This is a genomic window from Delftia sp. 60, from assembly GCF_002754395.1.
GTDB classification, from domain to species: domain Bacteria; phylum Pseudomonadota; class Gammaproteobacteria; order Burkholderiales; family Burkholderiaceae_C; genus Comamonas; species Comamonas acidovorans.
The window spans coordinates 3,230,078-3,285,618 of sequence record NZ_PEFD01000001.1 but is presented as its reverse complement, the minus strand read 5'-3'; the positions used below and the strand labels follow the sequence as shown (position 1 = coordinate 3,285,618).

Below are 55,541 nucleotides of genomic sequence, written 5' to 3'. Positions count from 1 at the left end.
GCCACATCAGTCCAGGCTGATCTGCGACGAAGCGGCCACCTGCTTCCAGGTCGTCACATCCTTGAGGATCACCGCGCCGAACTGCTCCGGCGTATTGGCCACCACTGTGCCGCCCAGCTCCGCCAGGCGCTGGCGCAGTTGCGGATCGGCCAGGGCCTGCACGCTGGCCTTGTGCAGCTTGTCGCGGATGTCCTTGGGCAGGCCCTTGGGCGCCAGCAGGCCGTTCCAGGCCTGCACGGCGTAGCCGGGCACGCCGGACTCGGCAAAGGTCGGCACATCGGGCAGCTCGCTGCTGCGCTGGGCCGTGGCCACGGCCAGCGGGCGGATCTTGCCGGACTTGATGTGCGGCAGCGAGGCCGGCAGCGGCTCCCACAGCATGGACACCTGGCCGCCGATCAGATCGGTGAAGGCCGGGCCCGCGCCACGGTAGGGCACATGCATGATCTGCACGCCCGCCTTGGCCTTGAACAGCTCCATGGCCAGATGACCCAGACCGCCCGCGCCCGAGGACGCATACGACAGATGCCCCGGCTGCGCCTTGGCCAGCGCGATCAGCTCCTTCAGATTGGCCGCCTTGACCGAGGGATGCACGCTGAGCACGCCCGGCACCGTGATCACCTGGGTGATGGGCGTGAAGTCCTTCACCGCGTCATACGGCAGCTTGGTGTAGACGGCCGGATTCGTGCCGTGCGTGCTGGACGTGGCGCCCAGCAGCGTATAGCCGTCCGGCTTGGCATCGGCCACGAAGCGTGTGCCCAGCGAGCCACCGGCACCGGCCTTGTTCTCCACGATCACCGAGGCGCCCAGCACCTTGCCCAGCTGCTGCGCGAACAGGCGGTTCACCACATCGGCCGTGCCGCCCGGCGGGAAGGGCACGATCAGGCGGATGGGCTCGGCCGTGGGCCAGCCTGCATCGGCTGCCAGGGCCGACTGCGCGGGCGCCAGCGCGCCCAGGGCCAGGGCCGCCGTGGTTGCAGACAGGCTGCGGATCATGAAATTGCGGCGTTGCATGAGATTTTTCTCCTCGTTGAAATTCTTCGGGACCAGCACTCTCCAGTCACCGGCCCAGGCGCTCCAGCCAGGCCAGCACCTGGCCCAGCACCTCGTCGCCATTGGTGTCCAGCATGCAGAAATGCGAATTGCCGGTGATGCCAGCGGCCGGTAGGTCCAGCACCTCGGCACGGCCGCCCAGGCGGCGCAGCAGCTGCCAATACACATCGGTCTGCGCGCGGTACTTCTGCCACTGCGGGCTGTGCGCGAAATGGTCGCCCCACACCGCCAGGTGCGGGATGGCCGATGCAGGCGCGAAGGCATCCGCCCCCTCCTGCCCCTGTTGCTCCTGTTGCACCACCGGCATGCCCGTAGGCTCCACGCCCACCACGGCGCGCACCAGGTGCGGCTTGCGGCTGGCCGCATGCGCGGCAAAGCCACCGCCCTGGCTGTGGCCCATCACCACGCAGGGGCCGAACTGCTCCAGCAGCGCGTCATAGGCCGCCATGGCCATGGCCTCGTGCCCCAGCCAGCGCGGCACCATCTGCCGCACCAGGGCGTCAAAATTCTCATGTGGAAACCGCTGGCCAACGAAGGGCTCGCCCACACCGTCGCCTGAAGGCGCCGCATGGCCTATGCGAAACAGCGTCCACGCCTCCTCGGCACTGCGGAACACGGGCGCCTCGGCATAGATCTCGGGGAACATCGCCCAGCCCGCGCGGCCGCGCTCCACGGCATCGCAGACCACCACGTCATGGCCGGCCTCCAGCAGGCGCCACAGCCAGCCCTGGCGCCCATCGGGCGTGGACTCCCACTGCGCACCCGTCATGCCGCCGCCGTGCCACAGCAGCACCGGCAGGGGGCTGCGCGGACGCGCCAGCCGGTACTCCATGGCGTACATCTGGCCCACGGCATAGCTGCCATTCATGTCCAGCGGCCGCTCGCCGCCATTGCGCACCACTTCCCTGTGCTGGATCGGCAGATCCCGCACCGTGCGCTGCGCACCGCCAATGAAATGGCTTTGCATCTTCCTGAGGCAAACTTCAGGCATAACAGGGCTTCTCTCGCATGCCGCCATGCTAGGCATGCCCCGCCTTGGTGCTGTGCCGATTGCGGCGGCGCTGTGCCGGATCAGCACAGCCCTGCACCCACCCTACCCATGCACGAACTCAACCTCAAACTGCTGCAGGACCTGCAGGCCCTGGCCGACACCGGCAGCCTCTACAAGGCCGCCGAGCGCCGCCACATCACCCACCCTGCCTTTGGCCGCCGCATCCGCGCGCTGGAGGAATGGGCGGGCACGCCCCTGGTCGAGCGCGGCCACCAGTCGACCACGCTCACGGCCGCCGGCAAGACGCTGCTGGCCTCGGCCCATGAAGTGCTGGGCATCCTGGAGCAGACCCACGGCCTGCTGCAGCGCCCCCACCGCACGCGCGATGAAACCATCACCATCGCGGCCGGCCGCACGCTGTCGCACACCGTCCTGCCGGGCATCATCACCGCCCTCAACCAGGCCATGCCCCAGCTGTGCTGGAAAGTGGTCACCACCAGCCTGGACTACGGCGTGGAAATGCTGCTGCAAGGCAAGGTGGACCTGCTCATGTGCCACGCCCAGCCCGCCATCGAAGGCAGCCTGCAGGGCCACCACCTGGCCTGGCTGCCCGTGGGCCAGGACACGCTGATCCCCGTCAGCATCCCTCTGGTCCCGCAGTTGCCCAAGTACGCCCTGCCCGCCCACGGCGGCGGCCCGCTGGTGCCCTACCTGGACTACGCGCAAAGCATGTCCCTGGGCAAGATCCTGCGCAGCCACCTGCACGAACTGTGCGACACCACTCGCCTGCGCACCGTCTACGAGGCCGACCTCGCCGACTCCCTGCACGCCATGGTCCACCAGGGCCTGGGCCTGGCCTGGCTGCCGCTCACCCTGGTCAAGACCGACCTGACCGAAGGCCGCCTGGCCCGCGCGGCCGGGCCCGACAAGGACGTGCCCATCAACGTACGGCTCTACCGGCGGCCTGCGGCGCAGAGCAAGCCGCTCACGCGCAGGGTGTGGGCGGGGTTGGAGAATCTTTATGGGAGGAGTCAGAAGTCGTGAGGCGGGCGGGTCAGTTTGTGTGACTTGGCGGCTGCGGCCTTGCGTTGTTGACCGTCTGTAAATTTGAGCGCCGCGCGCTCTTCTTGCCCCTGCCGGGCGGTTTCTTTTAGAGGCCGGGTCTCGGCCCGGCAGCCGACTGCCCTTTCTTGATTCGCCAAGAAAGGTCAGATCAAAGAAGGCGACCCGGATGTCCGCGACCCCTTCGCTTCGCTGCGGGGCAACCTGCGTCGTGGCGGCTGCGGGGTTCGCCGTGAAACTCGTTGCGCGCTGCGCGCTTCACTCAAACATCACGGCGAGTCAGATGACGAAGCAAGCCTGTCCTTCGGCAGGCTTGCAACCCCGCAACCGCCACGACGCAGGCGCGGACATACGGGAGGGGGAAGAGACAGCAGGCGCAGGCAGCAGGCGCGCCCAGGACTTTCCCCTTGGCCCCGCCGCAGCCTTGAACTAGCATGGCCTGCACCGTCCCGGCCGGGGCGGATCTTCCTTGGGCATCGATGAGCTTTCCCGTTCCGATTCCGATCCGAGTCCCCTGCCCTCCGGGCGCCTGCATCTGCGAGCACGACGCCCTGCTCGCCGACTCCATGGCCGACCAGCGCATCCTGCGACTCACCAGGGAAGAGGAAAAGCGCCTGCTGCTGCGGCTCGAACAGATCACCAGCCTGCAGGACCTGCGCCATGTGGAGCAGCGCATGTATGAGCAGCTCGGCATCCGCGTGCGCATCGAGCCCGGCGCCAGCGAAGTGCGCACCGTGCGCGGCATCCAGATCGAGGTCCTGCCCATGCGCGGGCTGTGCAGCAAGACACGGCAAGCGATTCCTGCGGCGATTCGGCGGGGGATGGAGAGGACGCCGGAGGTGGCGTTTGAGTTGTTGGATGAGGGGGGTTGTTTGGGTGAGGGTTTTGGCGGTTGGTGGGGAGCGGGTTACGGCCCGTTGCGGCCGCTTGGTATCTGCGGATGACTGATCTACCCAATTAGCTGCGTCATCCTGGTCGTGGTTGGCCGGCTAGGTAGTGCAATCATTGGTTGAGCAGAAGCGCCAGTCCAGCGGATACTATCTAAAGCATCTCTCTCATCATTTGACCCATGGCGACGACTGGCCAAGAACTAAATCGCGCTTTTTTTGATCTGCCTACCGATGAAAATACCCAAATTGAGACCGCCGAGATGCTGGCTGATCTCGCCATTGGGGGAAGGATTGGCTGGTCTACCCTGCTGGATTCCGAGCGCATTCTTATCGTATCTGAAGCAGGCATGGGCAAGACATACGAGTGCCAGTGCCAGCAGCAAAGGCTTTGGGAGGAAGGTCGATCTGCGTTCTTTGTGGAGTTAGCCACGCTGGCGACGGACCCGCTGGAAAGGCAGTTCTCCGCCGAGGAGAAGCAGCGCTTCGATAGCTGGAAAGCAGCGCAGACTGAACGTGCATTTTTCTTCTTGGACTCGGTCGATGAGTTGAAGCTCACTCAGCGATCTTTCGAGATGACCCTCAAGCAGTTCACCGCGTCCCTTGGCGGCAACCTTGAGCGAGCGTGCATCGTGCTAACGACGCGCCCGACCGCCTTCGACTTGAATATCGTTCGAAAGCGGCTCCCGGTTCAACCACCTTCGGATGTGTTCGTACCGGAGGACTACTTCGCCAACGTGGCGATGAGCGTGAACAAAGAGAATTCGGCCAAGCGAACAACGCCGGAATGGCGATTTGTCGCCCTGTCGGCGTTGGACGAGAAGCAGATGCGTGCACTCGCAGTTGCCCAAGGCGTGGTGCATCCGAATGCGCTGCTGGACGCCGTCAATGCCCACCATGCTCACGACTTCGCTAAGCGTCCGTTGGATTTTCTGGAGCTTTGTGGTGACTGGAAAGTGCATGGACGCATTCGTGCCCACCGCGAGCAAGTGGATAGCAGCATCGATATCAAGCTTCGGGCCCGCGGCGACAGGCCGGAACGGACACAGTTATCGCCACAGCGGGCACGCAGCGGGGCGGGCCGATTGGCCTTGGCTACCCTTCTCTCGCGAAAATTGACGCTGTGGCACAGTAGCGACAATGACCGCGGCCGAGGGGACGCAACCCTGGATCCTGCCAAGATCCTGGACGACTGGTCAGACGATGAGGTGAAAACGCTGCTCGAACGTCCCCTGTTTGGCTTCGCGACCTACGGGCGCGTTCGATTCCACAATCGATCCATCGTCGAGTTCCTAGCGGCGGAACGACTCAAATTGCTCGTGGATCGCGGACTTCCGATTCGGGCGTTGATGCGTCTGCTGTTCGCGACAACACCGGAGGGCCAGCGGATCGTCAAGCCCTCGCTGCAGCCCGTTGCGGCTTGGCTGGCGCCCCACATTTCTACGGTTCGCACCGAACTGCTCGAGCATGAGCCGAGCGTTCTGCTGCGATATGGCGACCCCGGTTCATTGAACCTGACGCTGCGGATGCAGGCGTTGGAGCGATACGTTCACATGTATGGCTCCGGCGGCTGGAGGGGGCAGGGAATTCCGAGTCTGCAGGTCCAACGCCTGGCGACGAACGATCTCAGCGATGTCATCGCCGGCCTGTGGGCTGGCTGCGTCAGAAATCCCGAGGTTCGGGAGACGCTGCTTGAACTGATCGGCGCTGGACAGATGACAGGGTGCGCAGGCATCGCCTATCGTGTTGCCACCGATCCAGACAACGATACGCGCGATCGTTTTAATGGGCTCCTGGCGCTCGCGGACCTTCAGGATTCGCGCCTATCGGCATTGTTGGATATGATCGCCGCATCATCTCCGGATTGGCCTGAGGATCTGGCGCGGTCTGTCATCCCCCACCTGTTCCCCCAACACTTGTTGGTTCCGCAACTCGTCAAGACACTTGCACGGCTCTCTCCAAAATCGCGTGAGATCGGGGGCATCTCAACCACGCTACCGTTGGCAATCGCTAAGGCGAAGTTGGAGTCTACTGATTTGGCAGAACTGCAACACGGACTAGCAGAGCTGGTTTCCAACAGTTGCCGCTGGCACGACCAGTACTATCGAGTCACATCCGACCGTCAGGATCTAGTTCCGGCGTTGTTGGTCGCCAGCCGGCGTCGGCTGGAGATGCGAGAAACCGGCTCTGATCTCTTGGATACCGTCGCGTTGGCCGGATTACTGGCGAACGAGGATTACGACGCGACCGAACACGCCAAGACCCTGAGTGCTGTCCTCACCGATGCGCCGAGCGAGGTTCGGGCAGGCGCGTTCTGGGCCAATGACCGCCTGGTCAGGGAGTACTGCCCGAAGGACGACTGCGAACCGTTCCTTCGCCTTCATCAGTTCCAGTCGCATGGCGCATACCAGATCGAACTCCAAAAGGATGCCGACTGGCTGCTAGAGGCGCTCTCCGATACCTCTAGGTCGCTTGTAGATCGCGAACTCGCCTTGGAAACCACTCTCCGCTACTCGGGTGACCATCAGCATCGCATTGCATGGCTGAAGCAACTCGTCACTATGTCCAGTGACAGCGCAGTACTGGTGAACCGCGCCAAAGAATATCTGAACGCAGTGGAGAACCCGGGCCCTACCCCTGCGTGGCAGATAGAAAGTGAAAAGCGCAGGGAAAAATCCCAACGGAAGCACGCCAAGAATATGGCCAGCTGGAAGCTGTTCTGGCAAGAGCTGAACAATGATCCGGAGACCGCCTTCTCTGAGAGCTGCATCGACAAAACCAATTGGAACCTTTGGCGTGCCATGGATAAGGATGCTCGACATCACTCGCTCTCCGGATGGAACCCTGGATTCATCGAGCGGGTCTTCGACAAGGACATGGTGGATCGCTTCAGGCGTGCACTCGCGGCAGCGTGGCGCAAGGACCGGCCCACCCTGAAGTCAGAGCGGCCGACAGACCAGAGAAACAGCTATCTGGTGCGATGGCACATGGGTCTTGCTGGTCTTTATGCGGAGTCCGAAGGCGCCTCGTGGGCCGCCAAACTCACGACAGAAGAAGCTGACCTTGCTTGCCGTTACGCATTGCTGGATCTGAATCGACTGCCAGCTTGGCTCGAAGCGGTTGCTCAGGCACATCCGGCTGTTGTGGATACAACGATCGGCAATGAGCTCATGGACGAATTGAAGGACGCAGATGCAAGGCATTCGATGCTCTTGCAGGATATCTCACATGCGTCTCCCGCGGTCATCTCGCTGTTCCTCGGTGGCATTCGATCGTGGCTGAAAGACTCATTTGACCACGGGGACGCTTCCATTCTAGAAACAGACAAAGTAGGACGCGCAACGAAGCTTATTCTCGACCACGGAGATGACCAAGACATCGCATACATACGGGTAACAGGGATGCCGAAGTTGCAAGGCTCCCCGGAACCGTCAGAAATCCTGTTCTGGCTCCCGATCTTCGCTCGGCTGGATCCTGTGGTATGCGTCGAAGAAATGGAGCGGCTGGCCAGGTCGATCTTGCCTGCGCAGCAATCGCAGGTGGTCGACTGGTTCTCGTCACTATTCGGTCACGGATCCGATCTAGATCTGTCCAAGTTCGAGGTTTCGCCTGAACTGCTGTTGCGGCTCGTCAGGCTTGCCAATCGGCACGTCAGGCTTGAGGATGACCTGAATCATGAGGGCGTCTACTCGCCCGGTCCCCGAGATCATGCGCAGCGCGCCCGGAGCATACTGGGGAACACGCTACTGGGGATCAAGGGGCCTGGAGCATGGGACATAAAGATGCAGTTCGCCGAGGACCCCGAAGTCGCGCATTATCGCGACCGCGTCCGGACGATTGCCATTGAGAAGCTGGCAGAAGACTGGGATGCAGTCGTGCTGAGCGAGGCCGACGTCGTGCAACTGGAGCGAGAACATGATTTCTCTCCAACCAGCCGCGTGGAGATGGCGGCCTTGCTCGACACGAGACTTGCCGATATCGAAGATCTTTTGCTCCAGGACGTATCACCGCGGGAGCTCTGGGCAACGATCACCTTAGAACGATTGCTACGCCGGGCGCTGGCAGCAGAATTGCAGAAGATGGCCCGGGGCGCCTACACGGTCAACCAGGAGGCAGTGACTGGCGACGAGAAAGAGTCCGATATCCGTCTAGTGTCTACTACAGCACATCTTGAGGCAGTGATCGAGCTCAAGATCGGAGAAAAAGACTACACCTTCCCCGATCTTCGGAATGCGCTCCATATGCAGTTGGTTGGGAAGTACATGGTGCCGGAGCACCGGCGCGTAGGCTGCCTGTTGATATCTATCGTGAAAGATCGATACTGGAAAGATCCGGATACTGGAAGCCGGATGGAATTCGAAGAGGTAATAGCCCGTTTGAGCGCCGAAGCGAAGGGATTGACGGCTAACTTGGGGTATGGGGCATTCGTTGCTGTCAGGGGCCTCGACTTACGTCCCAGAGGAGAGAAGTAGTGCCGCTGAAACAATAGTGCCCGAAGCTCGCTTTGGGTCGCAAGCCGTCCTCCACGCAACCCGAACACCCTACCCCTTCAACACCTCGCTCACCCTCTTGCGCACCGCCCTGCTCGCCTGCCCATACCTGAGCAACAACTCCGCAACCTCATCATCAGTATCCGAATAGAAAAACGCCATCGGAACCTTGAGCACTTCCGCCAGCTTGCGCACGGTCAGCAGGTCCGGCTTGTGTTTCCCCAGCTCATAGCGATTGATCCGCGCACTCGCCACAAACGGATCGATTCCAGCTTCAATTCCCAGCATTTTTTGGGACAGGTCTGCTGCAAGCCGAGCTTGCTTGAGCCTCGCGCCCCACTGTTCATCTGCGTCTGACATCTCGTGCTTTCCAAAAGCTACGAGACTCGTAGTTATGCTGTATTCTCGATACTACGAGTTGCGTAGTTTTCTAGCTTGCAGCCACGAATCGCTACGGAACGTCCTCGCCGCAGCACGGCGCTTCGTCACAGGAGCAGCAACCCATGAAGCACATCCCCCATCCCCTCCCCCCGAAAACACCCAGACCCAGAAGCTCGCAACAGCACTGCATGAAATGGACCGCTTCGTGCAGCAAGGCTGTGCCGAGGTTTCCGCCCTGGCCCAGCTGGCGCTGGCCTGGCTGGAGATCCCCGAAGGCCATCAGCGGCTGGACGTGGTGGCGCAGGCGCTGGTGACCATTCGCAACAGCGCTGAATCGCTGGCGGAGTTCGCGGGCAGTGAAGCCCGGGTGATGAACTGCGAGTACGAGGACCAGGCAGAGGTGCGCCGCAGCGAGGCGGCCAAGGTGGCTGCCGAAGAGGCCGGGCATGTGTACACCGTGGTGGGGCCTGGGGTGGCGCGCGGCGTCAGGTAGTCCCGGAGGTACTGGGTCTGCGCCCCGTTGCACCCTGCACGGCCGTCTATCCCTTGCGTGTGCGAAACAGCAGCCACAGCAGATACACCCCGCCCAGCAGCCCCGTCACCAATCCGATGGGCAGATGCAGGCGCACGGGTGCCCACTGGCTGAGCATGTCGGCCGCCAGCAGCAGAACGGCGCCCATGGCTGCCGCCGTGAACAGGGGCACGTCGGGCGACAGGCCCAGGCGCCTGGCCACCTGGGGCGCGGCCAGCGCGATGAAGGCGATGGGCCCCGCCGCTGCCGTGGCGATGGCGGTCAGGGCCACGGCAGCCATCACCATGGTGAGCCGCGTGCGCGGCACGTTGACGCCGAGCTGGGTGGCGGCATCGTCGCCCAGCTCCAGCAGGTTGATGCGCCGGGCGCACCACAGCACGACGGGCACGATGGCGATGAAGCCCATTGCGGCGGGTACGACATGCGCCCATGTCCGCGCGCTGAGCGAGCCGGCCAGCCAGCGCTGCGCGGCAACGGCCCGGTCCAGGTCCCCCATGACCAGCAAGATGGTGTTCAGGCCCGAGAGAGTGGCCCCCACGCCTATGCCCACCAGCACCAGCCGGTAGCCGCCGCCAGCACGCCGGCCCCCGGACAGCGCAAGCACGACCGCCGCCGTGGCCATGCCCGACAGCACGGCGGCCAGCGATGTCCACAGCGGCCCGGCGTCACCCAGCACGATGAGCGCAATCGCCCCGCTGGCCGCGCCGGTGGTGAAGCCGATCACGTCCGGCGAGCCCAGCGCGTTGCGGGAGATGGACTGGAAGATGGCACCCGCCATGCCAAGAGACGCGCCCACGAAGATGGCCGTGAGGACACGCGGCAGCCGCACCCGCTGCACGATGCGCTCTGCTGCGGGGTTGGAGCCCGTGCCCAGCAGGCTGTCGAGCACTTCGGCGGGGCTGAGGGACAGGGTTCCCGTGCCCAGCAGCAGCACACCCAGCACCAGGGCCAGCACGACCAGCGCCATGCCCACGGCCAGCGGCCTGGGCCGCCAGAGAAACGAACAGGCTCCCCAGCGCACAACGGATGTGTTCACGGAGGTCTTCATAGCCTGCTCAACCGGTATCTGCACGCCACCCAGACAAAGAACGGCCCGCCGATCAGGCAGGCGACGATGCCCGCAGCCACTTCGGCAGGCGCCGCGACGACGCGGCCCAGCACATCGGCACCCAGCAGCAGCACCGCCGCGTAGAGCGCGGACAGCGGCAGTATCCAGCGGTAGTCCGGCCCGCACGAGAGGCGTGCAAGATGCGGCGCCACCAGGCCGACGAAGGCGATGGGCCCCACGGCCGCCGTGGCCGCCCCGGCCAGCAGCATGACCGCCAGGCAGGCCAGTTGCGCGGTGGCGCGCACATTGACGCCCAGCGCCAGGCCCACGTCATGCCCCAGCGCCATGGCGTTGAGCTGGCCGACGATGGCCCAGGCCGCCGCCAGCCCCGCCGCCACGGCGGCCGCCAGCACGGCGGCGCTGGCATAGCCGCTGCCCTCCAGGGAGCCGGCTGCCCAGTGGCGGAAGCCGTCAAAGACTTCCGGGGGCGCGTTGAGCAGGATGATGCCGGCGCTGGAGGTGAGCATGACCGACAGGCCGGCCCCGGCCAGGACCAGGCGCACCGGGTGCGCGCCCGCGCCCCGGGACTGGCCGAACGCGAAGACGGCGGCGCCCGCCAGCCCCGCGCCGGCAAAGGCGCACCAGACGTACTGGAGCACGGACGTCAGGCCGAAGGCCGTCATGCCGATAAGCACGGCCAGCGCCGCGCCCGCGTTGACGCCCAGCAGGCCCGGCTCCGCCAGGGGATTGCGGGTGACGGCCTGCATGAGCGCACCAGCCACGCCCAGCGCCATGCCGGCCAGGATGGCCACCACGGTGCGGGGCATGCGCAGCAGGCTGACGATCAGGTGCTGGTCATCACGCAGGTCCGGAGCCCGCAGCGCGCCGAGGATGTCGGCCAGCGCAATGTCGCGCGAGCCGACGGTGATGCCGAGCACGGCAATGATGGCCAGCGCCAGCAGCCCGCCTGCAAGGCCCAGCCATCGCCTGCAGAGCAGGGAGGACCGCGGGGAGGAGTGCGAGGAGGAGCGCAAACAGGAGCGCTGGGCAGGCCGCGCCGCCGCGCCTTGGAGCCGTGCACGCATGGCTCAGCGGAAATGGCTTGCCACGGCGTCGACCATCTGCTGCCCCGAGTAGTAGTCGATGCGAAACGAGGTCGGGCCCAGCGGATAGACGCGCCGGCCGGCAACGGCGGGCAGGTTGGCCAGCAGCGGATCGTCCAGGAAGGCCTGCACATCGCCCTGCGAGGCGCCGAGCAGGAAGACGGAGTCGCCGGTGATGGCGGCCGAGAGATTCTCGCGGGAGATGAATTCGAAGTCCGAGGCGCGCGTGACCTGCGCGGCCAGCGCGGGCGGCAGGCCCTCCACCTTGAAGCCCAGTGCGGCCAGCAGCCGCGCATGGGGGCTGGCGGCGCGGCCTATGGAGTAGCTGCCGGCCAGGTTGTAGGCGACGATGCTGACGGGCTGGGCCGGTGGCGTGATGGAGGCGGCGGTCTGCGCCACATGGGCATCGAAGCGGGCAATGGCTGCGGCGGCCTGCTTCGCATGGCCCGTGATGCGGCCCAGCTCGGTGGCGATGTCCTGCCAGGACTGGCTGGAGTAGTCGACCACGACCATGGGCACGCCCTGCGCCTGCAGTTCGGTGCGGTGCTGGGCCACGCTGTCGGCTCCGGTGGCGGAGGCCACCAGCAGGTCGGGGCTGGCGCCGATGGCGGCCTCGATGTCGAATTGCAGGTTGCGGTAGAGCACCTGCACGCCGCGCTTGTCGGCAACGGCGGCCCATTGCGAGAAAAAGCCCTTGTCGTCGGTCATGCGGCTGGGCGTGGTCGCGGCGGTCGCAACGACCGGCGCATCGATGGCAAGCAGGATGCCGGTCACGCTGGGCGAGGTGGAGACGATGCGCCGGGGCAGCGGTGCATCGTCTGCGTGTGCTGCAGCCGGCGTACCCGATGCATGCGACGCATGCGATGTATCCGACGTATGCGGTGCGGCGCCCGCCACGGGAACGGCGGCGCGTGGAAACCATGCGAAACAGGCCAGCACGGCCAGTGCGGCGGCCGCGCCCAGGGCGGCAAGTTGGAGTCTGTTCATCTCGATCCGAAGCGACGGGGCCGGGCGCCAGGGCGGCGTCTTCAGCGTATTCCGTATTGTAGAATTCATTCCACATTGCAAACACCGAAGGACCTATCGATTGTGGGAAATGACCGGCCATGACGCAGCGCCTGAGTGCTGATGCGGTGACGCTGCGCTACGGCGAGCGCACGATTTCGCAGGGCCTGTCCCTTGCCATTCCCGATGGCTCCTTCACCGTCATCGTGGGGCCGAATGCCTGCGGCAAGTCCACCCTGCTGCGCGCGCTGTCGCGGCTGCTGGTGCCGGTGGCCGGGCAGGTCATCCTGGATGGCCGGCACATCTCGCAATTTCTCGCCAAGGAGGTGGCGCGGCGCCTGGGCCTGCTGCCGCAAAGCGCGGTGGCGCCCGAGGGCATCACGGTGGCGGACCTGGTGGCGCGGGGGCGCTACCCCCATCAATCCTTCCTGAGGCAGTGGACGGACGCGGATGAGCAGGCCGTGGCCGAGGCCATGCAGGCCACCGATGTGGCAGCGCTGTCCGACCGCCTGCTGGACGAGCTGTCAGGCGGCCAGCGCCAGCGGGTGTGGATTGCGATGGTGCTGGCGCAGCAGACGCCGATCCTGTTGCTGGACGAGCCCACGACGTTCCTGGACATCGCCCACCAGATCGAGCTGATGGAGCTGCTGGCGGATCTCAACGACGCCGGCCGCACGGTGGTTGCGGTGCTGCACGACCTCAACCAGGCGTGCCGCTATGCCTCGCACCTGATCGCCATGCGCGACGGGCGCATTGCCGCGCAAGGCGCGCCCGGGGCGATCTTCACGGAGCAGTTGGTGCAGGAAGTGTTCGGCCTGCCGGCCGTGATCATGGCAGACCCTGTGTCGGGGACGCCGCTGGTGGTGCCCAGGGGGCGCAGGGCCGTGAATGCCATGGAGCGTGCCGCAGGGAACTGAGGCGCCCGGGCATTCTTCCCGGCGCGGCTTTCAAGGCGAATCTGCGCTGAAGGCCCGCCCGCCCGTGGACTGGTTGATCAGGCTGGCCTCGCGGAACAGCGCGACCCGGTCTTCCGGCGACTTGAGCTGGCCCAGGTCCGAGACGGTGGTGACCGCGCAGACGATTTCATGCTGCGCATCGAACACCGGCGCCGCCTGGCCCGTGACGTTGGACAGCAGGTGGCTGGTCATCTCGGACCAGCAGCGCTCGCGCACTTCGTCGAGCACGGCCTTGGCCGGCAGCTTGCCACGGAAATGGGCGGGCTGCTGGCGCCGTGCGGCGTCGATGGTGGCCTTGGGCAGGAAGGCCTGGAACACCAGGCCGCAGGCGGTGTTGTCTATGGGCAGGATGTCGCCCAGCGCCAGCGGGTTGATCGAGAAGTAGGCGCTGCGGTACCAGCGCACCAGGGTGGGCCCCCGGTCGGTCCAGATGGCCACGCCGCCGCTGAGCGCATGGCTGTGCGTCAGCGCCTTCATGCGCTGCGCCGCAATCTCCACCGCATCCACACGCTTGAGCGCGCCAATGCCGATGCTCAGCGCCGCGCTGCCCAGGTCATACAGGCCGCTGGCCGGGTCCTGCTTGGCCAGGCCTTCCTTGACGAGGCTTTGCAGGTAGCGGTGGGCCGTGGAGCCCCCCGTTCCCGTTCGCCGGGCCACCTCGCCCAGCGCCAGCTCGCTTTCGGCATTGGCCAGGACCATGAGAAACCGGGTGGCGATGGAGACGGACTGGATGGTGCCGGAGCGCTTCTCGCCGGCTGTCGTCTGAGGTGTTGTTGTTTTCAAGGGCTGGGCTTTCTTGCCTGTACCAGGCGCATCGCAGGTGGGGGCGCAGGCGCCGCCGGTGTCGATGATACCGGCTCTGCCGAAGGCTCTGCACGGGTGCGCGCACACCATTTCTCCGTTGTTTCTTCCTTCCGCATGTGGGAATGCATTCCCTACTGTGGAATTTCAATGCATGATGGCGACCTTTGAAAAATACGAATCATTCTCATCAAAGGAAGATGCTGTGAAGCTGTGTTTCCATCGCAGGCTACCGTCCCGGGCGGGCGCCATCGCACTCTCTACCCTGATGGCGCCGGCCGGCGCCTTTGCACAGGGCGCGTCGGGTTCCGGGGGGAATCCAACGCGCTTGAAGCGGTCGTGGTCAGCGGAGAAAAGGTCAGGCGCGAACTCAAGGACACGGCCTCCTCCGTGTCGGTCAAGGCCGGCAAGGACCTGGCCCGGCAGGAGTCCGGCAATGCCTCGGTCCACGAGGTACTGCACGATGTGCCCAACGTGGTCTACACCGACACGGTGGGTGCGCCCATCATCCGCGGGCAGGACACGCAGGGTCCCAACAACGGCCAGAACGTCTTCTGGGGCGGCACGGTGCCGCGCGCCACCATCAACCTGGATGGGCACTACCTCAACTACAACGAGATGTTCTTCGGCGCGACCTCGGTCTGGGATGTGGAGAGCATCGAGGTGTTCCGCGGCCCGCAGACCACCTCGCAGGGCGCCAATGCCATTGCGGGCGCCATCGTCGTGAACACCAAGGACCCCAGCTTCAAGCGCGAAGGGGCCTACCAGCTGGAGGCGGGCGACTATCACTCGCGGCGTGCGTCCATCGCCGTCTCCGGCCCCGTGGGCGAAGAGCTGGCCGCGCGGCTGGCCGTGGACTACTCGGGGCGCGATACCTTCATCGACTACACCAATCCGCAGTTCCAGCGGGGCCAGGCCGATCAGGATTTCCGCGCGCTGAACGCACGCATGAAGTTCCTGTGGCTGCCCAGCCGCATTCCGGGCCTGGAGGCCAAGTTCACCTATTCCCACAACGACAGCAACCGCCCCAGCCAGGAGGCAGCGTCCGCTCCGTTCAGCGCGCTGGAGCACTGGACGACGACCATGCCCAGCTGGAAGCAGAAGACCGACACCGGCATCCTCGACCTCAGCTACGAGCTGGGCAACGGCGTGCGGCTGGTCAACCAGTCCCAGTATTCGCGCTCGTCCGTGCAGCGCTACACGGGCATTCCCGGCGAGGGCGATGCCGATATCCGCCAGAACAATGTCTCCAATGAGTTCCGCGCCCTGGTGGGCAGCGACAAGGACCGCCTGAGCGGCTTCGGCGGCGTCTACTACGCGCGCACCGGCACGGACGAAAGCCTGCTGCTGCGCGGCCTGTCCGCCTTCGACGACACGAAGAAGAACCTGGGCGTCTTCGGCGAGCTGAACTGGCGCCTGGCCGACCGCTGGACCCTGACCAGCGGCCTGCGCTACCAGCAGGACGAGGTGGTGCGCACCGGCACTTCGGTGCTGGCACCCACCGCCCTCGACTACACGAAAACCTTCTCGGCACTGCTGCCCAAGCTGTCCCTGGCCTATGCCGCCACACCGCGCTGGACCGTGGGCGCGCTGGTCAGCCGGGGCTACAACCCGGGCGGTGTGTCGCTGAACCTCACCAGCCGGCAATGGGCGTATTTCAAGAAGGAGTCGATCTGGAACTACGAGCTGTTCAGCCGTGCCAGCCTGCTCGATGACCGGCTGATGCTCAACACCAACCTGTTCTACATGGACATGCGGGATGCGCAGTACAACATCCCCGTGGTCATCTCCCCGGGCGTGGCCCAGTCCTACACCATCAACGCGGAGAAGGCCCATGCCTACGGCTTCGAGCTGGGCGCCGACTACCGCGCGCTGGACAACCTGCGGATCAAGGCCGGCGTGGGCGTGCTGCGCACCCGCATCGAGGAAATGGGTAGCAACCCCGGCTACGAGCACAACCGCTTCGCCCGCTCGCCCGGCTACAACCTGAGCCTGGGCGTGAGCTGGGACGCCAGCCCCCGGTTCAATGTCTCCGGCCAGGTGCGCCACCTGGACGGCTACTACTCCGATACCGCCAACACGCGCGCCTATGCGGTCGGCTCCAACACCATCGCCGACCTGCGCATGACCTATGCCTACAGCGCGCGCGTGCAGCTGTACGGCTATATCAAGAACGTCTTCGACAGGCGCGCACCGACGTACCTGCAGCAAAACCGCGGCATCGGCGGCATCGAGGCCAGCATGACCGCGCCGCGCATGATCGGCGTGGGCGTGCGGGGAACGTTCTGAGATGGGAATGACAGCAGACATGACAACCCGCAAACCCCTGCACATCGGCCTTTCGCTGGCCCCCACCTGGCTGAGCGGCGACGCCTGGCGGCGGCCCGGCAGCAATATCGAAGGGCTGTACTCCAGCGACTTCGCCCTGGACCTGGCCCGGCGCGCCGAGGCCGCGCACCTGGACTTCGTCTTCCGCCCCGACGTGAGCTTTCTGCCCATGGAGGCGCTGGAGACGGGCGCGGGCTTCGCCAGCCTGGACCCCACGGTGCTGATGGCAGCGCTGGCACGCGAGACCTCGCGCATCGGCCTGGTGTCCACGGTATCGACCACGTTTTTCCCGCCCTATGCGGTGGCGCGCCAGCTGCAGTCGCTGCACTGGATCAGCAACGGCCGCGCCGGGTGGAACATCGTCACGGCCCTGCAGGGCCACGAGAATTTCGGGCTGCAGGCCATGCCCGATGCCGATGAACGCTATGCGCGGGCCGCAGAGTTCACCGACGTGGTGCGCCGGCTGTGGGCCAGCTTCCCCAACGAGGCCTTGAAGATCGACCGGGACAGCGGCCGCTACGCCGATGCCTCGCTGGTCCACCCCATAGACCACGAGGGACCGCACCTGAAGGTGCGCGGCCCGCTGAACCTGCCGGAGTTCGGCGGCCCGCGCATTCCGCTGGTGCAGGCGGGCGCGTCCAGCACCGGGCGCGACTTTGCCGCATCGGTGGCAGACATTGTTTTCGCGCCCACGCCGGACCTGGACGCGGCGCTGGAACTGCGCCAGGACCTGTCTCAGCGCGCCCAGCGCCATGGCCGCCAGGCGCGGGATGTGCGCCTGCTGCCCGGCCTGAGCCTGTACCTGGCCGACACCCGCGAGCAGGCCCGGGAGATGTTCCAGCAGACGCACGGCCGGGTGGACAGGGACCGCAAGCTGGCATCGATCAAGGCCATGGTCGGCCTGGACCTGACGGACTGGCCCGCAGACCGGCCTATCACCGCAGCCGACCTTCCGCCGCCCGTGGCAACCCCGTCCAGCCGCACGCATGCGGGCCTGCTCAGGCGCCTGATGGAACGCGAGTCATTGCGCATCGACGAGCTGCTGCAGCGGCCGGAAATCCTCTCCGCCGCGCACTGGCAGGTGGTCGGCACGGTGGACGATGCCGTGGCGCAGATCACCCAGTGGAGCGCCGCCGGCGCCATCGACGGCTTTCTGGCCGCGCCCGGCGGCTCCGTCGAGTCCCTGCATTGCGTGCTGGAGCAGTTGGTGCCGCGCCTGGTGGAGGCCGGCCTGTTCCGCTCCCGCTACACGGGCACCACGTTCATGGAGCACCTCGACGAGTCGAGGTAGGGGCTGCGCCCTGCCCTCGCCTGGCCTTCACTGCGCCCGCGTGTCGGAACCGCCATCGGGCTCGAACGCAAAGCCCACGCCATAGACGGAGCGAATCCACTCATGGCGGTCGTCCGCCGCCTTGAGTTTCTTGCGCAGGTTCTTGATGTGGCTGTCGATGGCGCGCTCGTTCACGTCCAGCGTGTCGGCGCAGGCCAGCTCCAGCAGCTGCGCGCGGGAGTACAGGCGGCCGGGCTGACGCATCAGGGCCTGCAGCAAGGTCAGCTCCCGCTTGGTCAGCGGCAGCACGCTGCCGTTGAGCATGGCGCGGCCCTGCTCGGGCAGCAGCGTCAGGCGTTGCTGCGCGGGGCCGGGGCCGGCACTGCGGCGCAGCACGGCCTTGACGCGGGCCACGACTTCGCGCGGGGCGAAGGGTTTGCAGATGTAGTCGTCCGCGCCCAGCTCCAGGCCCAGCAGGCGGTCCATTTCCTCGACACGCGCGGTGAGCAGGATGACGGGGCTGGCGCTGTGGGGGCGGAACTGGCGCAGGATGTCCAGGCCGTCCAGCCCCGGCAGCATGATGTCCAGCACGGTGAGGTCGGGCGGGGAGCGCAGCATGCGGTCCAGCGCCTCGCGCCCGTGGCGGATGTGCTCGACTTCGTAGCCGGCATGGCGCAGGTAGTCGATGACGATGGCGGCCATGTCGGTCTCGTCTTCGACCAGGAGGATGTGGGCAGGCTTCATGGCGCGGGATTTTCCAGCAAGGGCAGCCACAGCGTGATGCGCAGGCCGCCCAGTGGCGAGGCAGCGGCCTCGATGCTGCCACCATGGGCCTGCACGATGGTGCGGCAGATGGCCAGCCCCAGGCCGGAGCCGCCCAGGCCGTCGCCGTCGCGCACGCGGGAGGCGTCCACGCGATAGAGGCGGTCGAACAGGCGCGGCAGGTGCTGGCTGGCCACGCCGGGAGCCGTGTCGTCCCAGCGCAGCTGCAGCATGCTGCGGTCCTGCATCTGGACGATTTCGGCAGACACCTGCAGCCGCCCGCCCGCAGCCGTGTAGCGCAGGCTGTTTTCCAGCAGGTTGGCAAACACCTGGTGCAGCCGGTGCGGGTCGCCCTGCACCAGCGGCGGCGGAATGCGCGCGGCCAGCTGGTCCACGGTGGAGCGGTCCAGGCAGATGCCCACCTGCTCGAAGCCCGGCCGCGCGCCGTCCAGCGCCTCGCCCAGCAGGGTCAGCACATGCACGGGCACATGGCCCGAGCCGTGCAGGGCCTGCGGGTCGTCCAGGCTCACGCGCAAGTCGCTGACCAGCCGTATCAGCCGCATGATCTGCCGGTGCAGGCGCAGTGCCATGCGGTCGTCCATGGGCAGCACGGCGTCCTGCACGGCCTCGACCTCGGCGCGCATGGTGGACAGGGGCGTGCGCAGCTCATGCGCCACGTCGGCCAGCCAGCGCTGGCGCGAGGCCTCCATGGTGGCCAGCTGCACGGCCATGTCGTTGAAGGTTTCCGCAAGGCGGGCCAGTTCCGCATCGCCCTTGATGGCCACGCGCGTGTCCAGCCGCCCGGCCGCAATGCCGCGCAGGCCATCGACAAAGGCGGTCAGCGGCTCCAGCCAGCGCCGCGTGAGCCAGGCCGACAGCAGCAGCGCCAGCAGCAGGCCGGCCAGCCCGGTCCAGGCCACAAAACCCATCTGCTGCGCGAGGAAGGCGCGGTCCAGGTCGCGCTGCATGCCCTGCCCGGTCTGCACGGGGGACAGCACGATCTCGCCAATGGCCTGCCCATTGGCGGCGCGCAGAACGCGGTGCGCCGCACCGGGCTGCGGCGCCATGCCGGAGATGAGCTGGCCCTGGGCATCCAGCAGGCCCACGCGCGCCCACGGGCCGCCAAACGGGCGGTCTGGCGGCGGGCCAGGGCGGTCTGGGCGGTCTGTACGGTCGGAGCGCTCTGATCGATCTGATCGATCGGCAGGCTCTCCGCCTTCCGGCCCAGGTGGCGGGGGAAACTCCGGGCCCGGCCCCGGACCGTGGCTTCCCTCAAAACCAGGCCTCGGCTCCGGCATGGGCATGGGCGTAGGCATGGGGGGCCGTGGCCCGGGCTCGCCCGCAGGAAAGCCCCGGCCCATGCCTGCGCCCGGGCGCACCATGTCGCGCCAGAAACCGGGGTTGGCGCGCGCAGCATCCCAGCCGCCGTTTTGCTCATGGTGCTGGACCAGCCGCTCGGCCAGCCCGTCCATGCCGGTCAGCTCCACCTCGGCCATGTAGGGCCCCAGGCCCCGCTGCAGCCCCAGGCGCGAGAAACCGAGAAACACCAGCAGCAGGGCCACCAGCAGCACGGCCAGGGCGAAGAAGGCCTTGTGCTGCAGCTTCAGGCGTGGGAGGCGGAGGCTCATTCAGTTGCTGCGTCAGACGGCAATGCCGATGGATATCGTGGCGGTGTGGCCATTGGTGGTGTCTCCGGTGAAGGTGGGCGTCTGCCAGGCGATCTGCTCGCTGGTGTTGTCGCCGAAGACATTGTCCGATGTCACGCTGACCCGCGACAGGTTGGAGACGCTGGCGCTGTAGCCGCTGACACCGGCATAGACGGCGCTGGCCACGTCCTTGGGCATGGCCATCTGCGAGGTCAGCAGCTTGTTGGTGTAGCTGCCGGCCGTGTTGAGGCTGCGGAACACCTCGAAGTGCATGTGCGGCCAACGCCCGTCATAGCAGCCCGGGAAGATGGTCACAAAGGTGCATTCGCCATTGCTGTCCGTCGCCTGCACGCCGCGCAGGAAGTTCTGGTTGAGCAGGTCGGTGGAGTACAGCGAATACTCGCCCTCGCGGGTGCAATGCCACAGGTAGATGGCATAGCCTTCCAGCGGGCTGCAGTTGGTGCTGACGTTGACCAGGGTGATCTTGAGCGTCAGCGGCAGGCCCGCAGCCGTGCCGCTCATGCCGCCAAAGCTGCTGCGCAGGTCGCTGCGCACCACGCCGCTTTGCGACAGCACATTGACCAGGCTGCCGCGCGAGCCGTTGGAGCCGTCGGCGGGGTAAGGGCCCTCGGTTTCCGTGGGATCGACCATGCAGGTGCCGGTCGTGGTTCCAGTCCCCGTGCCCGTACCTGTGCCCGTACCCGTGTCGGTGCCCGTTCCTGTCCCGGTTCCGGTGCCCGTGCCGGTTCCTGTCGAATCACTGGAATCACCGCCGCCGCCACAGGCGGACAGAAGCGCTGCAGCGCCGCCAGAGGCCATCAGGCCCAGCATGCGGCGCCGGTCGAGCAGGCGGCGCGCCATGACTTGCAGATCGTGCTGAAGGCCCAGGTCATGGGCAAGATCATGGGCATCGTGAGAGTGGTTCATGGGGATGGCTTTTCATGAGGGCCTGTGCGCAGGCCCGTGGGGTTGCAGACAGCCCGGCGGCGTGGCCCGCCGGGCCACGCGATCACTGCTGCGGATGGGGCGGCGGCCCGCCTGCGCCGGGCCCGCCGGCCGGCATGGCCACCAGTTGCCCGTTCAGGCTGCGGCAGGTGCCGGCCAGCGTCTTGCCATCGGGCATGGTCAGCGTCACGCTGTCGCCCTCGGCCTTGCCCTGGCAGGCCGTATAGGCCTCGGGCGGCGGCGACGGCGGATTGCCGTGCCCCCCGTGGCCCTGCGCATGGCTGCAGGCCGCCGCGAAGGCCGCCACAGCCAGCACAAGGGCCGGGCGAATGCGTGAAGCGTTGGTTTGCGAGAAATCAATCATGGTCTTTTCCTGGAGTTGCCAAGGAATTCTTGCGACCAATCTGGGGGGAAATTGGGAGAAGTGGGGACGAGCTGGTACAAGCTCACAGAGCGAGTGAGTCAACAAGCTCTGCATCGCACAACAGAACCATGAAATCAACAAGATTCCTGCTGCTGGCCGCCCTGCTCGGCCCACCCGCTCTTGCTGCAGATCTGACCGTGATCGAAATGCATGCGGCAAGCGGCAATGATCGGCCGTACAGCCTGGATGGCCAGCGGGTCAGTCCGGCTCAGTTGAGAAACACACTCTCCAAGAAGCTGACCGCAGCCCCCGATGCCAAAAGCACGGCACGCATTGCCGTGCTGGTCGATCCCGATGTGAAGGTCGGAGCCCTCTCCGAGCTTCGCGGTCTGGTGATGAAAGTGGGATTCGGCATGCCGCGCTATTTCATGACGACGCGGGTGAATGACAAGCTCTCCGAGATCCAGGTGAACTACAGCCCGGTCTTCCCGAGAAGCGGGCTGGAGGCGGCGATGTCGTCCGGCCAATCGGCTGCGGATCCGTCGCTCACAACGCCAGCGCCACCCCGCTGAGCCGTGCCAGCGCCTGCAACTCATTGATCAGCGCAGACGACAGAGGGATGCCTTCGGCGCGGCGCTGGAGCTCGCATTCATGCTGGCGCAGTCCGGGATAGCGGCCTTGGGTGCCCTGGGCCGCGAGCAGGCCGGTGATCCAGTTGGCCATGTAGTTGTCAAATCCCTGGGGTGACGGTGCGGCCAGGGCTGGGTTGATGACCAGCAGAAAGGCGCAGGCGTTGGCGGCGGAACCTTCCGCCGATCCGGGTACAGCGGGCTGGAACAGGCCGCCGCCCAGCGCGCCCGCCAGGCATTCGACCACCATGGCCAGGCCCAGGCCCTTGTGGCCGGCCATGGGCTGCATGGCGCCCTGCAGTGCGGCGTGGGGATCGGTGGTGGGATGGCCGTGTTCGTCCAGCGCCCAATGCGGCGGGATTTGCGCATGGCCGTCGCGGGCGGCAGCCAGGACAGCGCCGCGTGCGACCGCGCTCAGGGCCATGTCGAAGACCAGTGGCGGCCGTCCGGCCACGGGCGCGGCGAAGGCGATGGGGTTGTTGCCCAGCGCAGGCCGCGTGGCACCGGGCATGGCCATGATGGACGGCGTGCGCTGGCACAGCAGGGCCATGCAGCCCTGTTCCACGGCGGGCAGCAGCAACACGCCCAGGGCGCCGAGGTGGCCGCAGGCCTCGATGTGGCAGGCCACCACGGCCTGGCTTGCGGCCCTGTCCAGGCAGGCTTGCAGCGCCAGCTCCAGCACGGGCTGGCCCAGGGCATGGTCGCCATGGCAGCGCAGCAGGCCGTTGCGCTCCTGCAGGCTGGGCTTGGCCCGTGTATGGATGGTGCCTTCGCGGATGCGCTGCACATAGGGCGGCAGTCTTGCCACGCCATGCGTGTCCACGCCGCGCAGGCTGGTGCGCACCAGTGCCTGGGCGGTGGCCTGCGCGTGGCATGCGCTCACATCAAAGGCCTGGAGCACGCCAGCAGCCCAGGCTTGCAGCGCTGCGGCGGGCATGCGCACGGCGTCGGTCAGCGGGTTCAGGGAATCAGTCAATGCGCTGCAGCTCCTGGCGAAAGGACATTGCACGCTCCACGTAGCTGGCGGCGCTTTGCAGCAGGCCCGCGACTTCTTCGTCACTGAGCGTACGCACCAGCTTGGCGGGGGCGCCAAGAATCAGCGAGCGCGGAGGGAACTGCTTGCCTTCGGTGACGATGGCGCCGGCACCCACCAGGCTGTGCGCGCCGATGACGGCACCGTTGAGCACCACGGCCTGTATGCCGATGAGCGAGCCCTCCCCCACGCTGCAGCCATGCAGCATGGCCTGGTGGCCCACGGTGACATGGGCAGCCAGGGTGAGCGCGAAGCCGGGATCGGCATGCAGCACGGCGCCTTCCTGCACGTTGCTGCCCTCGCCTATGCGCACGGGTTCGTTGTCGCCGCGCGCCACGGCGCCGGGCCAGAGGCTGGCGCCCTCGCCCAGTGTGACGTCGCCGATGAGCGTGGCCTCGGCCGCCACATAGGCGGATGCGGGCAGCTGCGGTGCCTTGTTCCGATAACGATAGAGGGCCATGCGCTTACTCCAACGTGACATTGGCTTTTTTGACCAGGCGCGCAAAGCGTTCCTGCTCGGAGCGCAGGAACTGGGCTGCCGCCTCGGGGCTGTTGAGCACGGTGTATTCGTCGCGCCGTGCAAAGCCGGCCTTGACCTCGGGGTCGGCAAAGGCGGTGGCGATGCCGTCGTGCAGGCGGCGCACCTGGGCGGGCGGCATGCCCTTGGGGCCTATGGCGGCCACCCAGCCGGCGATGTCCACGCCGGGAAAGCCCTGCTCTGCCACGGTGGGCACATCGGGCAGCGATGCCACGCGCTCGCGGCCCATGATGCCGATGGCACGCAGCGCGCCGGATTTGAGGTGCGCCTGCGCCGTGCCCACGGCGATCACGCCGAAGTCCACCTGCCCGCTGAGCAGGTCCACCACCATCTGGCCCACGCCCTTGTAGGGAATGTGGCGCGCCGTGGTGCCGGCCGCGTCCAGAAAGACTTCGGCCGCGAGGTGGAAGATGGTGCCGTTGCCGGACGAGGCGTAGTTGAGGTCGCCGGGCCGCGCCTTCATGAGCGCCTGCAGTTCGCGCGCATTGCGCGCCGCCACCTTGGGGTGGACGACCAGCACGAAGGGCGAGCCGCCGACGATGGACAGCGGCGTGATGTCGGCCAGGCTGTCGTAGGGCAGCTTCTTGAACACGCTGGGGTTGACGGCGTGGTTGTTGGAGATGAAGGCGATGGTGTTGCCATCGGCCGGCGCCTTGACCAGCATCTGCGTTCCCGTGATGCCGCCCGCACCCGGCAGGTTCTCTATGACCACGGGCTGGCCGCCCAGCGAGCGCACCAGCGCAGTCTGGGCCGAGCGCACGATGGTGTCGGCGCCCGAGCCTGCCCCCACGGGCAGGATGACGCGCAGCGGCGTGCCATTTTGGGCGCGCACGCCCAGCGCAGCGGCCCCCAGCGATGCGCCAGCCAGGGCCAGCAGGGTGCGGCGGCGGGTGGGATGGGACGAGTGCATGGGGTTGTCTCCTTTTTGTGTTGTCTCATGCGCGCCGGGGTGTTTTTCTGCTGCCTTCGGCGCCCGGGTTTGGCTGTCAGGTCCGTGATGCAAGGGCTCCGAGGATTTCTTCGGTGTGCTCGCCAATCCCGGCCAGCGGCATGCGCACGCCGGGACGGTGGCCGTTCATGAGCAGGGGCAGCAGCACCACGTCGGTCTGGCCGCCGTCTTCGGTCTGCATGGAAGCCAGGCCGCCGCTTTGGCGCAGGTGCGGGTCGTCCACCAGTTGCTCGGGCCGAGTGATGGGCGCGTAGGGAATGCCTGCGGCCTCCAGCTGCGGCGCGAGCCGGGCCGATTCATGGCTGGCCAGGATGGAGCCCAGCTCGGCCAGCAGTTGGGGGCGCACGGCCACGCGGGCGGCGTTGTCGGCGTATTCGGGGCGCTGCAGCAGGTCGGCGCGGTCCAGCACGCGGCACAGGGTGGCGAACTGCTTGTCGCTGACGGCGCCGATGAACAGCTGCTCGCCACCGGCCAGAGTGAACACGTCGTAGACGCTCCAGGCCGATACGCGCGAGGGCATGGGCGGCGGTGCCTCTCCCGTCATCAGATACTGCTGCATGTGCTGGGAGGACAGGAAGACGCAGTTCTCGAACAGCGCGCTTTGCACCTCCTGGCCGCGCCCGGTGCGCTCACGCTCGCGCAGGGCGGCGAGCACGCCGATGGCGCCGAACATGCCGCCCATGATGTCGTTGACGCTGGTGCCCGCGCGCAGCGGCCGGCCCACGGGTCCGGTCATGTACGACAGGCCGCCCATCATCTGCACCACCTCGTCCAGCGCCAGGCGCTTTTCGTAGGGGCCGGGCAGAAAGCCCTTGTGGCTGACGTAGATGAGACCGGGCGCGCGCTGCGACAGCGTGGCGTGGTCCAGGCCCAGGGACTGCATGAGGCCGGGGCGGAAGTTCTCCAGCACCACGTCGCTGCCAGCGGCCAGCTCGGCAGCGGTGGCGCGGCCCGCTTCGGTGGTGATGTCCAGCACCACGCTTTTCTTGTTGCGGTTGAAGCTGCGGAAAAAGCCGATGCCCAGGCCGGGCAGCGTGCGCGTTTTGTCGCCACCCGGCGGCTCGACCTTGATGACTTCGGCGCCCAGGTCGGCCAGGATCATGCCGCAGGTGGGGCCCATGACCATGTGGGTGAATTCGATGACGCGGATGCCGGACAGCGGCAGCTGGGGTTCGGTGGCCATACAGGTGTGCTCGTGGGAAGGTAAGGGGTTCATGCAGCGGCAGGGGCTGCGTCGGCGGTGACGCTGCGCGGCAGGCCCGCGCGCCACAGCGCGCCGTGCAGGCTTTCGCCGTCCAGCCAGGCGGCCACCTTGGCGCGCAGGCGCAGCAGGGCCTCGATGTCCAGGCCCGTGTCGATGTCCATGGTGTCCAGCATGAAGGCCAGGTCTTCGGTGGAGGCATTGCCGCTGGCGCCGGGCGCATGGGGGCAGCCACCGATGCCGGCCAGCGTGGCGTCAAAGCGCGTGACGCCGGTCTGCAGGGCCGCATGCACATTGGCCAGCGCCAGGCCGCGCGTGTCGTGGAAGTGGCCGCACCAAAAGCGTTCGCCCGCAATGCGCCGCGCCTGCTCGAACAGCGATTGCACCCGGCCCGGCCCGCCATGGCCCACGGTGTCGGCCATGCTGACGCGGTCGGCCCCCGCGTCCAGCAGCGCCTGCATGCAGCGCAGCACCTCGGCCGGTTCCACCCGGCCCTGCAGCGTGCAGCCGAAGGCCGTGCCAATGCCGCCTTCGATCAGCATCTTCGAACCTGCGGCATCGCGTGCGGCACGCATGCGGGCCACCTCGGCCACGACCTCATCGGGCGTCTTGCGCAGGTTGGCCAGGCTGTGGGCATGGCTGGCCGACAGCGGCACCAGCATCAGGTCGGCCCCGCTGGCAAGGGCGCTTTCGGCACCACGCATGTTGGGCACCAGCACGGAGACGAACAGGCCCGGCAGCGTTCGGGCATAGGCCACCAGTTCGGCCGTGTCGGCCAGTTGGGGCAGCAGGCGCGCGGGGACGAAGGAGCCGACTTCGATCTCGCGCTGGCCGGCAGCGTAGGCATCGCGTATCCATTCCTTCTTGCGCTCGGTGGACAGCACGGTCTGGATGCTTTGCAGGCCATCGCGCAGGCCGACCTCGCGGATGACGGCGGACTGCAGGGCACGGATGGGTTCTGGCATGGGAAGGTTCGCGTGGGGTGGTTTGTCTTGAATGGCACTTTAGACATTCCCACCAGCATGCAGAAGCGATAATTTTTCGCCTCAGAGTTTCCCAAATGGAAATCCATAACCGCCATGAAAGACCTGGACCTGACCACCCTGCGGCTCTTTGTCGCGGCCTGCGACCTGGGCAACATCGCCCGCGCGGGCGAGCAGCAGCACATCGGCTCATCGGCCATCAGCAAGCGCATGGCGCTGCTGGAAGAGCAGGTGCAGGCCCCACTGCTGGAGCGCCACCGCCGGGGCGTGGTGCCCACTGCAGCCGGGCTGATGCTGCTGGAGCACGCACGCGCCATGCTGGCCAGCGCCGACCGCGCGGCCCGCGACATGGCGGCCTACCAGCATGGCGTGAAGGGCCAGGTGCGGATACTGGCCTCGGTCTCGTCGATTGCCGAGTCGCTGCCCGATGACATTGCGGCCTTTCTGCAAAAGCCCGAGCACGCGCAGATCCGCGTGGACATCGAGGAGCTGACCAGCAGCGAAATCATCCGATCCATCCGCGAAGGCCTGGCCCTGGTGGGCGTGTGCTGGAACGCGGCCGATCTGGAGGGCCTGCAGACCCTGCCCTACCGCTGCGACACCCTGGCCGTGGCCGTGCCGGACGGCCACCCGCTGGCCTTGCGCGACAGCTGCAGCTTCAGCGAAACGCTGGATTGCGAGCATGTGGGCCTGCCCGCCTCCACGGCCGTCTACACCATGCTGGCGCGGGCGGCGGCCATCATCGGCCGGCCCCTCAATTACCGCGCCGTGGTCAGCTCCTTCGACGCCACGATCCGCTGCGTGCGCGCCGGCCTGGGCGTGGCCATCATGCCCAGGGAGATCCTGGGCATGGCGGGCTCCGGTCAGGGCGGGCAAGGTGTGCAAGGCGTGAACATGGTGCCGCTCACCGATGCCTGGGCGCGGCGGCAGTTCGCCATCTGCTTCAGGGACGGCAGCCGGCTATCGCCTGCGGCGCGCACGCTGGTGGACTATCTGGCCGGGTGCGCCCAGGCGGGCTGAACAGGCCTTGGGAGTTATCACGATTAATTGAAGTTTGCGTGATACATCCGCTACAGGGTCCCTCCAACAATGGGACCCATGAACACCGCCCTCACCACCCCCCAACCGGCACAGCCCCAGGATGGCCAGCGCATCCACCCGCTGTGGCTGCGCCTCACGCATTGGCTCAATGCGCTGGCCGTGGTCATCCTGGTGACCAGCGGCTGGCGCATCTACAACGCGGCGCCGTTCTTTGATTTCAGCTTTCCGGGCTCGATCACGCTGGGCGGCTGGCTAGGCGGGGCGCTGCAATGGCATTTCGCGGCCATGTGGCTGCTGGTGTTCAACGGACTGCTGTACCTGCTGCTCAACATCGCCAGCGGCCGGTGGCTGCGCAAGTTCTTTCCCGTCAGCGTGCAGGGCGTGCGCCAGGACCTGGTGGCCGCCCTCAAGGGCCGGCTGTCGCATGCCGACCCGGCCCGCTACAACCATGTGCAAAAGCTGGCCTACCTGTTCGTGGTGCTGGACCTGGTGGTGATCGTGCTGTCGGGCCTGGTGCTGTGGAAGTCGGTGCAGTTCCCGCTGCTGCGCGAGCTGCTGGGCGGCTATGAGTCCGCAAGGCGCGTGCACTTCTTCGGCATGTCCGCGCTGGTGGCCTTCGTGGTCGTGCACCTGGCAATGGTCGCCCTGGTGCCCCGGACCTTCCTGACCATGATCCACGGCCGTGCGCCCAAGTCCCCATGAAAATCCTCAAAGCCCCTTCCCTGCCCGGCGTCGATGGCGCGGCCGTGGTGCGCGAGGCACGCTCGCTGATCGCCCGCAAGCTGGACCAGCCCGCACGCCGCGCCTTTTTGCAACGCTCGCTGACGCTGGGCGGCCTGTCCCTGCTCACGGGCTGCAGCATCAGCGATGACAGCCACGTCGAGGCCGCGCTCAGCCAGGTATCGCGCTTCAACGACCGCATGCAGGGCCTGCTCTTCAGCCCCACGCGGCTGGCGCCCACCTATTCCGCAGCCGAGATCACGCGCCCCTTCCCCTTCAATGCCTACTACGGCGAGGACGAGGTGCGCGAGGTGGACGAGGCCAGCTGGCGCCTGGAGGTGACCGGCATGGTCGCCGACCGCCATGCCTGGACCCTGGCCGAGCTGCGCGCCATGCCGCAGGACGAACAGATCACGCGCCACATCTGCGTGGAAGGCTGGAGCGCCATAGGCCGCTGGGGCGGCGTGCGCTTTGCCGATTTCCTGCGCCACATAGGCGCCGACACCAGTGCCAAGTACGTCGGCTTCAAGTGCGTTGACGACTACTTCACCAGCATCGACATGGCCACGGCCCTGCATCCGCAGACGCTGATGGCATTGACTTACGACGGGCAGCCCCTGCCGCCCAAATATGGCTTTCCGATGAAGCTGCGCATGCCCACCAAGCTGGGCTACAAGAACCCGAAGCACATCCAGGCCATGTTCGTCACCAACACCTACTCCGGCGGCTACTGGGAAGACCAGGGCTACAACTGGTTCGGAGGCAGCTGAGCGGCCTTCCAAGCCGCTGGGCCGCCAACGAAGGTGCGAGGCCGGGCCCATCCAAAGCCGGCCGATTTGCAATCCCGCAAACCGCTAATCCAAAGGAAGACTCAAATGACCAAGCTCACCACCACCCTGCTCGCCACCTGCCTCGCCCTGGCCGGTGCCACCACGGCATTCGCTGCGGATGAGATGGCGAAGGACGGCATGTCCAACGGAGCCATGTCCAAGGATTCGATGTCCAAGGATGGAATGAAGAAGGACTCCATGGCCAAGGACGGCATGAAGAAAGACTCCATGTCCAAGGACGGGATGAAGAAGGACTCGATGTCCAAGGACGGCATGCACAAAGATGGCATGCACAAGGACGGCATGTCCAAGGATGGAATGAAGAAGGATTCCATGGGCAAGGACGCCATGTCCAAATAAGCAGACGGACTCGCCTGATCCGTCTGGTGCCCTCCAGGCGGTCGGGCCGTCGGGGCTGCTTGGAAAGCTGACTGGGGCTGCCGATCAGGCAACCAGGCACAGAGCCCGGTCCTGCCTGCGCCCCGAATGCCCGCTCTGCAACAGAAGCGGGCCGGCGGGCTTCAGCGGCGCTGCGGAGGACGCGGGCCCGGTGCGCCGGAGCGTTGCTCGATGTGGCGGAACGTGAGGCGACCCTTGTTCAGGTCATAGGGCGACATTTCAAGCGTCACCTTGTCGCCGGCCAGCACGCGGATGCGGTGCTTGCGCATTTTTCCGCCGGTATAGGCGATGAGCTGGTGGCCGTTTTCCAGCGTTACGCGGAAGCGGGAATCAGGCAGCACTTCGTCTACCCGGCCTTGCATTTCGATCAGTTCTTCTTTAGCCAATGGGACTCCTGTGAGTACATGTTGAAAGGGTTGCGTCGCCGCAAGTTGCTGGTGCAGCACCATGCTGCGGCCTTGGGCCAGCGCAGGATGACCGCTGCACGCAGGCAGCGGAGCATCGAAAAAGGGAAAAGAGGACCCTGCAGGTGGCAGGGAGAGTGCGGACCCGGGAGGTGGGTTGGATTCGCGTGGTGCTCGCCGTTGAGAGTGACAGTTGCGGACCTCGTCACAGACTTTGTGACAGTGGGCGGCTAACGGCAGCCCGGAGACCGCGAAGGTGTCAGACGGGCACTGAGGAGGCGAACAACAAGGACAGCACCTCCATCAGTATAGGTGAATTGCCGGCCCCGCGTTTAAGCGGCGCCGGGTACCGCACCTGTACGGGACGGCATTTTCCCTGTCGCGACTGGGGCAATTCGCAGTCGAACCGGAAGTAGTGCCCTCTCTTGGTGGTTGCCGCGGCATCGAAGCGGCCGCCGGCAGCCCGCCTCATGCCTTTCACTCATGCCTTTCACCTATCCCAGCTTGGGCAGCAGGTTGAACAGCAGCACCATCAGCAGGCCCACAAAGGACACGATGGACTGGACCACGGTAATCGTCTTGGTGGCCTCGCCCATGCTCATGCCGAACGACTCCTTCACCATCCAGAAGCCCGCGTGGTTGGCGTAGTTGAAGAACAGCGAGCCGCAGCCGATGGCCAGCGCCAGCAGCGGCACGTTCAGCGAAGGATCGGAGGCCGCCAGCGGCGCCAGCAGGCCCGCCGCGCCCACGATGCCCACGGTGGCAGAGCCGGTGGACACCGACAGCAGCATGGCGATCATCCAGCCCAACACCAGCGGAGGCAGGGCGAACTGCTGGGTCATGTGGACGATGGCATCGCCCACCTTGGCGCTGGTCAGGATCTGCTGGAAGGCACCGCCGCCCGCAATGATGAGCATGATGCCGGCGATGGGCTTGAGGCTCTGGCCCAGCGCGTCGCGCAGCTTCTCGGCATCGGCGCCGCGCAGATAGCCGAGGGTGATGGAGGCAAACACCACGCCCAGCAGCATGGCCACCAGCGGATTGCCCAGGAAGGCCGCCGCATGCAGCAGGCCCGAATCCTTGGGCAGCAGCACCTCGGCCAGCGCATGCACCAGCATCAGCAGCGCGGGCAGCAAGGCGCACAGCACGCCCATGCCGATGCTGGGCGCACTGCCCTCCCCGCCTTCCTTCTTGCCTGATGTGAACTGCTCCAGCAGGGCTGCATCGGGGCGCGTGCTCATGCGCGGCGTGATGAAGGCGCCGTACAGCGGGCCACCCAGCACCATGGCGGGAATCACGGCCAGAAAGCCGTACAGCATGGTCGGGCCGACCGTGGTGTGCAGCGTGGCGATGGCGGTGAGCGGGCCGGGGTGCGGCGGCACCATGCCGTGCATGGCGGCCAGCGCGGCGATCACGGGCACACCCACATAGACATAGGCCGATCCCTTGAAGCGCTCATTGCTTTCCAGCTTGCGCGCCACGCTGAAGATCAGCGGCAGCATGACCACCAGCCCCACCTCGAAGAACATGGGAATGCCGATCACGAAGGCCACCAGGGTCATGGCCCAGGGAATCATGCGCTCAGACGTGCGCTGCAGGATGGCACTGGCCAGCCGCTCGGTGGTGCCGGAGTCCGCCAGGATCTTGCCCAGCATGGCGCCCAGGGCAATCACCACGCCCACGGCGCCCAGCGTCTTGCCGGCCCCGTTGGTGAGGTTCTTGACGATCTCGCCCGGCGCCATGCCGGTGGCAAAGCCCACGCCAATGGAAACCACCAGCAGCGCCAGCAGGGGATGAAGACGGATGCGCGAGACGATCAGCGCGACCAGGACCAGCACGCTGGCCAGCGCGATGAGCAGCAGTTGGGTATCGAATGAAGACATAGGAGGCTTGGAGTTGTGATTCTTGCGACGGACGCCCGCACGCTGGCGGCATGCGGTTTCCGATCGCTGCAAATCGTATGCCTGGCCCTGAGGGGGAGCTGTAGGCTCCGGGCTTGTTCGCACGGGCAGCCGCTACGCGCAGCGGGGCAACTCAACTGCCAAGACAAAGCTCATAGACCGGCAAACCATCGGCGCCTTTCGGATCGCACAGCCACAGACCCTCAAAGAAATGGTGATCCTGGTCGGCCAGGCGGTCTTCCACCGCGAAATGCAGTTCATGGAGCAGCTCTGATGGCGTAGGCGCCGCTGTGCGGCGTATCTGCACTACTTCGGAGATCTTCAGCCACTCACCGGTGATCCCTCGTTGGTCGTACTTGAAGATGATGTTCAGGCTGGAAATCGGCAAGCGGGCCAGCAACGCCTTTTCATTGAAGTCGCATCCAACGTCTTCGTGATACTCGCGCAGCGCAACTTCCATCAACTGTGCGTTGCCAGGCAGGGTCGCCTGGAAGGACCAGTACAGATCGGTCAACAGCTTTTCAGGAGGTCGCATATTCATCTCAAGGGAGTGAAGGGATCGCGTGCCAACAGAAGTGCTGCGCTCTTGTTCCAGTGGCTACTGACCACGCACGCTGGGCCTGATCGCAGCTTACTTTGCAAAGCCCATCTCGGAATGGCGAAGCCCATGGTTCTCTTTTGGCCCATGCAAGGAAAACCTCGCTGCAGCGCCAGCAAGGTGCATTGAAGCAAGCCTGGAAAGCGGCCAAGGCCAGGGCCCCAATCCGCCAAACGCCTGGCTGCCACAAAAGCTTCAAATCTCCGTCACCGCACCGTCACGCGCAGCGGGTGCAATGTAAACGTTTTCAAGAAATCGTTTACATCCATGAGCATCACCGAGGTTGCACGCCGCGCGGGCCTGTCCGTCGCCACTGTTTCGCGGGTTTTCAATTCGCCGGAGGTGGTCAATGCGCAAACGCGCAGCACGGTGCTGCGCGTGGCGCAGGAAGTGGGCTATGTGGCCAATGCCAGCGCCCGCACGCTGCGCACGCGCAGCAGCAAGGTGCTGGGCGTGGTGCTGCCCACGCTCACCAATCCGGTGTTTGCCGAGTGCCTGCAGGGCATTGCCTCACAGGCGGCGCTGCGCGGCTATGCGATTTCGCCCTGCACCACCGAATACGACCACGCCGGTGAAGACGCGGCCACCACGCGGCTGCTGGCCAGCGGGGTGGATGCGCTGGTGCTGGTGGTCTCCAACCCTGGCGATTCGGCGGCGCTGGCGCGTGTGCGCCAGGCCGGCAAGCCCTATGTGCTGGCCTATCACCACACCCATGAGCATGCCTGCGTGGGCGTGGACAACACGGGCGCCGTCAGGGAGCTGGTGCTGCGCCTGGCTGCGGCAGGCCACAGCCGCATCGGCATGGTCACGGGCCAGCTGCAGGCGTCCGACCGCGCCCAGCAGCGCTGCCGTGGCTATGCGCTGGGCATGCAGGCCGCAGGCCTGGCGCCGCTGCCGGTCTGGGAGGTGCCCTTTGCCGCCACCGCCGTGCAGATGCTGCAGCAGCACCTGAGCGAGCAGGCCCCGCCCACGTCCATTGTCTGCAGCAACGATCTGCTGGCGATACGCACCATCCGCGCGGCATCGCTGGCCGGGTTCCGCGTGCCTGCGGACCTGAGCGTGGTCGGCTTTGACGGGATTGCCATGGCGGGCGATCTCACGCCTTCGCTGGCCTCGATTTCCCAGCCCAACCACGAGATCGGCTCGGCCTGCGTGCGCCTGCTGTGCGATGCGCTGGCGGACAAGAAAACCCTGGCCGCGCAAGACAGCCTGTGCCTGCCGCATGGCTGGCGCAGCGGAGAGACCTGCCGGCTCTGAAACCAACAACAGCGGCCCGCGCAAGCCAAGGCCGCGCCCTTCCCTTCCCCACGCTCCCAACCTCTTCGAGTACGCACCATGAAACTGACTTCCCTTCCCTTCAAGCCCTCCTTCAAGCGCCTGGCCCTGCTGGCCGCCACCACCGCCGTCTGCGGCACGGCCCTGGCCCAGAGCGCCATCTGCTACAACTGCCCGCCCGAATGGGCCGACTGGGGCACGCAGATCAAGGCCATCAAGGCCGATACCGGCATCACCGTGCCGCCCGACAACAAGAACTCGGGCCAGTCGCTGGCCCAGCTGGTGGCCGAGAAGGCCAGCCCCGTGGCCGATGTGACCTACCTGGGCGTGACCTTCGCCATCCAGGCGCAGAAAGACGGCGTGGTCGCCGCCTACAAGCCCGCCAACTGGGACCAGATTCCCGCCGGCCTCAAGGACCCCAAGGGCGAGTGGGTGACCATCCACTCGGGCACGCTGGGCTTCATGGTCAACAAGGCGGCGCTGGGCGGCAAGCCCGTGCCGCAGTCCTGGGCAGACCTGCTCAAGCCCGAGTACAAGGGCCTGGTCGGCTACCTGGACCCGGCCTCGGCCTTCGTGGGCTATGTGGGCGCCGTGGCCGTGAACCAGGCCATGGGCGGCACGCTGGACAACTTCCAGCCCGCCATCGACTACTTCAAGAAGCTGCAGAAGAACGAGCCCATCGTGCCCAAGCAGACCTCGTATGCGCGCCTGCTGTCGGGCGAGATCGGCATCCTGCTGGACTACGACTTCAACGCCTACCGCGCCCGCTACAAGGACAAGGCCGACGTGGACTTCGTGATCCCCAAGGAAGGCACCGTGGTCATGCCCTATGTGATGAGCCTGGTGAACAAGGCGCCGCACACGGACAACGGCAAGAAGGTGCTGGACTATGTGCTGTCCGACAAGGGCCAGTCCATCTGGGCCAACGCCTACCTGCGCCCCGTGCGCGACGTGGCCCTGCCCAAGGAGGTGGCCGGCCATTTCCTGCCCGCCAGCGAGTACGCACGCGCCACCTCGGTGGACTACCAGAAGATGGCGGATGTGCAAAAGGGCTTCTCCACGCGCTACCTGCGTGAAGTGCGTTGAGCCGGGCGGACTGCATCGTGGGCATTCCCTCCCAAGCGCCAGGCGACTGGCGCGCCCGCGCGCTGCTGCTGGCCTGCAGCGCGCCGGCCGTGGCCTTCTTCGCGGCGTTCTGGCTGCTGCCGGCCGGCCTGCTGCTGGCGCTGCCGGCGCATGAAGGCTGGCGCACCTACTTCGCCACGCTGACCGACGCGCTGTACCTGCAAAGCCTGCTGCAGACGCTGGCCCTGTCACTGGCCGTGACCCTGGCCACGCTGCTGATCGGCGCGGTGATGGGCATTGCGCTGGCGCGCCACCGCTTCACGGGGCGCGGCCTGCTGCTGTCGCTGCTGACGCTGCCGCTGTCGTTTCCGGGCGTGATCATCGGCTTTTTCATCATCCTGCTGGGCGGGCGCCAGGGCGCGCTGGCCGACCTGTCGGTGGCCCTGGGCGGCGAGCGGATCACCTTCGCCTACGGGCTGCTGGGCCTGTTTCTGGGCTACCTGTACTTCTCGCTGCCGCGCGCCATTGCCTCCTACACGGCAGCGGCCGAGGCGCTGGACCCGCACCTGGAAGAGGCCGCGCGCTCGCTGGGCGGCAATGGCTGGCGCGTGGCGCGCGATGTGTGGTGGCCGCAGCTGCTGCCCACCACGCTGGCCTGCGGCGCCATCGTGTTCGCCACCTCGGTGGGGGCCTTCGGCACGGCCTTCACGCTGTCGAGCAAGTTCGAGGTGCTGCCCATCACCATCTACAACGAGTTCACCAACTACGCCAACTTCGCCCTGGCCGCCAGCCTGTCGATCAGCCTGGGGCTGATCACCTGGCTGGTGCTGTGGCTGTCGCGGCGCTGGGCCGGTCCGGCTGCCTCGGGAATCTGACCATGCGGACCACACAAAAAATGCCACCACTGATGTGGCTGGTGACGGCCACCGTCACCCTGTTCATGCTGGCGCCCATGCTGCTGTCGGTGCTGGCCGGGCTGGTGCAGAACTACGGCCAGGGCCTGTCCAGCGGATTGACCACGCGCTGGCTGGCCGAGGTCTGGGCCGGCTACGGCAATACCGTGCTGATGTCGCTGCTGCTGGCCTGCGCCTGCGTGGCCATGACCTTGGTGCTGGGCGTGCCCTGCGCCTATGCGCTGGCGCGCAGCCGCTCGCCCTGGGCCCGGCATTTCGAGGAGCTGCTGACGCTGCCCGTGGCCATTCCGGGCCTGGCCAGCGCCCTGGCCCTGCTGCTGGCCTATGGCAGCGTGGCCGCCTTCCGCCAGAGCTTTGCCTTCATCCTGGTGGGCCATGTGGTGTTCACCCTGCCCTTCATGGTGCGCATGGTGGGCTCGGCCCTGCGCCGCCAGGAGCTGGTGGCGCTGGAGGAGGCTGCGCGCAGCCTGGGCGCCTCGTTCACGCAGCGCTTCCTGGGCGTGCTGGTGCCTGCCGTGCTGCCCGCCATCGTGGCCGCCTGCCTGATGGTGTTCACCCTGTCCATGGGCGAGTTCAACCTGACCTGGATGCTGCACACGCCGCTGACGCGCACCCTGCCCGTGGGCCTGGCCGACAGCTATGCGTCCATGCGCATCGAGGTGGGCTCGGCCTACACCCTCATCTTCCTCATCGTCATCCTGCCCGTGATGTGGCTGCTGCAGGCGCTGGGGCATTTCATCGAGAAGCATTATGGAAAGTAACAGCGTCGCCATCGACATCCGGCAGTGCGCCAAGACCTATGCCGACGGAACGCGCGGCCTGCAGGCCACCGACCTGCGCGTGGAGCCCGGCGAGGTGCTGGCCCTGCTCGGCCCCTCGGGCTGCGGCAAGACCACGCTGCTGCGCATCATCGCGGGGCTGGAGACGCCGGATGCGGGCAGCCGCATCGCCTTCGGCGACACCGACGTCACCCGCGTGCCCATAGAAAAGCGCCAGGTGGGCATGGTGTTCCAGCACTACGCGCTGTTCCCGCAGATGAGCGTGCAGGCCAACATAGCCTACGGCCTGCGCATACGCGGCGTGTCCGAGCAGGAGCAGCGCCGCGTGGTGGGCGAACTGGTGGACCTGGTGCGCCTGAACGGCCTGGAGCACAAGCGCCCGGCCGAACTGTCCGGTGGCCAGCGCCAGCGCGTGGCCCTGGCCCGCGCCGTGGCATCGCGCCCGCGCGTGCTGCTGCTGGACGAGCCGCTGACCGCGCTGGACGCCAAACTCAAGGAAACCCTGCGCGACGAGCTGGCCCAGCTGCTGCGCCAGCTGCGCATCACCGCCGTCCACGTCACGCACGACCAGCAGGAGGCCATGGCCATTGCCGACCGCATGGCCGTCATGCAGGCAGGCCGCATCCTGCAGGTGGGCGACGGTGAGAGCCTGTACCGCCGACCGGCCCATCCCTTTGTCGCCACCTTCCTGGGGCGCGTGAACCAGGTCGAACGCAGCGAAGACGATGCGCGCAGCAACCGGCTGGCGCTGGCCGGCATGGAGCTGGCCTGTCCGGCCGAATGCACGGGCGCAGCCCGGCTGCTGCTGCGCCCTGAAGACATCGAGGTCTGCGCCGCCGGCACGCCGGGCGGCGTGCCGGCATCGGTGACGCGCCGCGTCTTCCTGGGCGACCGCCTGCAGCTCACGCTGGAGCTGGCGGGCCACACGCCGCTGATGGCCGACGTGGCCCGCGACCACGCCGCGCAATCGGGCGACCGCGTGGCCTTGCGCATCGCCCCCCACCAATGGATGCCCAACCATGCCCACGCCTGAAACCCTGCGCCCCTCCATGACCACCTTCCTGGCCCAGCTCACCGACCTGCACATCCGCGAACCCGGTCGCCTGACCTACCGCCGCATCGATACCGCCCAATACCTGGAGCGCACGGTGCAAAGCGTGCTGGCTCTGCCGCAGCAGCCGCACGCCGTCGTGATCACCGGCGACCTGACCGACTTCGGCCGGCCCGCCGAATACGCCCACCTGCGCAGCCTGCTGGCGCCGCTGGGCGAGCTTCCCATCTACCTGCTGCCCGGCAACCACGATGACCGCGACGCGCTGCGCACCGCCTTTCCCGAGCACACCTGGCTGCGCAGCGAAGGCTTCATCCAGTACGCCGTGGACATCGGCGATCTGCGGCTGATCGCGCTGGACACCGTGGTGCCCGGCCACAGCGAGGGCGCGCTGTGCGAGGAGCGCCTGCAATGGCTGGAGCTGCAACTCACCGCCAGCGAAGGCCGGCCCGTGGTGATCGCCATGCACCACCCGCCCTTCGAGACCCTGATAGGCCACATGGACAAGATCGGCCTGCTGCAGGGTGCCCAGGCACTCGAAGACCTGGTGCGCCGCCACCCCAACGTGCAGCGCGTCATCTGCGGCCACCTGCACCGCAGCATCCAGGTCTCCTTCGGCGGCACGGTGGCCATGACCTCGCCCGCGCCCGCCCACCAGGTCTGCCTGGACCTGGCGCCCGACGCCGCATCGGCCTGGACGCTGGAGCCGCCCGGCTTCATGCTGCACGCCCTGCCGCACGGCGGCCGACTGGTCAGCCATGCCGTGGCCAGCGGGCAATTCGACGGGCCGCACCCGTTCTGGGATGCGGACGGGCGGTTGATCGACTGAGCCCGAGGACACACCAACCCAGCCCCGGCGAAAGCCGGGGAGAATATCCGCCATGGATACAGCCAACATCAAGGGCCGCCTGGACTTCCTGCGCGAGGCCGAAAAACTCAAGAGCGTGCTGCGCAGCGCCCACACCTCCACCGGCCGCACCGAAAGCACGGCAGAGCACAGCTGGCGCCTGTGCCTGATGGCCATCGCCTTCGAGGACCAATTCGCACAGCTGGACATGCTCAAGCTGCTCAAGCTGTGCGTGATCCACGACCTGGGCGAGGCCATCCACGGCGACATCCCTGCCGTGGAAAAGAACCAGCACCCCGACAAGAGCGCGCAGGAAAAGGCCGACCTGCTGCACCTGACCCGCTCGCTGCAGCCCGGGCACCGCGACGCCATCATGGCCCTGTGGCAGGAGTACGAAGACGCCGCCACCCCCGAGGCCCGCGCCGTCAAGGCCCTGGACAAGCTGGAGACCATCCTGCAGCACAACCAGGGGATCAACCCGCAGGATTTCGACTACGGCTTCAACCTGGGCTACGGCAGGAAGTACACGGGCGCCGATCCTCTGTTCGCCCAGGTGCGCAGCCTGCTCGACGAGGACACGCGCCAGAAAATGGGCGCCGCCGCGCAGGACGCCAGCGCGACCTAGCTGCACCAGCGCCCCTGTGGCCGCTTCAGCGGCCCGCGCCGACCCGCTGGCGCCGCCCCAGCCCCATCCATCCGATGGCTGCAGCCAGCAGGCTCAGGACCGCAAGGGCTGTGTGCTGCAGCGTCGGCACGGGGGTCACCTGGCCACCGCCGGGGGGAGCCGCCACCGTATTGATGGACGCGGAAGCCATGCACGGCACCGTTCCCACGACCTGCCCTGCTTGCATGCACTGCACCGACGGGTCCCCGGCATTCACGGTGGCCACATTGGTAATGGTTGAGGGCGCCGGGTTGGACACGCTGGCCATCACGGTGAAAACCAGCGAATCTCCTGCCGCGAACACGGGCACCGTGACTGCCAGCGATCCGGGGCCTGACGCCACGGGACATGGCGTGCTGGCGCCGGGCGTACAGGTCCAGGTGGCGCGCTCCAGGCCGGCAGGCAGGCTGTCGGCAATCTGCGCCTGGGTGGCGGGCACGGTCCCCGTATTCCTGACGGTGATGGTGTAGCGCACCTCCTGCCCCGCCTGCACCTGGCCTGCGGGCGAGATGCTGTGGGTCAACGACAGGGCAGGATGCACGGCCTCCCTGTGCCAGGACATGACGTTCTGGTTTTGCACGGGCGCCCCGGTCCACGCAACGGACACGCCGTTACCGGGTATCTCGTAGGTCCCCAAACAGGTGTCGCTTTCCCCCGAATAACTGACCTGCTGGGATGTTTCCGAGAACAAGGAAGCGCACATCGCGTTGTTCATGGCACCCACCTGTTCCGTGGCCATTTCAAACCGGCTCAGCATATCCACATCATTGGGAGATCCACCCGGGCCAATTTGATTGATGGAGCGGTGCGGATTGTTTCCCGTCAGCCAGCGTTGAAGGTGGATTCTGTTTCTCACGATATTGGACCCACTGTCCGTGGAAACCCTGAATATGAATGCGCGCACATCCGGATCGGAACTGCTGTAGGTGTTCAATCCGTCCGAGAAACTATAGGAAGTCACCAGCGCCCTTATTTCGCTCTCGTCCAGATTGGGCTGCAAGGGTGCGGCCGTTTCAAACCAGCCGGCCAGACGGGCGGTCCTCGGAAAATCCTGGCATGAGCCGTGAGACCCCAGGGGACAAGCCGTGCGATCCTGGAAATCCGAGTAGGAGGTTCTCATCTCCCCGTAGTAACGGGTCACTTGCGCGCTGGCGGGGGGGCAGGCCGAGAGTGCTGCGCCGGCCATCAAGGCAGCCATGAGGGCGTGATTTTTCATAGAACTCCCAGTGATAGATAGATTTGCGCTATCAAGGTATCACTGGTATTGAACTTTAAAAATCACCAATCCCCTACAGCCACCATCCAATGACAAATATTTGCAATCCCGCCATTGGAATGGAACTCCAAGTTGTCGTCCTGCCTACTTTTCAACGGAGAGCGCGGATGAATGCGGAACTGCATAACAACCCATCTGCCGCCCAATATCTTTCTTGATTGGAATGCACAATACCCAATTTGAATCGAATATATTGTGACAAAAGTTTCAAATAGTAAATGACAGTGATGAATGGCGGTAGATCCGAACCTGGAACGCCGAGGACGGCACCCTCACCGATCCACAGGCAGCGCCAGCGTCTCCTTGACCTCTTCCATCACCACATAGCTGTGCGACTCAGCCGGCACGGGCAGTTTCTTGAGGATGTCGCCCAGCAGGCGGCGGTACTCGCGCATGCCGCCCAGGCGGGCCTTGACCAGGTAGTCGAAGCTGCCCGATACCAGGAAGCACTCCAGCACGTCGGGCACGTGCAGCAGTTCCTGGCGCACCTTGTCGAAGACCTCGCCCGACTTGGACGAGAGCTTGATCTCCACGAACACCAGCAGCGTCTTGCCCAGCGCCTCGGGCGAGAGGTGGGCGTGGTAGCCCGTGATCACGCCATCGCGCTCCAGGCGGCGCACGCGCTCCGAACAGGGCGTGGCCGAGAGGCTGACCTGCTCGGCGAGATCGGTCATGGAGATGCGGCCGTCGCGCTGCAGGATGTCGAGGATCTTGCGGTCGGTGCGGTCAAGCACGCGGTTTTCACTTTTGGCGGCCATGGCGGCGATTCCCGGGGCTTATAAATCACTGGATAGTAGCAATATTTCAGTGGTTTCCACTGCCTCATCGTCAATAGACTTTGATTTCATCTTGTTGACCTGGCGGTGAATCGTATGAAAGTCCTTGTTCTTGGCGGCGGTGTCATCGGCGTGACCAGTGCGTACTACCTGGCGCGGGCCGGCGCCGAGGTCACGGTGCTGGATCGGCAGGATGCGCCCGCGTCCGAAACCAGCTTTGCCAACGCGGGCCAGGTCTCGCCCGGCTACTCCACGCCCTGGGCGGCGCCCGGCATTCCGCTCAAGGCCCTGAAGTGGATGCTGCAGGAACACGCGCCGCTGGCCGTGCGCCTGGACGGCAGCCTGTTCCAGCTGCGCTGGATGGCGCAGATGCTGCGCAACTGCTCTGCCCAGCGCTACGCCGTCAACAAGGAGCGCATGATGCGCGTGGCCGAGTACAGCCGCAGCTGCCTGCAGCAGTTGCGCGCCGACACCGGCATCGCCTACGAGCAGCGCACCGGCGGCACCTTGCAACTGTTCCGCACCCAGGCCCAGCTGGACGCCGTGGAGCGCGACGTGGCCGTGCTGCGCGAATGCGCCGTGCCCTTCGAGCTGCTGGACCGCGACCAGCTCGCCCAGGTGGAACCCGCCCTGGCCCAGGCGCGCGACCGGCTGACGGGCGGCCTGCGCCTGCCCAAGGACGAGACAGGCGACTGCCACCGCTTCACCAATGAATTGGCCCGCATCGCCACCGGCCTGGGCGTGGAGTTGCGCTTCAACCAGAACGTGGATGGCCTGGTGGTCGAAAGCGGCCGCATTGCCGGCGTGCGCGTGAATGGCGAACTGCTGACCGCCGACCGCTACGTGATGGCCTTCGGCAGCTACTCGCGCCAGGCGCTGGAGCCGCTGGGGCTGGACCTGCCCGTCTACCCCGTCAAGGGCTATTCGCTCACCGTGCCGCTGGGCAACCCGGCGCTGGCGCCGCAGTCCACCGTGCTGGACGAGACCTACAAGATTGCCGTCACCCGCTTTGACGACCGCATCCGCGTGGGCGGCATGGCCGAGCTGGGCGGGTTCGACCTGCGCCTGGACCCGCGCCGCCGCGCCACGCTGGAGCTGGTGGTCAACGACCTGTTCCCGGGCGGCGATGTGGCGCGCGCCAGCTTCTGGACCGGGCTGCGGCCCATGACGCCGGACGGCACGCCCATCATCGGCGCCACGCGCTACTCCAACCTGTTCCTGAACACCGGCCACGGCACGCTGGGCTGGACCATGGCCTGCGGCTCGGGCCGCCTGATCGCCGACCTGATCACCGGCCGCAGCCCGGAAATCAGCACGGACGGCCTGGCCCTGGACCGCTACACGCACCGGCCGGCCCGGCACCTGGGGGGCAACTCCACCCCCGTCTCCGCCTGAGCGCAAGACACCTTGAACATCTGAGGCCAGCCTGCACCGGCCCTGCGTTACGGGCCGCTACCCCAGCGTCAGGTCCCGCAGCGCGGACATCAGCGGCGACCAATGGGCCTTGGGGTGGCTGATGAGAAGCCAGCTGCGGCGCGTGCGCAGCTCGGGGATGGGCAGGGACTGCAGGCGCTCGGGATTGCTGCGCAGCACATGGCTGGGCACGTAGCACAGCAGGTCGGTCTGGCCCACGATGTCGATGGTGGCCTCGGTGTTGTGCTGGATCTCCAGGGCCACGGTGGGCGCGCCCAGGCCCTGAGCCGCGAAGGCCTCGTCCACCACCTTGCGCACGGCGGCTCCTGGTGCCGGCAAGGCCCAGGAGTAGCCCTGCAAATGCCCGAACCTCAGGCCCTGCTCCAGCGCCAGCTGGAACAGCGGGTGGCGCGGCCGTGCGGCGGCCCATAGCTCGTCCTCGCCGATGACCACCTGGGCGCAGCGCGTGGCATGGCCCGGGTAGGACGGCACCACGGCCAGGTCCAGGCTGCCGTCGAGCAGCGCGCGCTCCAGGTCGTCGGACTTGCCCACGGTCAGCCGCACGCGCAGGCCGGGGCGGCGGCGCAGCAGCTCGGCCACGGCCCGGGTGGCGCGGCTTTCGGAAGTGGCCTGCGTGAAGCCCAGGCGGATCAGGCCCACATGCTGGGCCTGGATGTCGCTGGCGGCGCGCATTGTCTCCTCATGCCGCAGCACCAGTTGACGCGCGGGCTCCATGAACAGCTGGCCGCTGCTGGTCAGCGCCACGCCATGCGTTCCGCGCGTGAACAGGGCCGCTCCCACGCCCTGCTCCACGCGGCGCACGATCTTGGAGACGGCCGGCTGGGTCAGCTGCAGGGCAGCGGCCGCACGCCCGAAATGGCCATGCTCGGCCACGGCCAGAAAGCAGGCCAGCTCGTTATAGGCAAATCCCGTCATGCCATTCCTTGTCAACGAAGAAAAACGAGAAAGCTTGCTACCTTGCCGAGCAAAGCCATTCCAGATGTGCATCGATTTTCGCTGGTTTGGTTATCACCAAGACAGGGCTTGTGGCTAGAGTTTTGGCATGGAAACTTTTTGAGCCACATCATGAACCCACCAAATATCGTGCTCATCGTCGCGGACAACCTGGGCTGGGGCGAGCTGGGCTGCTACGGCGGCGGTGCGCTGCGCGGCGCGCCCACTCCGCGCATCGACCAGCTGGCCTCCGAGGGTCTGCTGCTGCAGAATTTCAACGTGGAAAGCGACTGCGTGCCCACGCGCTCGGCCCTGATGACGGGGCGCCACCCCATCCGCACGGGTGCCCTGCAATCGGTGCCGGCCGGGCTGCCCCAGGGCCTGACGCGCGGCGAGACCACGCTGGCCCAGTTGCTGTCGGCCCAGGGATATGCCACGGCGCATTTCGGCAAATGGCATCTGGGGGACATTCCGGGCCGTTATCCCTCGGACCGGGGTTTCGACGAGTGGTACGGCATTCCGCGCACCACGGACGAAAGCCAGTTCACCGCGACCACGGGCTACGACCCCCTGGTAGCGCCCCTGCCCCACATCATGGAAGGCCGCGCAGGCGCGCCCTCGGACGATGTCAAGGTCTATGACCTGGAATCGCGGCGCAACATCGATGCCGAGTTGGTGGAGCGCTCGCTGGACTTCATGCGCCGCAACCACGCCCGGGACCGCCGCTTCTTCCTGTACCTGCCCCTGGTGCACCTGCACTTTCCCACGCTGCCGCATGCGGATTTCGCGGGCCGCACCGGCCAGGGCGATTTTGCCGACTCCATGGTGGAGATGGACCACCGCGTGGGTCAGATCTCGGACGAGATCGACCGGCTCGGCCTGCGCGAGGACACGCTATTCATCTTCTGCAGCGACAACGGCCCCGAGTTCCGCCAGCCCTACCGCGGCACGGCCGGCCCCTGGCGCGGCACCTACCACACGGCCATGGAGGGCAGCCTGCGCGTGCCCTTCATCGCACGCTGGCCGGGCCGCATCCAGGCCGGGCGCACCAGCAATGAAATCATGCACGTGACCGACATCTTCTCCACCCTGGCGGCGGTGGCGGGCGCCGCCGTGCCGCAGGACCGGCCCATCGACGGCCTGGACCAGACTGCCTTCCTGCTGGGCGAGCCCCGGTCCGCGCGCGAGGGCTTTCTCTTCTACATCAAGGACCAGCTGCGGGCCGCGAAGTGGCGCGACTGGAAGCTGCATTTCTACTGGGAGCCCGAGGTCAACGAGAGCAAGGGCAAGCTGGAGTCACCCTACCTGTTCAACATCGTTCGCGATCCCAAGGAGGAGCATGACGTGCTGATCTTCAACACCTGGGTGCTCAACCCCATGCTCACCATGGTCCAGCGCTTCAACGAAAGCTGCAAGGCACACCCCAACACCGCGCCCGGCGCCCCCGACCAATGACCTGCGCACCCCTACCCGCCCCGCAGGCCAGCGGCCGCCTGCTGACCACCCGCCGCCATGCGCTGCGCCCCCTGGCCGCCGCAGCCCTGCTGGCCCTTGCACTGCCCACGGCCCGCGCGGCCGATTCCCCGGCGCACGCCCCGCAGGGCAAGCCCATCACCTGGATCGTGGGCTTTGCGCCCGGCGGCAGCCTGGACGTGCTGACCCGCCATGTGGCCCGGCAACTGGAGGCCAGGGCCGGTGTCAGCGTGGTGGTCGAGAACCGGCCGGGCGCCTCGGGCGCGATCAGCCTGCAGGCGGCGGCCAAGGCGCCTGCCGATGGCCTGACCCTGGTCTCCGTTCCCGGACCGCAGCTGTCCGGTCCACGCCAGCCCGAGGTGGGCCGCGAGCTGACCGCCGTGGCCGTGATGGCCCGGGGCGCCATGGTGCTGGTGGGCCCGGCCCGGGTGCGGCCGGCAGCCTGGGCGAACTGGTAGCCGCCATGAAAGCCAAACCGGGCCAATGGAGCTACGCCAGTTCGGGCACGGGCACCTCCCAGCATCTGGCGGGCGAACTGCTCAACGCCCTGGCGGCCACCAGCATGGTGCATGTGCCGTACAAGGGTGGCGGGCAGGCCGTGACCGATGTGGTGGGCGGGCAGATCCCCCTGGCCATGCTGGGCGTGACGCCCGTGCTGCCGCACATCCAGTCGGGCCGGCTGAAGGCCTATGCCGTGACCAGCGCCACGCGCATAGACAGCCTGCCTGATGTACCGACCATGCGCGAGGCTGGCGTGCCCGGCTACGAGGCCACCCAGTGGTATGCCGTGGCCGCGCCCTCCGGCACGCCCCCCGAGCGGCTGGCCCAGCTCAATCAGTGGATCAACCAGGCCATACAGTCGCCCGAGCTGCGCCCCACGCTGCAGGCCGCCGGGGCCGTGGCCACGCCCATGTCCCTGCCCGAGATCCAGCGCTTCATGTCCCAGGACAACGCCAAGTGGAAGAAGCTGGCTGCAGACCGGCGCCTGGCGCTGGACTGACCCCACAGCGCCGGGCCACGCCGGGCCGGGCCACGCCGGGCCGGGCCACGCCGGGCAGGGCCGGGCCGCCAGCCCCTTTCAATGCGCCGAGAACCCCAGCAGGTATTCGTAGCTGAGGCTGGTGGTGCGCGCGTCGCCTGCCACGGGCAGGCGCACGATGGCCAGCAGCTGGTTCATGCCGGCACGCGGTGTGACGGTCACCAGGCCGTCGGCATCGGTTGCCAGTGGCGGGCCGCTTTCTCCCAGCGACACGCGCACGCCGGCCCGGGGCTGGCCGTTCAGCAGCACCTGGAATTGCTGGGGCTCGCCCGCGTGGGGCGAGCGGCGGGTCTTGGCGATGATCTCCAGGGTCTGGCCCAGCTTCTCGCGGGTGACCGGGCCCCATTCGAGGATGGTCTTGTGGAACTTGAGCGCATGCACGCCGCTGGTGGCGCCAGGGTTCTCGGTCATGGGCTTTTCAACCATCGGCCCCTCGCCCACGCGGCTGAAAAATCCGTTGTCGAAATGCGCGGCCAGCAGCGCGGCCTTGCGGGCAGGCGTGGCGCGGGCGCCGCCGGGCACGGGCTGCACGGCCACGTCGATGCGGCGGCCGCGCGCGTCATAGGCCTCAACGCTCTTGAGCTTGCCGGCCGCAAAGTTCTCCAGCTTGCCCTCATGGCCGCCGAACTGCACGGTGTAGGCACCGTCGGCATCGGGCTCCAGCCAGACGTTGTGGGCCTGGGCCAGCGGCGCGCAGGCCAGCAGGACCACGAATGCGGCGGTTGCAACGGATGCGAAACAGGGGTTGGATTGCATTTTTTCCTCCTCAAAACTGTGTCTGCACGCCGACCTTGAGCGTGCGCGGCGCGCCGGGCGCGAACAGCGGCACGCCGCGGATGACCGAGGCCGACGTGGCATAGGCCTTGTCCCCAGGTTGGAGACCACGGCATAGATGCGGCTGCGCGCCGAAGGCAGGCGCCAGCTCAGGCCCAGGTCCCAGGTGGCGTAGCCGCCGTAGAACACGCTGTTGTCGGCCGTGACGGCATAGCGGCCCACGCGGCGCCAGGTGAGCGTGCCCTCCCACTGCGCCAGCGGGCGCCAGGCCAGGCCCACGGTGGCGGTCTGCCGGGGCACGCCGGCCACCTGGTTGCCGACCAGGGCCGGGTTGCCGTTTTCGGTCACGCGCGAATGGGCGCTGCCCCAGGCCACTTGCAGGTCCAGGTTCCTGCGCACGGCCCACAGCGCGCTGGCCTCCACGCCCGTGCGGCGCGTGGCGCCGAAGTTCTCGTACACGCCGGGCGCCACGTTGCGGATCTCGTCCGAGGACTGCAGGCGATAGGCGGCCACATCCAGCACCAGGCCCGGCATGGGCTTGATCTGCGCGCCCACTTCGGTCTGCCGGAAGATATTGGGATCGAGCTGCGCGGCGCCCAGCGCGTACTTGGCGAAATCGCTGGCCAGCGCAAATCCTTCGGACCAGCTGGCGCGCAGCAGCACGCCCGGCGCCACCTGCGAGCGCAGGCCCAGCTTGGGGCTGGCATGCGAGGTGCGCGCGAGCGGGCCGCAGGGGTCGCTGCCCGTCTCGGGGCCATTGGGACGGCAGCCGCCCGTGAAGCGGTCCCAGCGCAGGCCGGCGGACAGCTGCAGCAGGCGGTGGATGGGCGCATCCGCCTCGGCAAAGGCCGAAAGGGTGTTGAGCCTGGAATTGCGGTCGTCAATGGCCGCGCCCGTGCGCTCGCGCCATTGCAGGCCGTCGTAGAACTGGTAGTCGGTGGATTCGCGCACGGCCTCCAGCCCGGCCACCCAGTTGAGCGGGGTCAGCTCCGAGACATGCCGGCCATTGAGGCTGGTGCCGGCGCCGTAGACGGCGCGGTCATAGCTTTCCTCGCGCTGGCGCCACTGCCGTGCGTCGATGGGCCGGCTGAACCAGCGCGTGAAGCTTTGCTGCGTGGTGTAGGCATGGCCCAGCCAGGTCAGCCGGGGCGAAAGCGCGTACTGCACATCGGCCCGCAGCGTGGCGAAGTTCTTGCGCGTGCCATCGTTCATGGCGCGCGGATCGATGCCATGCGGATCGCGTGCGAACTGCCCCGCCGTCAGGTACGAAGGCGAGTCGCCCTCGCCGTGGTGCAGCCGTGCCGACAGCGCCACCTCCAGCTGCGACGAGAGCCGCTTGCTCCAACGCAGGGATGCCGTGCTGCGCTGCATTTGCGACTGCGCCCGGAAACCGTCCGTGCGGTAGTGCTGGGCCGCCAGGTTCAGGAACTCGCCCTCCCCCGGCTTCAGCCCCAGCGCCGCCTGAGCGTCCAGCGTGCCACGCGAGGCCAGGCTCACGTCGGCCTCGCGGTAGGGGGTGTAGTCGCCCTGCTTGCGCGTTTCTATCGCCATCAGCCCCGCGCGGTTGAAGTTGCCGTACAGCGCGGACACGGGACCCTTGTAGATGCTGATGCGCTCCATCTCCAGCGGCACGATCACGCCCAGGTCCACATAGCCGTCGGCATGCGACATGGCCTCATTCAGGGGAATGCCGTCCAGCACCACACCCACGTCGCCGCCATGGCCGCCACCGCCGAAGCCGCGCATGACGATGGCGTCACCCACGCCCGACAGCTGGTAGTTCTGCACATTCATGCCCGGCACCTGGCGCAGCAGCTCCTGCGGATGGCTGACATGGGCGTTGGCGATGTCCTCTGCCTCGATCACCGTGGTGGTGTAGGCGGCCGAGGCGCCACGCGCGGTCTGGCCCTTGACCTCGACGGGCTGCAGGCTGGGCGCGGCATCCGTCGCCTGCTGTGCACCAGCCTGGGGAATGGCGGCCAGGCCCAGCAGGCCGGCCGCCGCAATCTGGTGCAAGGCGCAGGGCCGAGAAGGAATTTTCAGAGGATGTGTCATGCAGGTCCAGGAGTTGTATGAAGAAAAAAGCAAACTTCATACCGACCTGCGTGACAGAGGCTGGGCAAGGCGCCCGCCCTGGCTTCAATCAGTCGCCGTGGGCGTGTGAATGGGGATGCGGATGCGGATGGGAATGGGGATCGGGTTGCGCGTGCTCATGCCCGCCAGACTCCCCCCGGCGCGCCATCACCACGTTGAGCTGGCCATGGTGCACGCCGCGCTCGGCCGTGATGGTGTCGGCAAATCGCCGCACGGCGCTGGCCGGGCCGCGCAGCATCACCGTCTCTATGCACTGCTCATGGTCCAGGTGCACGTGGGTGGTGGCCATGTGCAGCTCATGGTGGTCATGCTGCAGGCTGGCCAGGCGCTCGGACAGGTCGCGCTCGTGGTGGTTGTAGACATAGGACAGGTTGGCCACGCACAGGCCGTCGGCGTCCTCGCGCTCGCGCACCTGGGCCAGGTGGGCGCGCAGCACGTCGCGGATGGCCTCGGAGCGGTTGTCGTAGCCGCGCGCGGCGATCCAAGCGTCGAAATCACGGGCCAGGTCGTCGTCGATGGAGATGGTGAAGCGTTCCATGGGCAGCAGAAGTGGGGAAACAGGTGGCGGGAACAAAAAAGGTCGGCATCACGCAGGATGTGCCCGGCCATTGTCCGGCCATCCAGGCCGGTGCCCTGCATGCAACACCCGCGCCAATCACTGTCGGCGCAGGCTGGCAATAGCGACAAACCACCACGGTCATGCTTTGTTCACATTCGCGCAATATCCGGTTACCCTGATCGAGGTTGCGCAGTGCGCACCGTCGATCGCTGAAAGGGGCGCGGCATGCAGTATTCATTCGATCAGCTTCTGGACATGCTGCTGTCCCTGCTGGAGGCTGCGCCCGCCTGTTCCTCGCGCGAACAGTCCTTCGAGCAGCTGCGCACACTGTGGCTTCAGACCCACAGCTATTTCGCGGCCCCCGAGACCGAGCTGCGCCGCATCAGTACACGCCGGCTGGAAGACTTTCACGGCTGGAAGGACCTGGACAAAGACCCCTGCTACCTGGACCACGATCCCGGCAACGGCAGCGCCCTGCGCATCTACCTGCACCGCGATGGTGGCATGGTGATACAGCGCCTGCAGGGCGATGGCCGGCAGATCCTGTTCTCGCGCCTGGGCGTGCAGTTGCAGCCTGCTAGCTGAGCCTGCGCCCGGCCTGCGGGGCCAGTTGCTCCGGGGAAGACACGGCCCGGCCCTTGCGCTCCAGCAGCCACAGCACGGCCAGCGCCGTGACCACCGCCAGCCCCGCCAGCAGCAGCAACAGATCGTGGAAGGCCGCGCCGTACACCTGCGCAAGCAAGCCGTCCTGCCCCGGCAGCGCCTGGGCGGCGCGCGCCAGATCGGCCTGGGCCAGTTGCCCGGCCATCTCGCGCCGCAGGCCCGCATCGGGCGACAGCCCGCCAAGCTGCCCCTCCATCAGCACCGACAGCACGGCGCCCGCCACGGCCAGGGCCACGCCGTCCGCCGAGATGCGCACGGTGTTGAAGATGCCCGTGGCCATGCCCACGCGGTCTGGCGCCACGGTGCTCACGGCCAGCCCGTCCATCAGGCCCCAGGGCAGGCCAATGCCGGTGCCTATCAGCAGCAAGGGCAGCGCCAACGCCGGACCGGCGCCCTGCCCGAAGGCAGCCGCCAGCCACCACAGGCCCGCCGCGGCCAGCAGCAGACCGGCCGCCGACAGCCGGCCCGGGCTGATCCAGCGCGACAACAGGCCCACCAGCAGGGCCGCCAGCAGCGGCACCACCAGCAAGGGCGCCGCCAGCCAGCCCATCATGCGGCCCGCCGCCAGCGGGCTGAGGCCCTCCACGCCAATGAAGCGCCCGGGCAGCATGACCACCAGAGAGATGAACAGAAACGCCGGTGACGCCGCCAGCAGCTGCACGCCCAGAAAGCGCGGCTGCGAGAACAGGGACAGATCCAGCAACGGACGGGCCACGCGCCGCTGCACCGCCACGAAGACCACGAACAGCACGGCGGACAGCGCCAGCGGCCCCAGCACCTCGGCATGGAGCCAGCCGCGCTCGGGCACCATCAGCACGCCGTAGGTGAAGCCGCCCAGGGCCAGGGTGAACAGGGCGGCGCCCAGCCAGTCGGGCCGGTCGGCAGACACGGCTTCATCGCGCCGCGCGCTGGCCATCACCATGGGCAGGCCCAGCAGCGCCACCATCCCCGTCCCATGGAACACCCAGCGCCAGCCCAGGCTGTCCACCATCAGGCCCGACACCCAGGGGCCGAAGGCCAGGCCCAGGCCAAAGGTCGTGCCCAGCAGGCTGAAGGCCCGCATGCGCGCCGCGCCCTCGAACAGCGGCGCCAGCGAGGACATGGCCGCCGCAAAGGCCACCGCCCCGCCCAGCCCCTGCAGCAGGCGCAGCCCATCGGCCCAGCGCAGATCGGTTGCCAGGCCCACGCCAAAGCTCAGCAGGCCGAACCAGGCCAGTCCCAGCAGCCACAGGCGGCGCCGGCCATGGATGTCGGTCAGGCTGCCGGCCACCATCATGGCGCTGCCGTAGCTCAGGATGTAGGCATTCATGATCCAGCCCAGCTGGGAGGGCGTGCCGCCCAGCTCGGCATGGATGGAAGGCAGGGCCACGGCCGGGCCCGTGAAGCTCAGGGGAATCAGTAGCCCCGTCAGGCAGACGGCCAGCAGTTGCAGCCATTTGAGGCGGCTGCCGCGAGAGTGGGAAGACATGGTTTGTGTGCCAATTCAAGAAACGACCGCCAGCGTAGGCCCGTCTTCATCTGAGACAATCCATCTTCATTTCCGAACACTTGAGACATCAAAGTCTCAAATCATCTTCTTCACACACCTCTTCAACAGCGCATGGAAATAGACAGCCTGGGCAGCATCGGCCTCTTTGTGCGCGTGGCCGAGCGGCTGGGCTTCTCTGCCGTGGCGCGCGAGCTGGGGCTGTCGCCCTCGGCCGTGGGCAAGGCCGTGGCGCGGCTGGAGGAGCGCCTGGGCGTGCGCCTGTTCAACCGCAGCACGCGCACGCTGGCATTGACGGCCGAGGGCGAACGCTTTCTGGAGCGCTGCCGGCGCATCCTTTGCGAGGTCGAGGCCGCGCAGCAGGAACTGCGCCATGCGGGCGAGCGGCCCCAGGGCCGGCTCAAGGTCAGCCTGCCACGCCATTGCGGTTTGTTCGAGCAGGCGCTCTCGGACTTCCTGCTGGAGTACCCCGAGGTCGAGCTGGACCTGAATTTCTCGGACCATCTGGTCGATGTGATCGGCGACGGCTTTGACGTGGCCATACGCGCCGCGCCGCTGCAGGACTCGGGCCTCAAGCACCGGCGGCTGGGTGGCTTCCGGCGCGTGCTGGTGGGCTCGCCCGCCTATTTCCAGCGCCATGGCAGGCCGGTGCAACCTGTCGACCTGGCCCGCCACCAATGCCTGCACTACCGCTATCCGGCCACCGGCCGGCTGGAGCGCTGGCCCTTGGGAAATGACGACGACACCGCCCCGCCCGCGCTGCCCTCCAGCGTGGTCTGCAACAGCGTGGAGATGCGCATCTTCCTGGCGCTGCGCGGCCAGGGCATTGCCTGCCTGCCGGACTTCACCGTGGCCCGCCAGCTGGAGCAGGGCCTGCTGCAGACCGTGCTCGACCCGTTCACCGCCAACGCCCAGGGCACGGTCTGGATGGTCTGGCCCCCGGGCCGCGACCTCTCGCCCAAGGTCAGGGCCTTTCTGGAATTCATGGCGCACAGGCTGTTTGCCTGAACCGGGTCAGCGCATCCGCTCAGCCCCGCAGTTGCGAGACGGCCCAGGCCGCGATGAACAGGCCCAGGCCGAACACCGTGTGCGCCATCAGGCTGCGCAGCCGCGCCACGGCGGGCTTGGGTGTCTTGCGGGCAAACAGCCCCGCCCCCATGCAAGGCTGCAGCGCAAGGAACGGTGCGGCCACGGTGAACACGCCCCAGGCCAGGGCCGGCCACAGCGTGGGCGCCCGGGCCCAGCCCTCACCCGCCAGGGCCAGCAGGGCTGCCGCAAAGGCCACGCCGATCGCATAGTGCGCCACCCAGCCCAGGGCCTTCTCACCCGCCACCGGCGCGGACCGGCCGATACCGGCATGCACCAGCCGGCCGCGCGGCAGATGGCCCAGCCAGCGGCCCACCATGGCGTAGTCCAGCGAAGGCACGCCCCACAGACGCTGCAGCAGCAGTGCCCACACATCCATCACCAAGGTCGCGCCTGCGCCCGTCAGCACGGCGCGCAGCAGGAATTCCGGCACATCCAGCATGTCTTTTCACTCTCTTGCAGGTTTGCAGCGGCCTCCTTGGATGCCACCGCATGCACAATGAACAATACATTCAATTAATTGATTGAATGTTTGTGCGATGCTAGGCTATCCCCCATGAATCCGTCAAGCAGCCCTGTACCGATCGAGGCCTTCCCCGACCTGGCCGACCTGGCGCGCATCCTGGGCCATGCCCACCGCCTCACCTTGCTGAGCCATGCGGCCGAAGGCGAGCAGCCCGTGGAGCGCCTGGCCGAGCTGTGCGGGCTGTCCGTGGCCAACACCTCCCAGCACCTGCAGCACCTCAAGCGCGCGGGCATGGTGCTCACACGGCGCGAGGGCAAGCATGTGCTGTACCGGCTGGGCGACGGGCCCATCACCGGCATCGTCGATGCGCTGCACGACTATCTGCAATTCCGCCACGCCGAGATCCGCGCCGTGGTCTCCGACAGCCTGCGCCAGCGTGACCGCCTGCAAGCCGTTGCGCTGGACGAGCTGCTGCAGCGCATGCAGATGGACGACACCATCGTGCTGGACGTGCGTCCGCCAGCGGAATTCGCCCAGGGCCACCTGCCCGGGGCCGTCAACATTCCCCTGGAAGAGCTGGAAGGCGAGCTGGACGCGCTGCCGCCCGACAAGGACATCGTGGCCTATTGCGGTGGCCAGTACTGCGTGCTCTCGGCCAATGCCGTCACGGCGCTGCGCGCCAGCGGCCGGGAGGCGCGGCGCTTCGAGGCAGGCTTCACCGGCTGGCAGCAGGCCGGCCTGCGCGTGGAGGCCGGCGCCTAGCGCAGCAGCCGCGCCAGCCCCTGCTCGAACCGGCCATGCAAGGCCTGCGCGCCCTCGCCCGACAGGGCCAGCGCCAGCGCATGGCCATGCGTGTAGTCGATCAGCAGGTCCAGCAGCACGGCGGCATCGCACTCGTTTTCGCCGGGCTCGCACTGCTGCACCTCGCCGCGCAGCCGCTGCGTGAAGGCGGCCAGCGAATCGGTGAACAGGGCCGGGTCGCCCAGAATGCACACCGTCAGCGCCGGATGGCGGCGCACGCGCTCCATGTAGCCCGCCAGCAGCGCCTGCACGCGCTGCGCCGGCGCAAGCCCAGACGAAGGTTCGGCCAGCGGCAGGCCATGCACGCGCTCCACCAGGCTGCGCATCAATTCCTGCTGGTCACCCACATGGTGGATCACCGACATGGGCGTGATGCCCAGCTGCCGCGCCAGCGGCCGCAGGCCAAAGCCCTGCGCGCCCACGGCCTCCAGCAAGGCCAGCCCGGCATCCAGCACCTGATCACGGCTGAGCGAGCGCCCGGCCGAGGGGCGCCCGCGCCGTGCAGCCTGTGCAGTCGGTACAGCCGGTACAGCCGGTACAGCCAGTACAGCCTGCTCACTCATCGCCGCCCCCGTTGCGCACCATGACCCGGCCGCCCGCCTCCACGCGGTAGCGCGTGCTGACCATGCCGCTGGGATAGGCCTGGGAGGCCAGGCACGTCAACCGCAGATCGCAGCCGATATCACCAAACAGCGGCCGCCCCGCGCCGATCAGCACGGGCACGCGGGTGATGGTCATCTCGCCCACCTCACCCGCCGCCAGAAACGCGCGGATCACGGCTCCGCCGTCGATATAGGCGCTGCCCCAGCCCTCGGCCCGCAGCTCGGCCACCAGCTGGGCAGGCTGGACGGACGTGATGCGCAACTTGCCGCGCAGGTGCACAGGCACATCGCCCGCACCCAGCGTGCGGCTCATCACCACCACGGGTTTTTCAAAGGGCCAGCCGTCGAAGCCGAGCACGCTTTCATAGGTGGAGCGGCCCATGACGATGCCGTCCACCGTCTTCATGAAGGCCGCGTAGCCGTAGTCCTCGCCGCCATCGCCCCCGGCCGGCAGCCAGTCCAGCGAACCATCGGGCCGGGCGATGAAGCCATCGACCGAAGTGGCGATGAAGACCTTGCCGAATGCATTGCTGAGGGCTTTTGCGGGTGCCATGGCGATCTCTCCATCCAATTAAACATACACCGTATGATAAATAATCCGCAGCCTCCTGCCAACCATTCCCACGCTCAGGCGCCG

Annotated in this window: 53 protein-coding genes and 1 pseudogene (1 of these 54 cut by a window edge); 25 read left to right on the top strand and 29 right to left on the bottom strand. The window is 67.0% G+C overall.

Going from position 1 to position 55,541, the window contains the following annotated elements; translation table 11 throughout:
- Positions 1–6: 6 nt before the first annotated feature.
- Together CLV01_RS14900 and CLV01_RS14895 are read right to left on the bottom strand one after the other, a co-directional pair.
- On the bottom strand, positions 7–1,011 hold the full coding sequence (locus CLV01_RS14900; RefSeq protein WP_013802855.1) for a tripartite tricarboxylate transporter substrate binding protein BugE: 1,005 nt from the start codon (positions 1,009–1,011) through the stop codon (positions 7–9).
- A gap of 46 nt (positions 1,012–1,057) precedes the next feature.
- Complete coding sequence (locus CLV01_RS14895) at positions 1,058–2,017, bottom strand: alpha/beta fold hydrolase (protein ID WP_099733956.1); 960 nt, start codon at positions 2,015–2,017, stop codon at positions 1,058–1,060.
- A gap of 132 nt (positions 2,018–2,149) precedes the next feature.
- Between CLV01_RS14895 and CLV01_RS14890 the strand changes: the two genes are divergently transcribed.
- The 3 genes from CLV01_RS14890 to CLV01_RS14880 all read left to right on the top strand — a co-directional run bounded on the left by CLV01_RS14890 (position 2,150) and on the right by CLV01_RS14880 (position 8,462).
- The gene (locus tag CLV01_RS14890; RefSeq protein WP_013802857.1) at positions 2,150–3,085 is read left to right on the top strand and encodes a LysR family transcriptional regulator; all 936 of its coding nucleotides are present in this window, start codon (positions 2,150–2,152) and stop codon (positions 3,083–3,085) included.
- Between the two features lie 452 nt (positions 3,086–3,537).
- Positions 3,538–4,047, top strand: a complete 510-nt coding sequence (locus CLV01_RS14885) for a hypothetical protein (RefSeq protein ID WP_099735301.1) — start codon at positions 3,538–3,540, stop codon at positions 4,045–4,047.
- 125 nt (positions 4,048–4,172) lie between these two features.
- Positions 4,173–8,462, top strand: a complete 4,290-nt coding sequence (locus tag CLV01_RS14880) for an ATP-binding protein (protein ID WP_099733958.1) — start codon at positions 4,173–4,175, stop codon at positions 8,460–8,462.
- Positions 8,463–8,531: 69 nt separating this feature from the next.
- Here CLV01_RS14880 and CLV01_RS14875 read toward each other — a convergent pair whose 3' ends face one another.
- The gene (locus tag CLV01_RS14875) at positions 8,532–8,840 is read right to left on the bottom strand and encodes a helix-turn-helix domain-containing protein (RefSeq protein WP_013802868.1); all 309 of its coding nucleotides are present in this window, start codon (positions 8,838–8,840) and stop codon (positions 8,532–8,534) included.
- A 214-nt stretch (positions 8,841–9,054) separates the two neighbouring features.
- On the opposite strand from CLV01_RS14875, the gene CLV01_RS14870 reads away from it, so the two are divergent.
- Positions 9,055–9,354 carry a hypothetical protein gene (locus tag CLV01_RS14870; RefSeq protein ID WP_239009401.1) on the top strand — a complete coding sequence of 100 codons (300 nt, stop codon included), beginning with the start codon at positions 9,055–9,057 and terminating at the stop codon, positions 9,352–9,354.
- 46 nt (positions 9,355–9,400) lie between these two features.
- Here the strand turns inward: CLV01_RS14870 and CLV01_RS14865 are convergent, their stop codons facing one another.
- From CLV01_RS14865 to fepB, 3 genes are read right to left on the bottom strand one after another with little or no spacing between them, the layout of a single operon-like run.
- A complete protein-coding gene (locus CLV01_RS14865; protein ID WP_099733960.1) occupies positions 9,401–10,441 on the bottom strand; it encodes a FecCD family ABC transporter permease in 1,041 nt (346 codons plus the stop codon).
- Positions 10,438–11,526 (bottom strand): FecCD family ABC transporter permease, encoded by a 1,089-nt coding sequence (locus tag CLV01_RS14860; RefSeq protein ID WP_099733961.1) that lies wholly within the window; start codon positions 11,524–11,526, stop codon positions 10,438–10,440. Before CLV01_RS14860 ends, CLV01_RS14865 begins: the two co-directional genes overlap by 4 nt.
- A 3-nt stretch (positions 11,527–11,529) precedes the next feature.
- A complete protein-coding gene (gene fepB / locus CLV01_RS14855; RefSeq protein ID WP_099733962.1) occupies positions 11,530–12,531 on the bottom strand; it encodes a Fe2+-enterobactin ABC transporter substrate-binding protein in 1,002 nt (333 codons plus the stop codon).
- Between the two features lie 119 nt (positions 12,532–12,650).
- Here fepB and CLV01_RS14850 point away from each other — a divergent pair, with 119 nt between their 5' ends.
- Entirely contained in the window at positions 12,651–13,466 is an 816-nt protein-coding gene (locus tag CLV01_RS14850; RefSeq protein WP_099733963.1) for an ABC transporter ATP-binding protein, read from the top strand.
- 30 nt (positions 13,467–13,496) lie between these two features.
- On the opposite strand, the gene CLV01_RS14845 is transcribed toward CLV01_RS14850, so the two are convergent.
- Positions 13,497–14,288, bottom strand: coding sequence for an IclR family transcriptional regulator (locus CLV01_RS14845; RefSeq protein WP_099733964.1), 792 nt, complete (start codon positions 14,286–14,288; stop codon positions 13,497–13,499).
- A 357-nt stretch (positions 14,289–14,645) separates the two neighbouring features.
- Between CLV01_RS14845 and CLV01_RS14840 the strand changes: the two genes are divergently transcribed.
- Both CLV01_RS14840 and CLV01_RS14835 read left to right on the top strand, forming a co-directional pair.
- Complete coding sequence (locus tag CLV01_RS14840) at positions 14,646–16,595, top strand: TonB-dependent receptor (protein ID WP_228676785.1); 1,950 nt, start codon at positions 14,646–14,648, stop codon at positions 16,593–16,595.
- A gap of 19 nt (positions 16,596–16,614) precedes the next feature.
- Positions 16,615–17,925, top strand: a complete 1,311-nt coding sequence (locus CLV01_RS14835) for an NtaA/DmoA family FMN-dependent monooxygenase (RefSeq protein ID WP_071955271.1) — start codon at positions 16,615–16,617, stop codon at positions 17,923–17,925.
- A gap of 27 nt (positions 17,926–17,952) precedes the next feature.
- Here the strand turns inward: CLV01_RS14835 and CLV01_RS14830 are convergent, their stop codons facing one another.
- The 4 genes from CLV01_RS14830 to CLV01_RS14815 form a co-directional block, all read right to left on the bottom strand.
- Positions 17,953–18,648 carry a response regulator gene (locus tag CLV01_RS14830; RefSeq protein ID WP_099733965.1) on the bottom strand — a complete coding sequence of 232 codons (696 nt, stop codon included), beginning with the start codon at positions 18,646–18,648 and terminating at the stop codon, positions 17,953–17,955.
- Entirely contained in the window at positions 18,645–20,294 is a 1,650-nt protein-coding gene (locus CLV01_RS14825; RefSeq protein ID WP_099733966.1) for an ATP-binding protein, read from the bottom strand. The genes CLV01_RS14830 and CLV01_RS14825 overlap by 4 nt, the downstream gene beginning before the upstream one ends.
- 12 nt (positions 20,295–20,306) lie before the next feature.
- Entirely contained in the window at positions 20,307–21,239 is a 933-nt protein-coding gene (locus CLV01_RS14820; RefSeq protein WP_099733967.1) for a dioxygenase family protein, read from the bottom strand.
- 82 nt (positions 21,240–21,321) lie between these two features.
- Complete coding sequence (locus tag CLV01_RS14815; protein WP_016448111.1) at positions 21,322–21,621, bottom strand: hypothetical protein; 300 nt, start codon at positions 21,619–21,621, stop codon at positions 21,322–21,324.
- Positions 21,622–21,749: 128 nt separating this feature from the next.
- Between CLV01_RS14815 and CLV01_RS14810 the strand changes: the two genes are divergently transcribed.
- On the top strand, positions 21,750–22,193 hold the full coding sequence (locus CLV01_RS14810) for a hypothetical protein (protein ID WP_099733968.1): 444 nt from the start codon (positions 21,750–21,752) through the stop codon (positions 22,191–22,193).
- Here the strand turns inward: CLV01_RS14810 and CLV01_RS14805 are convergent.
- The 5 genes from CLV01_RS14805 to CLV01_RS14785 form a co-directional block, all read right to left on the bottom strand.
- Positions 22,168–23,226 (bottom strand): Ldh family oxidoreductase, encoded by a 1,059-nt coding sequence (locus tag CLV01_RS14805; protein WP_257221304.1) that lies wholly within the window; start codon positions 23,224–23,226, stop codon positions 22,168–22,170. The two genes, CLV01_RS14810 and CLV01_RS14805, sit on opposite strands and share 26 nt — an antisense overlap.
- On the bottom strand, positions 23,219–23,743 hold the full coding sequence (locus tag CLV01_RS14800; protein WP_065347208.1) for a gamma carbonic anhydrase family protein: 525 nt from the start codon (positions 23,741–23,743) through the stop codon (positions 23,219–23,221). Before CLV01_RS14800 ends, CLV01_RS14805 begins: the two co-directional genes overlap by 8 nt.
- A gap of 4 nt (positions 23,744–23,747) precedes the next feature.
- Positions 23,748–24,731: a tripartite tricarboxylate transporter substrate binding protein gene (locus CLV01_RS14795; RefSeq protein ID WP_099733969.1), complete on the bottom strand. Its 984-nt coding sequence runs from the start codon at positions 24,729–24,731 to the stop codon at positions 23,748–23,750.
- 76 nt (positions 24,732–24,807) lie between these two features.
- Positions 24,808–25,953: a CaiB/BaiF CoA transferase family protein gene (locus tag CLV01_RS14790; RefSeq protein WP_373681052.1), complete on the bottom strand. Its 1,146-nt coding sequence runs from the start codon at positions 25,951–25,953 to the stop codon at positions 24,808–24,810.
- Between the two features lie 29 nt (positions 25,954–25,982).
- Entirely contained in the window at positions 25,983–26,936 is a 954-nt protein-coding gene (locus CLV01_RS14785; RefSeq protein ID WP_099733971.1) for a hydroxymethylglutaryl-CoA lyase, read from the bottom strand.
- Between the two features lie 114 nt (positions 26,937–27,050).
- Between CLV01_RS14785 and CLV01_RS14780 the strand changes: the two genes are divergently transcribed.
- From CLV01_RS14780 to CLV01_RS14765, 4 genes are all read left to right on the top strand, one after another.
- Positions 27,051–27,974, top strand: coding sequence for a LysR family transcriptional regulator (locus CLV01_RS14780; RefSeq protein WP_099733972.1), 924 nt, complete (start codon positions 27,051–27,053; stop codon positions 27,972–27,974).
- 69 nt (positions 27,975–28,043) lie between these two features.
- Entirely contained in the window at positions 28,044–28,697 is a 654-nt protein-coding gene (locus CLV01_RS14775) for a cytochrome b/b6 domain-containing protein (RefSeq protein ID WP_099733973.1), read from the top strand.
- The gene (locus CLV01_RS14770; RefSeq protein WP_099733974.1) at positions 28,694–29,485 is read left to right on the top strand and encodes a molybdopterin-dependent oxidoreductase; all 792 of its coding nucleotides are present in this window, start codon (positions 28,694–28,696) and stop codon (positions 29,483–29,485) included. The genes CLV01_RS14775 and CLV01_RS14770 overlap by 4 nt, the downstream gene beginning before the upstream one ends.
- 105 nt (positions 29,486–29,590) lie before the next feature.
- Positions 29,591–29,905 carry a pentapeptide MXKDX repeat protein gene (locus CLV01_RS14765; protein WP_012204972.1) on the top strand — a complete coding sequence of 105 codons (315 nt, stop codon included), beginning with the start codon at positions 29,591–29,593 and terminating at the stop codon, positions 29,903–29,905.
- A 161-nt stretch (positions 29,906–30,066) separates the two neighbouring features.
- Here the strand turns inward: CLV01_RS14765 and infA are convergent, their stop codons facing one another.
- The 3 genes from infA to CLV01_RS14750 all read right to left on the bottom strand — a co-directional run bounded on the left by infA (position 30,067) and on the right by CLV01_RS14750 (position 32,790).
- A complete protein-coding gene (gene infA / locus CLV01_RS14760) occupies positions 30,067–30,330 on the bottom strand; it encodes a translation initiation factor IF-1 (protein ID WP_012204971.1) in 264 nt (87 codons plus the stop codon).
- A gap of 512 nt (positions 30,331–30,842) precedes the next feature.
- Positions 30,843–32,231: a GntP family permease gene (locus tag CLV01_RS14755; RefSeq protein ID WP_016453662.1), complete on the bottom strand. Its 1,389-nt coding sequence runs from the start codon at positions 32,229–32,231 to the stop codon at positions 30,843–30,845.
- A 151-nt stretch (positions 32,232–32,382) separates the two neighbouring features.
- Positions 32,383–32,790 carry a hypothetical protein gene (locus CLV01_RS14750; RefSeq protein WP_099735299.1) on the bottom strand — a complete coding sequence of 136 codons (408 nt, stop codon included), beginning with the start codon at positions 32,788–32,790 and terminating at the stop codon, positions 32,383–32,385.
- Positions 32,791–33,114: 324 nt separating this feature from the next.
- Here CLV01_RS14750 and CLV01_RS14745 point away from each other — a divergent pair, with 324 nt between their 5' ends.
- The 7 genes from CLV01_RS14745 (at position 33,115) to CLV01_RS14715 (ending at position 39,403) form a co-directional block, all read left to right on the top strand.
- Complete coding sequence (locus tag CLV01_RS14745) at positions 33,115–34,104, top strand: LacI family DNA-binding transcriptional regulator (RefSeq protein WP_099733976.1); 990 nt, start codon at positions 33,115–33,117, stop codon at positions 34,102–34,104.
- Between the two features lie 78 nt (positions 34,105–34,182).
- Positions 34,183–35,208 (top strand): ABC transporter substrate-binding protein, encoded by a 1,026-nt coding sequence (locus CLV01_RS14740; protein WP_099733977.1) that lies wholly within the window; start codon positions 34,183–34,185, stop codon positions 35,206–35,208.
- Positions 35,205–36,062, top strand: coding sequence for an ABC transporter permease (locus CLV01_RS14735; protein ID WP_099733978.1), 858 nt, complete (start codon positions 35,205–35,207; stop codon positions 36,060–36,062). Before CLV01_RS14740 ends, CLV01_RS14735 begins: the two co-directional genes overlap by 4 nt.
- Positions 36,063–36,064: 2 nt before the next feature.
- On the top strand, positions 36,065–36,862 hold the full coding sequence (locus CLV01_RS14730; RefSeq protein WP_180288396.1) for an ABC transporter permease: 798 nt from the start codon (positions 36,065–36,067) through the stop codon (positions 36,860–36,862).
- A complete protein-coding gene (locus tag CLV01_RS14725; protein WP_099733979.1) occupies positions 36,852–37,913 on the top strand; it encodes an ABC transporter ATP-binding protein in 1,062 nt (353 codons plus the stop codon). Before CLV01_RS14730 ends, CLV01_RS14725 begins: the two co-directional genes overlap by 11 nt.
- Positions 37,900–38,760 (top strand): phosphodiesterase, encoded by an 861-nt coding sequence (locus CLV01_RS14720; protein WP_099733980.1) that lies wholly within the window; start codon positions 37,900–37,902, stop codon positions 38,758–38,760. Before CLV01_RS14725 ends, CLV01_RS14720 begins: the two co-directional genes overlap by 14 nt.
- Positions 38,761–38,812: 52 nt before the next feature.
- Entirely contained in the window at positions 38,813–39,403 is a 591-nt protein-coding gene (locus CLV01_RS14715) for an HD domain-containing protein (protein WP_099733981.1), read from the top strand.
- 25 nt (positions 39,404–39,428) lie between these two features.
- On the opposite strand, the gene CLV01_RS14710 is transcribed toward CLV01_RS14715, so the two are convergent.
- Positions 39,429–40,658: a DUF11 domain-containing protein gene (locus CLV01_RS14710; protein WP_099733982.1), complete on the bottom strand. Its 1,230-nt coding sequence runs from the start codon at positions 40,656–40,658 to the stop codon at positions 39,429–39,431.
- A 332-nt stretch (positions 40,659–40,990) separates the two neighbouring features.
- The gene (locus CLV01_RS14705) at positions 40,991–41,476 is read right to left on the bottom strand and encodes a winged helix-turn-helix transcriptional regulator (protein WP_013802900.1); all 486 of its coding nucleotides are present in this window, start codon (positions 41,474–41,476) and stop codon (positions 40,991–40,993) included.
- 114 nt (positions 41,477–41,590) lie between these two features.
- Here CLV01_RS14705 and CLV01_RS14700 point away from each other — a divergent pair, with 114 nt between their 5' ends.
- Complete coding sequence (locus CLV01_RS14700; protein WP_099733983.1) at positions 41,591–42,889, top strand: D-amino acid dehydrogenase; 1,299 nt, start codon at positions 41,591–41,593, stop codon at positions 42,887–42,889.
- Positions 42,890–42,946: 57 nt separating this feature from the next.
- Here the strand turns inward: CLV01_RS14700 and CLV01_RS14695 are convergent, their stop codons facing one another.
- The gene (locus tag CLV01_RS14695; RefSeq protein ID WP_013802902.1) at positions 42,947–43,843 is read right to left on the bottom strand and encodes a LysR family transcriptional regulator; all 897 of its coding nucleotides are present in this window, start codon (positions 43,841–43,843) and stop codon (positions 42,947–42,949) included.
- A gap of 150 nt (positions 43,844–43,993) precedes the next feature.
- Between CLV01_RS14695 and CLV01_RS14690 the strand changes: the two genes are divergently transcribed.
- Entirely contained in the window at positions 43,994–45,316 is a 1,323-nt protein-coding gene (locus CLV01_RS14690) for an arylsulfatase (protein WP_070080985.1), read from the top strand.
- Positions 45,313–46,334, top strand: a pseudogene (locus CLV01_RS14685) (tripartite tricarboxylate transporter substrate binding protein). The gene CLV01_RS14690 and the pseudogene CLV01_RS14685 overlap by 4 nt, the downstream one beginning before the upstream one ends.
- A 78-nt stretch (positions 46,335–46,412) precedes the next feature.
- On the opposite strand, the gene CLV01_RS14675 reads toward CLV01_RS14685, so the two are convergent.
- Both CLV01_RS14675 and nikR read right to left on the bottom strand, forming a co-directional pair.
- Positions 46,413–49,163, bottom strand: a complete 2,751-nt coding sequence (locus CLV01_RS14675) for a TonB-dependent receptor domain-containing protein (RefSeq protein ID WP_257221303.1) — start codon at positions 49,161–49,163, stop codon at positions 46,413–46,415.
- 127 nt (positions 49,164–49,290) lie between these two features.
- Entirely contained in the window at positions 49,291–49,779 is a 489-nt protein-coding gene (nikR, locus tag CLV01_RS14670; protein WP_099733987.1) for a nickel-responsive transcriptional regulator NikR, read from the bottom strand.
- A gap of 246 nt (positions 49,780–50,025) precedes the next feature.
- Between nikR and CLV01_RS14665 the strand changes: the two genes are divergently transcribed.
- On the top strand, positions 50,026–50,385 hold the full coding sequence (locus CLV01_RS14665) for a hypothetical protein (RefSeq protein ID WP_043825588.1): 360 nt from the start codon (positions 50,026–50,028) through the stop codon (positions 50,383–50,385).
- Here the strand turns inward: CLV01_RS14665 and CLV01_RS14660 are convergent.
- Positions 50,378–51,931, bottom strand: coding sequence for an MFS transporter (locus CLV01_RS14660; protein WP_099733988.1), 1,554 nt, complete (start codon positions 51,929–51,931; stop codon positions 50,378–50,380). The two genes, CLV01_RS14665 and CLV01_RS14660, sit on opposite strands and share 8 nt — an antisense overlap.
- Positions 51,932–52,069: 138 nt before the next feature.
- On the opposite strand from CLV01_RS14660, the gene CLV01_RS14655 reads away from it, so the two are divergent.
- Entirely contained in the window at positions 52,070–52,957 is an 888-nt protein-coding gene (locus tag CLV01_RS14655) for a LysR family transcriptional regulator (protein ID WP_218968207.1), read from the top strand.
- 19 nt (positions 52,958–52,976) lie between these two features.
- Here CLV01_RS14655 and CLV01_RS14650 read toward each other — a convergent pair whose 3' ends face one another.
- Positions 52,977–53,477 (bottom strand): DUF2938 domain-containing protein, encoded by a 501-nt coding sequence (locus CLV01_RS14650; RefSeq protein ID WP_013802911.1) that lies wholly within the window; start codon positions 53,475–53,477, stop codon positions 52,977–52,979.
- A 114-nt stretch (positions 53,478–53,591) separates the two neighbouring features.
- Between CLV01_RS14650 and CLV01_RS14645 the strand changes: the two genes are divergently transcribed.
- Positions 53,592–54,263: an ArsR/SmtB family transcription factor gene (locus CLV01_RS14645; RefSeq protein WP_099733990.1), complete on the top strand. Its 672-nt coding sequence runs from the start codon at positions 53,592–53,594 to the stop codon at positions 54,261–54,263.
- On the opposite strand, the gene CLV01_RS14640 is transcribed toward CLV01_RS14645, so the two are convergent.
- The 3 genes from CLV01_RS14640 to CLV01_RS14630 form a co-directional block, all read right to left on the bottom strand.
- Positions 54,260–54,865: a TetR/AcrR family transcriptional regulator gene (locus CLV01_RS14640; protein ID WP_180288395.1), complete on the bottom strand. Its 606-nt coding sequence runs from the start codon at positions 54,863–54,865 to the stop codon at positions 54,260–54,262. The two genes, CLV01_RS14645 and CLV01_RS14640, sit on opposite strands and share 4 nt — an antisense overlap.
- Complete coding sequence (locus CLV01_RS14635; protein WP_099735145.1) at positions 54,858–55,457, bottom strand: dihydrofolate reductase family protein; 600 nt, start codon at positions 55,455–55,457, stop codon at positions 54,858–54,860. Before CLV01_RS14635 ends, CLV01_RS14640 begins: the two co-directional genes overlap by 8 nt.
- Before the next feature lie 74 nt (positions 55,458–55,531).
- Positions 55,532–55,541: the 3' portion of an EamA family transporter gene (locus CLV01_RS14630; RefSeq protein WP_043796810.1), read on the bottom strand. Its footprint extends 842 nt past the window's final position; the window shows 10 of its 852 coding nt (coding positions 843–852); the start codon falls outside the window, past its right edge; its stop codon occupies positions 55,532–55,534.

Excerpts from the sequence above, each read along its gene's own strand:
- CLV01_RS14900 (WP_013802855.1), bottom strand. The coding sequence starts at position 1,011 with ATGCAACGCCGCAATTTCATGATCCGCAGCCTGTCTGCAACCACGGCG.
- CLV01_RS14895 (WP_099733956.1), bottom strand. The coding sequence starts at position 2,017 with ATGCAAAGCCATTTCATTGGCGGTGCGCAGCGCACGGTGCGGGATCTG.
- CLV01_RS14890 (WP_013802857.1), top strand. The coding sequence starts at position 2,150 with ATGCACGAACTCAACCTCAAACTGCTGCAGGACCTGCAGGCCCTGGCC.
- CLV01_RS14885 (WP_099735301.1), top strand. The coding sequence starts at position 3,538 with ATGGCCTGCACCGTCCCGGCCGGGGCGGATCTTCCTTGGGCATCGATG.
- CLV01_RS14880 (WP_099733958.1), top strand. The coding sequence starts at position 4,173 with ATGGCGACGACTGGCCAAGAACTAAATCGCGCTTTTTTTGATCTGCCT.
- CLV01_RS14875 (WP_013802868.1), bottom strand. The coding sequence starts at position 8,840 with ATGTCAGACGCAGATGAACAGTGGGGCGCGAGGCTCAAGCAAGCTCGG.
- CLV01_RS14870 (WP_239009401.1), top strand. The coding sequence starts at position 9,055 with ATGGACCGCTTCGTGCAGCAAGGCTGTGCCGAGGTTTCCGCCCTGGCC.
- CLV01_RS14865 (WP_099733960.1), bottom strand. The coding sequence starts at position 10,441 with ATGAAGACCTCCGTGAACACATCCGTTGTGCGCTGGGGAGCCTGTTCG.
- CLV01_RS14860 (WP_099733961.1), bottom strand. The coding sequence starts at position 11,526 with ATGCGTGCACGGCTCCAAGGCGCGGCGGCGCGGCCTGCCCAGCGCTCC.
- fepB (WP_099733962.1), bottom strand. The coding sequence starts at position 12,531 with ATGAACAGACTCCAACTTGCCGCCCTGGGCGCGGCCGCCGCACTGGCC.
- CLV01_RS14850 (WP_099733963.1), top strand. The coding sequence starts at position 12,651 with ATGACGCAGCGCCTGAGTGCTGATGCGGTGACGCTGCGCTACGGCGAG.
- CLV01_RS14835 (WP_071955271.1), top strand. The coding sequence starts at position 16,615 with ATGACAACCCGCAAACCCCTGCACATCGGCCTTTCGCTGGCCCCCACC.
- CLV01_RS14830 (WP_099733965.1), bottom strand. The coding sequence starts at position 18,648 with ATGAAGCCTGCCCACATCCTCCTGGTCGAAGACGAGACCGACATGGCC.
- CLV01_RS14825 (WP_099733966.1), bottom strand. The coding sequence starts at position 20,294 with ATGAGCCTCCGCCTCCCACGCCTGAAGCTGCAGCACAAGGCCTTCTTC.
- CLV01_RS14820 (WP_099733967.1), bottom strand. The coding sequence starts at position 21,239 with ATGAACCACTCTCACGATGCCCATGATCTTGCCCATGACCTGGGCCTT.
- CLV01_RS14815 (WP_016448111.1), bottom strand. The coding sequence starts at position 21,621 with ATGATTGATTTCTCGCAAACCAACGCTTCACGCATTCGCCCGGCCCTT.
- CLV01_RS14810 (WP_099733968.1), top strand. The coding sequence starts at position 21,750 with ATGAAATCAACAAGATTCCTGCTGCTGGCCGCCCTGCTCGGCCCACCC.
- CLV01_RS14800 (WP_065347208.1), bottom strand. The coding sequence starts at position 23,743 with ATGGCCCTCTATCGTTATCGGAACAAGGCACCGCAGCTGCCCGCATCC.
- CLV01_RS14795 (WP_099733969.1), bottom strand. The coding sequence starts at position 24,731 with ATGCACTCGTCCCATCCCACCCGCCGCCGCACCCTGCTGGCCCTGGCT.
- CLV01_RS14790 (WP_373681052.1), bottom strand. The coding sequence starts at position 25,953 with ATGGCCACCGAACCCCAGCTGCCGCTGTCCGGCATCCGCGTCATCGAA.
- CLV01_RS14785 (WP_099733971.1), bottom strand. The coding sequence starts at position 26,936 with ATGCCAGAACCCATCCGTGCCCTGCAGTCCGCCGTCATCCGCGAGGTC.
- CLV01_RS14780 (WP_099733972.1), top strand. The coding sequence starts at position 27,051 with ATGAAAGACCTGGACCTGACCACCCTGCGGCTCTTTGTCGCGGCCTGC.
- CLV01_RS14775 (WP_099733973.1), top strand. The coding sequence starts at position 28,044 with ATGGGACCCATGAACACCGCCCTCACCACCCCCCAACCGGCACAGCCC.
- CLV01_RS14770 (WP_099733974.1), top strand. The coding sequence starts at position 28,694 with ATGAAAATCCTCAAAGCCCCTTCCCTGCCCGGCGTCGATGGCGCGGCC.
- CLV01_RS14765 (WP_012204972.1), top strand. The coding sequence starts at position 29,591 with ATGACCAAGCTCACCACCACCCTGCTCGCCACCTGCCTCGCCCTGGCC.
- CLV01_RS14755 (WP_016453662.1), bottom strand. The coding sequence starts at position 32,231 with ATGTCTTCATTCGATACCCAACTGCTGCTCATCGCGCTGGCCAGCGTG.
- CLV01_RS14750 (WP_099735299.1), bottom strand. The coding sequence starts at position 32,790 with ATGAATATGCGACCTCCTGAAAAGCTGTTGACCGATCTGTACTGGTCC.
- CLV01_RS14745 (WP_099733976.1), top strand. The coding sequence starts at position 33,115 with ATGAGCATCACCGAGGTTGCACGCCGCGCGGGCCTGTCCGTCGCCACT.
- CLV01_RS14740 (WP_099733977.1), top strand. The coding sequence starts at position 34,183 with ATGAAACTGACTTCCCTTCCCTTCAAGCCCTCCTTCAAGCGCCTGGCC.
- CLV01_RS14730 (WP_180288396.1), top strand. The coding sequence starts at position 36,065 with ATGCGGACCACACAAAAAATGCCACCACTGATGTGGCTGGTGACGGCC.
- CLV01_RS14725 (WP_099733979.1), top strand. The coding sequence starts at position 36,852 with ATGGAAAGTAACAGCGTCGCCATCGACATCCGGCAGTGCGCCAAGACC.
- CLV01_RS14720 (WP_099733980.1), top strand. The coding sequence starts at position 37,900 with ATGCCCACGCCTGAAACCCTGCGCCCCTCCATGACCACCTTCCTGGCC.
- CLV01_RS14715 (WP_099733981.1), top strand. The coding sequence starts at position 38,813 with ATGGATACAGCCAACATCAAGGGCCGCCTGGACTTCCTGCGCGAGGCC.
- CLV01_RS14710 (WP_099733982.1), bottom strand. The coding sequence starts at position 40,658 with ATGAAAAATCACGCCCTCATGGCTGCCTTGATGGCCGGCGCAGCACTC.
- CLV01_RS14705 (WP_013802900.1), bottom strand. The coding sequence starts at position 41,476 with ATGGCCGCCAAAAGTGAAAACCGCGTGCTTGACCGCACCGACCGCAAG.
- CLV01_RS14700 (WP_099733983.1), top strand. The coding sequence starts at position 41,591 with ATGAAAGTCCTTGTTCTTGGCGGCGGTGTCATCGGCGTGACCAGTGCG.
- CLV01_RS14695 (WP_013802902.1), bottom strand. The coding sequence starts at position 43,843 with ATGACGGGATTTGCCTATAACGAGCTGGCCTGCTTTCTGGCCGTGGCC.
- CLV01_RS14690 (WP_070080985.1), top strand. The coding sequence starts at position 43,994 with ATGAACCCACCAAATATCGTGCTCATCGTCGCGGACAACCTGGGCTGG.
- nikR (WP_099733987.1), bottom strand. The coding sequence starts at position 49,779 with ATGGAACGCTTCACCATCTCCATCGACGACGACCTGGCCCGTGATTTC.
- CLV01_RS14665 (WP_043825588.1), top strand. The coding sequence starts at position 50,026 with ATGCAGTATTCATTCGATCAGCTTCTGGACATGCTGCTGTCCCTGCTG.
- CLV01_RS14660 (WP_099733988.1), bottom strand. The coding sequence starts at position 51,931 with ATGTCTTCCCACTCTCGCGGCAGCCGCCTCAAATGGCTGCAACTGCTG.
- CLV01_RS14650 (WP_013802911.1), bottom strand. The coding sequence starts at position 53,477 with ATGCTGGATGTGCCGGAATTCCTGCTGCGCGCCGTGCTGACGGGCGCA.
- CLV01_RS14645 (WP_099733990.1), top strand. The coding sequence starts at position 53,592 with ATGAATCCGTCAAGCAGCCCTGTACCGATCGAGGCCTTCCCCGACCTG.
- CLV01_RS14640 (WP_180288395.1), bottom strand. The coding sequence starts at position 54,865 with ATGAGTGAGCAGGCTGTACTGGCTGTACCGGCTGTACCGGCTGTACCG.
- CLV01_RS14635 (WP_099735145.1), bottom strand. The coding sequence starts at position 55,457 with ATGGCACCCGCAAAAGCCCTCAGCAATGCATTCGGCAAGGTCTTCATC.